Source organism: Janthinobacterium sp. SUN120 (assembly GCF_030397735.1).
Taxonomy (GTDB): Bacteria; Pseudomonadota; Gammaproteobacteria; order Burkholderiales; family Burkholderiaceae_D; genus Janthinobacterium; species Janthinobacterium kumbetense.
In genome coordinates, this window is sequence record NZ_JAPUBW010000001.1 from 346030 (window position 1) to 403576 (window position 57547).

Annotated in this window: 49 protein-coding genes (2 of these 49 running past the window's edge); 27 read left to right on the forward strand and 22 right to left on the reverse strand. The window is 65.1% G+C overall.

Annotated elements, in window-relative coordinates; all coding sequences use genetic code 11:
• On the forward strand, nt 1–415 hold the 3' portion of the coding sequence (locus O0879_RS01510) for a nuclear transport factor 2 family protein (RefSeq protein ID WP_289914329.1). It extends 44 nt beyond the left edge of the window; 415 of the gene's 459 nt are visible here — the last part of the coding sequence; its start codon lies off the left edge, out of view; it ends in the stop codon at nt 413–415.
• 28 nt (nt 416–443) lie between these two features.
• Here O0879_RS01510 and O0879_RS01515 read toward each other — a convergent pair whose 3' ends face one another.
• The 3 genes from O0879_RS01515 to O0879_RS01525 form a co-directional block, all read right to left on the reverse strand.
• Nucleotides 444–1547, reverse strand: a complete 1104-nt coding sequence (locus O0879_RS01515; RefSeq protein ID WP_099667534.1) for an HD domain-containing phosphohydrolase — start codon at nt 1545–1547, stop codon at nt 444–446.
• A 46-nt stretch (nt 1548–1593) separates the two neighbouring features.
• Nucleotides 1594–2772, reverse strand: a complete 1179-nt coding sequence (locus tag O0879_RS01520) for a pyridoxal phosphate-dependent aminotransferase (RefSeq protein WP_289914330.1) — start codon at nt 2770–2772, stop codon at nt 1594–1596.
• An 83-nt stretch (nt 2773–2855) separates the two neighbouring features.
• Entirely contained in the window at nt 2856–3290 is a 435-nt protein-coding gene (locus O0879_RS01525) for a putative toxin-antitoxin system toxin component, PIN family (protein ID WP_034781135.1), read from the reverse strand.
• A 30-nt stretch (nt 3291–3320) separates the two neighbouring features.
• Here O0879_RS01525 and yaaA point away from each other — a divergent pair, with 30 nt between their 5' ends.
• Complete coding sequence (gene yaaA / locus O0879_RS01530; RefSeq protein WP_289914331.1) at nt 3321–4091, forward strand: peroxide stress protein YaaA; 771 nt, start codon at nt 3321–3323, stop codon at nt 4089–4091.
• Nucleotides 4092–4126: 35 nt separating this feature from the next.
• On the opposite strand, the gene O0879_RS01535 is transcribed toward yaaA, so the two are convergent.
• Entirely contained in the window at nt 4127–4930 is an 804-nt protein-coding gene (locus O0879_RS01535) for an outer membrane protein assembly factor BamD (RefSeq protein ID WP_219116005.1), read from the reverse strand.
• Between the two features lie 89 nt (nt 4931–5019).
• Here O0879_RS01535 and O0879_RS01540 point away from each other — a divergent pair, with 89 nt between their 5' ends.
• On the forward strand, nt 5020–6045 hold the full coding sequence (locus O0879_RS01540; RefSeq protein ID WP_099667537.1) for an RluA family pseudouridine synthase: 1026 nt from the start codon (nt 5020–5022) through the stop codon (nt 6043–6045).
• Nucleotides 6045–6830, forward strand: a complete 786-nt coding sequence (gene pgeF / locus O0879_RS01545) for a peptidoglycan editing factor PgeF (RefSeq protein ID WP_289914332.1) — start codon at nt 6045–6047, stop codon at nt 6828–6830. The genes O0879_RS01540 and pgeF overlap by 1 nt, the downstream gene beginning before the upstream one ends.
• Before the next feature lie 16 nt (nt 6831–6846).
• On the opposite strand, the gene O0879_RS01550 is transcribed toward pgeF, so the two are convergent.
• On the reverse strand, nt 6847–7071 hold the full coding sequence (locus tag O0879_RS01550) for a hypothetical protein (protein WP_354670174.1): 225 nt from the start codon (nt 7069–7071) through the stop codon (nt 6847–6849).
• 91 nt (nt 7072–7162) lie between these two features.
• Between O0879_RS01550 and phaC the strand changes: the two genes are divergently transcribed.
• The 4 genes from phaC to O0879_RS01570 all read left to right on the forward strand — a co-directional run bounded on the left by phaC (nt 7163) and on the right by O0879_RS01570 (nt 12622).
• A complete protein-coding gene (phaC, locus tag O0879_RS01555; RefSeq protein WP_289914333.1) occupies nt 7163–8908 on the forward strand; it encodes a class I poly(R)-hydroxyalkanoic acid synthase in 1746 nt (581 codons plus the stop codon).
• Nucleotides 8909–9133: 225 nt separating this feature from the next.
• Nucleotides 9134–9697 carry a polyhydroxyalkanoate synthesis repressor PhaR gene (gene phaR / locus O0879_RS01560; RefSeq protein WP_010399000.1) on the forward strand — a complete coding sequence of 188 codons (564 nt, stop codon included), beginning with the start codon at nt 9134–9136 and terminating at the stop codon, nt 9695–9697.
• A gap of 194 nt (nt 9698–9891) precedes the next feature.
• Nucleotides 9892–11247, forward strand: a complete 1356-nt coding sequence (gene rimO / locus O0879_RS01565; RefSeq protein WP_251349207.1) for a 30S ribosomal protein S12 methylthiotransferase RimO — start codon at nt 9892–9894, stop codon at nt 11245–11247.
• Between the two features lie 208 nt (nt 11248–11455).
• The gene (locus tag O0879_RS01570) at nt 11456–12622 is read left to right on the forward strand and encodes a cystathionine beta-lyase (RefSeq protein ID WP_289914334.1); all 1167 of its coding nucleotides are present in this window, start codon (nt 11456–11458) and stop codon (nt 12620–12622) included.
• 39 nt (nt 12623–12661) lie between these two features.
• Here the strand turns inward: O0879_RS01570 and O0879_RS01575 are convergent, their stop codons facing one another.
• A complete protein-coding gene (locus O0879_RS01575) occupies nt 12662–13024 on the reverse strand; it encodes a hypothetical protein (RefSeq protein WP_289897546.1) in 363 nt (120 codons plus the stop codon).
• 83 nt (nt 13025–13107) lie between these two features.
• Here O0879_RS01575 and O0879_RS01580 point away from each other — a divergent pair, with 83 nt between their 5' ends.
• Nucleotides 13108–15000: a serine hydrolase domain-containing protein gene (locus O0879_RS01580; RefSeq protein WP_289914335.1), complete on the forward strand. Its 1893-nt coding sequence runs from the start codon at nt 13108–13110 to the stop codon at nt 14998–15000.
• A gap of 7 nt (nt 15001–15007) precedes the next feature.
• Here the strand turns inward: O0879_RS01580 and O0879_RS01585 are convergent, their stop codons facing one another.
• The 7 genes from O0879_RS01585 to O0879_RS01615 all read right to left on the reverse strand — a co-directional run bounded on the left by O0879_RS01585 (nt 15008) and on the right by O0879_RS01615 (nt 23357).
• Nucleotides 15008–15274: a hypothetical protein gene (locus O0879_RS01585; protein WP_289914336.1), complete on the reverse strand. Its 267-nt coding sequence runs from the start codon at nt 15272–15274 to the stop codon at nt 15008–15010.
• Entirely contained in the window at nt 15271–16125 is an 855-nt protein-coding gene (locus tag O0879_RS01590; protein ID WP_289914337.1) for a DUF692 family multinuclear iron-containing protein, read from the reverse strand. Before O0879_RS01590 ends, O0879_RS01585 begins: the two co-directional genes overlap by 4 nt.
• Nucleotides 16115–17038: a TIGR04222 domain-containing membrane protein gene (locus tag O0879_RS01595; RefSeq protein WP_289914338.1), complete on the reverse strand. Its 924-nt coding sequence runs from the start codon at nt 17036–17038 to the stop codon at nt 16115–16117. The genes O0879_RS01590 and O0879_RS01595 overlap by 11 nt, the downstream gene beginning before the upstream one ends.
• Entirely contained in the window at nt 17035–17763 is a 729-nt protein-coding gene (locus O0879_RS01600) for a nucleotidyltransferase domain-containing protein (protein WP_289914339.1), read from the reverse strand. Before O0879_RS01600 ends, O0879_RS01595 begins: the two co-directional genes overlap by 4 nt.
• 98 nt (nt 17764–17861) lie before the next feature.
• The gene (gene serB, locus O0879_RS01605) at nt 17862–18704 is read right to left on the reverse strand and encodes a phosphoserine phosphatase SerB (RefSeq protein WP_289911456.1); all 843 of its coding nucleotides are present in this window, start codon (nt 18702–18704) and stop codon (nt 17862–17864) included.
• A gap of 55 nt (nt 18705–18759) precedes the next feature.
• Nucleotides 18760–22203, reverse strand: a complete 3444-nt coding sequence (mfd, locus tag O0879_RS01610) for a transcription-repair coupling factor (RefSeq protein ID WP_289914340.1) — start codon at nt 22201–22203, stop codon at nt 18760–18762.
• A 218-nt stretch (nt 22204–22421) separates the two neighbouring features.
• On the reverse strand, nt 22422–23357 hold the full coding sequence (locus O0879_RS01615; RefSeq protein ID WP_077405756.1) for a 5'-nucleotidase: 936 nt from the start codon (nt 23355–23357) through the stop codon (nt 22422–22424).
• Between the two features lie 339 nt (nt 23358–23696).
• Between O0879_RS01615 and O0879_RS01620 the strand changes: the two genes are divergently transcribed.
• The 4 genes from O0879_RS01620 (at nt 23697) to O0879_RS01635 (ending at nt 31161) form a co-directional block, all read left to right on the forward strand.
• Nucleotides 23697–25472: a methyl-accepting chemotaxis protein gene (locus tag O0879_RS01620; protein WP_289914341.1), complete on the forward strand. Its 1776-nt coding sequence runs from the start codon at nt 23697–23699 to the stop codon at nt 25470–25472.
• 344 nt (nt 25473–25816) lie between these two features.
• The gene (locus tag O0879_RS01625; protein ID WP_289914342.1) at nt 25817–27415 is read left to right on the forward strand and encodes a methyl-accepting chemotaxis protein; all 1599 of its coding nucleotides are present in this window, start codon (nt 25817–25819) and stop codon (nt 27413–27415) included.
• Nucleotides 27415–28332, forward strand: coding sequence for an EAL domain-containing protein (locus tag O0879_RS01630; RefSeq protein ID WP_289914343.1), 918 nt, complete (start codon nt 27415–27417; stop codon nt 28330–28332). The genes O0879_RS01625 and O0879_RS01630 overlap by 1 nt, the downstream gene beginning before the upstream one ends.
• A 99-nt stretch (nt 28333–28431) precedes the next feature.
• Nucleotides 28432–31161, forward strand: coding sequence for a winged helix-turn-helix domain-containing protein (locus O0879_RS01635; protein ID WP_289914344.1), 2730 nt, complete (start codon nt 28432–28434; stop codon nt 31159–31161).
• Between the two features lie 3 nt (nt 31162–31164).
• Here O0879_RS01635 and O0879_RS01640 read toward each other — a convergent pair whose 3' ends face one another.
• Both O0879_RS01640 and O0879_RS01645 read right to left on the reverse strand, forming a co-directional pair.
• Entirely contained in the window at nt 31165–32076 is a 912-nt protein-coding gene (locus O0879_RS01640; RefSeq protein WP_289914345.1) for a lipase secretion chaperone, read from the reverse strand.
• 10 nt (nt 32077–32086) lie between these two features.
• Complete coding sequence (locus O0879_RS01645) at nt 32087–33001, reverse strand: triacylglycerol lipase (RefSeq protein WP_289914346.1); 915 nt, start codon at nt 32999–33001, stop codon at nt 32087–32089.
• Nucleotides 33002–33376: 375 nt separating this feature from the next.
• Between O0879_RS01645 and O0879_RS01650 the strand changes: the two genes are divergently transcribed.
• The gene (locus O0879_RS01650; RefSeq protein ID WP_052140174.1) at nt 33377–34033 is read left to right on the forward strand and encodes a helix-turn-helix domain-containing protein; all 657 of its coding nucleotides are present in this window, start codon (nt 33377–33379) and stop codon (nt 34031–34033) included.
• A gap of 44 nt (nt 34034–34077) precedes the next feature.
• Here the strand turns inward: O0879_RS01650 and O0879_RS01655 are convergent, their stop codons facing one another.
• On the reverse strand, nt 34078–36402 hold the full coding sequence (locus O0879_RS01655; protein ID WP_289914347.1) for a PBP1A family penicillin-binding protein: 2325 nt from the start codon (nt 36400–36402) through the stop codon (nt 34078–34080).
• Nucleotides 36403–36613: 211 nt separating this feature from the next.
• Here O0879_RS01655 and O0879_RS01660 point away from each other — a divergent pair, with 211 nt between their 5' ends.
• Nucleotides 36614–38881 carry an oligopeptide transporter, OPT family gene (locus O0879_RS01660; protein WP_289914348.1) on the forward strand — a complete coding sequence of 756 codons (2268 nt, stop codon included), beginning with the start codon at nt 36614–36616 and terminating at the stop codon, nt 38879–38881.
• 50 nt (nt 38882–38931) lie between these two features.
• Here O0879_RS01660 and O0879_RS01665 read toward each other — a convergent pair whose 3' ends face one another.
• Together O0879_RS01665 and O0879_RS01670 are read right to left on the reverse strand one after the other, a co-directional pair.
• Entirely contained in the window at nt 38932–39861 is a 930-nt protein-coding gene (locus O0879_RS01665; RefSeq protein WP_289914349.1) for an AAC(3) family N-acetyltransferase, read from the reverse strand.
• Nucleotides 39854–41047, reverse strand: a complete 1194-nt coding sequence (locus tag O0879_RS01670) for a hypothetical protein (protein ID WP_289914350.1) — start codon at nt 41045–41047, stop codon at nt 39854–39856. Before O0879_RS01670 ends, O0879_RS01665 begins: the two co-directional genes overlap by 8 nt.
• A gap of 173 nt (nt 41048–41220) precedes the next feature.
• On the opposite strand from O0879_RS01670, the gene O0879_RS01675 reads away from it, so the two are divergent.
• The 4 genes from O0879_RS01675 to O0879_RS01690 all read left to right on the forward strand — a co-directional run bounded on the left by O0879_RS01675 (nt 41221) and on the right by O0879_RS01690 (nt 45769).
• Nucleotides 41221–41448, forward strand: a complete 228-nt coding sequence (locus O0879_RS01675; protein WP_289914351.1) for a hypothetical protein — start codon at nt 41221–41223, stop codon at nt 41446–41448.
• Between the two features lie 215 nt (nt 41449–41663).
• Complete coding sequence (locus tag O0879_RS01680) at nt 41664–42185, forward strand: sigma-70 family RNA polymerase sigma factor (RefSeq protein WP_099667559.1); 522 nt, start codon at nt 41664–41666, stop codon at nt 42183–42185.
• Complete coding sequence (locus O0879_RS01685; protein ID WP_289914353.1) at nt 42178–43179, forward strand: FecR domain-containing protein; 1002 nt, start codon at nt 42178–42180, stop codon at nt 43177–43179. Before O0879_RS01680 ends, O0879_RS01685 begins: the two co-directional genes overlap by 8 nt.
• 100 nt (nt 43180–43279) lie before the next feature.
• Entirely contained in the window at nt 43280–45769 is a 2490-nt protein-coding gene (locus O0879_RS01690; protein WP_289914354.1) for a TonB-dependent siderophore receptor, read from the forward strand.
• A 9-nt stretch (nt 45770–45778) separates the two neighbouring features.
• Here O0879_RS01690 and O0879_RS01695 read toward each other — a convergent pair whose 3' ends face one another.
• The 4 genes from O0879_RS01695 to O0879_RS01710 all read right to left on the reverse strand — a co-directional run bounded on the left by O0879_RS01695 (nt 45779) and on the right by O0879_RS01710 (nt 50201).
• Nucleotides 45779–46159 carry a hypothetical protein gene (locus tag O0879_RS01695; protein WP_289914355.1) on the reverse strand — a complete coding sequence of 127 codons (381 nt, stop codon included), beginning with the start codon at nt 46157–46159 and terminating at the stop codon, nt 45779–45781.
• Between the two features lie 13 nt (nt 46160–46172).
• Nucleotides 46173–47867, reverse strand: a complete 1695-nt coding sequence (locus O0879_RS01700; RefSeq protein ID WP_289914356.1) for a hypothetical protein — start codon at nt 47865–47867, stop codon at nt 46173–46175.
• Nucleotides 47868–47879: 12 nt separating this feature from the next.
• On the reverse strand, nt 47880–48566 hold the full coding sequence (locus O0879_RS01705) for a UPF0149 family protein (RefSeq protein ID WP_289914357.1): 687 nt from the start codon (nt 48564–48566) through the stop codon (nt 47880–47882).
• Nucleotides 48567–48695: 129 nt separating this feature from the next.
• Complete coding sequence (locus O0879_RS01710) at nt 48696–50201, reverse strand: oligopeptide:H+ symporter (protein WP_099667564.1); 1506 nt, start codon at nt 50199–50201, stop codon at nt 48696–48698.
• A gap of 311 nt (nt 50202–50512) precedes the next feature.
• On the opposite strand from O0879_RS01710, the gene ppnN reads away from it, so the two are divergent.
• The 8 genes from ppnN to O0879_RS01750 form a co-directional block, all read left to right on the forward strand.
• On the forward strand, nt 50513–51883 hold the full coding sequence (gene ppnN, locus O0879_RS01715; RefSeq protein WP_070254173.1) for a nucleotide 5'-monophosphate nucleosidase PpnN: 1371 nt from the start codon (nt 50513–50515) through the stop codon (nt 51881–51883).
• A 204-nt stretch (nt 51884–52087) separates the two neighbouring features.
• The gene (locus O0879_RS01720) at nt 52088–53155 is read left to right on the forward strand and encodes a LacI family DNA-binding transcriptional regulator (protein ID WP_289914358.1); all 1068 of its coding nucleotides are present in this window, start codon (nt 52088–52090) and stop codon (nt 53153–53155) included.
• A gap of 232 nt (nt 53156–53387) precedes the next feature.
• Nucleotides 53388–54194, forward strand: a complete 807-nt coding sequence (locus O0879_RS01725; protein ID WP_289897570.1) for a transporter substrate-binding domain-containing protein — start codon at nt 53388–53390, stop codon at nt 54192–54194.
• A 91-nt stretch (nt 54195–54285) separates the two neighbouring features.
• Entirely contained in the window at nt 54286–54978 is a 693-nt protein-coding gene (locus O0879_RS01730; RefSeq protein ID WP_099667567.1) for an amino acid ABC transporter permease, read from the forward strand.
• 1 nt (nt 54979) lies between these two features.
• Nucleotides 54980–55630 carry an amino acid ABC transporter permease gene (locus O0879_RS01735; RefSeq protein ID WP_251348358.1) on the forward strand — a complete coding sequence of 217 codons (651 nt, stop codon included), beginning with the start codon at nt 54980–54982 and terminating at the stop codon, nt 55628–55630.
• Nucleotides 55617–56351 carry an amino acid ABC transporter ATP-binding protein gene (locus O0879_RS01740; protein ID WP_099667569.1) on the forward strand — a complete coding sequence of 245 codons (735 nt, stop codon included), beginning with the start codon at nt 55617–55619 and terminating at the stop codon, nt 56349–56351. Before O0879_RS01735 ends, O0879_RS01740 begins: the two co-directional genes overlap by 14 nt.
• On the forward strand, nt 56348–57094 hold the full coding sequence (locus O0879_RS01745; protein ID WP_289914359.1) for a TIM barrel protein: 747 nt from the start codon (nt 56348–56350) through the stop codon (nt 57092–57094). The genes O0879_RS01740 and O0879_RS01745 overlap by 4 nt, the downstream gene beginning before the upstream one ends.
• Nucleotides 57091–57547, forward strand: partial view of a sugar kinase gene (locus tag O0879_RS01750; protein WP_289914360.1) — the 5' end (the start) only. 518 nt of this gene lie beyond the right edge of the window; the window shows 457 of its 975 coding nt (coding positions 1–457); it begins with the start codon at nt 57091–57093; its stop codon lies beyond the right edge, outside the window. The genes O0879_RS01745 and O0879_RS01750 overlap by 4 nt, the downstream gene beginning before the upstream one ends.

The following is a 57547-nucleotide window of genomic DNA, read 5'->3' on the forward strand; positions in this document are numbered from 1 at the left end:
CGCCTTCGGTGCGATCGGCAGCGCGCACGCGGCTCCCGCCGATGCCGAACTGGTCGCCTTGGTGCAGCGCCATGCGCAGGCACAGAGCAACTTTGATCAAGTGGCCTTGAACGCCATCACGGCGGAGAATTATGTGGAAATATCGCCGGTCGGCGAGGTGGACGGGCGTGAAAAAATGCTCGCCTTCTATGCGCCGGAGCAGAAGCGGCCGAGTCCCCAGCTGCAGGTCGATGAACCGGTGGTGCGCCTGTTTGGCGATACGGCGCTCATCTCGGCGCGCTTGTCCTACCGTCTCAACCAGGATGGGGTAGCCCGCAATTTCGCCCTGCGCGCCGGCTATGTCGCTCGGCTTGTCGACAAGCAATGGCTGCTGGTCAGCGCACAGTACACGGGCATCCGCCCGCCGAAACCGTGAAGTGAGCCGTGCCTGGCGCCCGGCCAGCCTACAGCCGCGCCTCGTCGCCCCACACGTGCCGCATGCTGAAATGCATGCCGGCATCGTCTTCGTGCAGCGACGAGACGATGGCGAACTGGCTGTCGCCCGTGTCGCGCGGCGTCATCTGCGATAGCTCGGCGGCGGCCAGCGGCGCGCCCAGCGGGTCGCTGAGCGGATGCACGTGGCCGGCGCCCCGTTGCGTCACCACCCCCAGTTCGCCGCTGCGCAGGCGTACCAGGGTGCCGGGCGGATACTTGCCCAGCAGATTGACGAATTGCTCGCCCAGCAGCGGGTCGATAGGCACGCCCTGGTCGAGGAAGATGTGCTGCAGTGCCTGGTCGGGGACGATGGAACGGCGGTAGTTGCGCGCCGAGACGCGGGCGCAATAGCGGTCGGCCAGGCCGATCAGCTTGGCATTTTGCAGGATTTCATCGGCCGTGCGCCCCTGCGGGTAGCCGCTGCCGTCGTCGTTTTCATGGTGCAACAGTACACAGCTCAGCCATTCCTCGTCATCGACGCCGGCGCAGCGCAGCAATTCCGTGCTTTCCTGCGGATGCTGGCGCACGATGCGCATTTCGTCGTCGTTCAGGGGGCCGCGCCGGTCCTGGAAGCTGTCGTGGTGGCGCAGCATGCCCACGTTCATCGTCAGCGCGGCCGCACCGATCAACAGCAGTTCATCGTGCGACTTGTGCATGCCGCGGCCCACCAGCATGGCCAGCAAGGCCGTTTCGATGCAGTGGCGCACGGCATAGCTGCCGGCGATCTGGTTGAGCAGGATGCTGGCCAGGGCGATATCGGCATCGTGTTCGAGCGCGCGCAGCAGTTCGCGGGCGATGTCGCGCACGTCGCGCTCGGCATTGCTTTCGCTGCGCAAGTCCAGCAGCAGCCGTTCCAGGCGTTGCGCCGCCTCATTGAGCAAGCGCAAGACGGATGGCTGGTCCGGCGCGCCCACGTACAGGCCCAGCTGCAGCAAACGGCCCAGCTGCGTGCCATCCGTGATGATCTGCCCCTTGCGCAGTTGCGGGCCGGCACTATGGTCAGCCAAAAACAGATCCCAGGGCAGGGGTTCGCCGGGAACCAGGTCGGCCGGGCCGATGCGACGCTGTACCATCTGTCATCCTTTGCCCCGCCGCAGCGAAGCCATGTTCAGTGCTCGGTTATATGCTGCGCAGGCGCTCCAGCGCCAGGCGCAAGGTCTCGTCTTTCTTGGCAAAGCAGAAGCGCACGATGCCCGACTCCTTGCCCTGCACGTAAAACGCGGAGACGGGAACGGCCGCCACCTTGATTTCCGTCGTCAGCCATTCGGCGAACTGCGCTTCGGTCTCTTGCGAAATCGCATCGTAGCGCACGCACTGGAAATACGTGCCGTCAGCCGGCAGCAGGGTAAAGCGGCTACCCGCCAGGCCGTCGCGGAACAGGTCGCGCTTGCGCTGGTAAAACGCGGGCAAGTCCAGGTAGGGCTGCGGATTCGCCATGTAGCCGGCGATGCCGTGCTGCATCGGCGTGTTGACGGTAAACACGTTGTACTGGTGCACCTTGCGAAATTCCGCCGTGAGGGCTGCTGGTGCCGCCACGTAGCCGACTTTCCAGCCCGTCACGTGGTACGTCTTGCCGAAGCTGGAAACGATGAAGCTGCGCGCCGCCAGTTCCGGGTTGCGCGAAAGCGACGCGTGCGGCACGCCGTCATACACCATGTGCTCGTACACTTCGTCGGACAATATCAATATTTGCGTGCCGCGCACGATGTCGGCCAGCGCGGCGATATCGGCCGGGCGCAAGATCGTGCCCGTCGGATTGTGCGGCGTGTTGATGATGATCAAGCGCGTCTTGCTGGTGACGGCGGCGGCCAGCTTGTCCCATGGCACGCTGTAGCCTTGTTCACCCGCTTGCATGGACACCAGCACAGGCACGCCGCCGGCCAGCGCGATGGCGGGCAGATAGCTGTCATAGGCCGGTTCGATGACGATGACTTCGTCGCCCGGGTGCACGCAGCACAGGATGGCCGTGGTGAGCGCCTGCGTGGCGCCGGCCGTGACGGTGATTTCCGTGCCGGCATCATAGCCGTGGCCGTACAAGCTGGCGATCTTCGCGGCGATGGCCTCGCGCAGGGGCGCGGCACCCGTCATCATCGGATACTGGTTGTGGCCGGCGCGCATGGCGTCGCTGACGAGGTCGACCAGGGCCGGGTCGCAATCGAAGTCGGGAAAGCCCTGGCCCAGGTTGACGGCGCCATGCTGGGCCGCCAGGCTGGACATGCGGGTAAACACGGTGGTGCCCACGAGAGGCAAGCGGGTGGTCAGGGTGGGAGTCGTGCAGGGCAGGGACGGGCTGTTCATGAGCGGTAGGGGCGCGGTGCGGAAAGTGGAATCGTGTCTCATTCTAGCGCAGCGCGCCCCGTTGCGTGCGGGGCTTTGGCGCCTCAGCCTGGCAAGGCCCAGCCTTCCGGCACCATGATCTTGAACATGCCGGCCTTGGCCGTCTTGCGGGCCAGTTTCAGCAGGGCCTTGTCCTTGGTGATGAGGATGTCGGCGTTGGCGTCGCGCGCCAGTTCGAGGAATTTCTGGTCATCCTTGTCCGTGCAGACGGGCAGGCGCACGCCGGAGACGGGCGGCGCCACCACGCTGATATGCGCGTCGAAGCGGGCGGCGGCGACGGCGCGGCTGGCTTCGTCGAGCGGCAAATGTTTGTAATGCAACACGACCAGATATTCCGCGCGGCAATCTTCGCGCGTGATGGCGTGCACGGCGCCGCTTTCCATGGCCGCCAGCAGGGGCGCCCAGCGCGGGTCGTTGAAGACGAACAGGTCGAGGCAAACGTTGGTGTCGAGGACGAGTTTTTGTGGAGCAGGTATCATGTCGGCAATTCTATTCTGTAGTGATAATTTATGTTGATCGTGCTTTCGCCCGCCAAGAGTCTCGACCTGGAGACGCCGCCAACAACCTCGTTGCACAGCACCCCCGATTTTCTCGACCATTCCGCCCAGCTGATCGACCGCATGCGCCAGTTTTCGCCCGCCGAAGTGGGCAGCCTGATGGGCATTTCCGATGCCTTGTCCGCCCTCAACGTGGCCCGCTACGCTTCCTGGACGCCCAAGCTGGCGGAAGCGCGCCAAGCCATCATGGCCTTCAATGGCGACGTGTATGCCGGTTTCGAGGCGCGCAGCCTGCTGCCGGCCCAGCTCGACTATGCCCAGTCGCGCGTGCGCATCCTGTCGGGCCTGTACGGCTTGCTGCGCCCGCTGGACCTGATCCACCCGCACCGCCTGGAAATGGGCACGCGGCTGTCGACCACGCGCGGCAAGGATCTGTACGCGTTCTGGGGCGACACCATTACCAACGGCTTGAACCGCACGGCAAAAGAGCAGGGCGCCAAGGTGCTGGTCAACCTTGCTTCCGAGGAATATTTCAAATCCGTCAAGCCGCGCCAGCTGGACGTGCCCGTCATCGCGCCCGTGTTCGAGGACTGGAAGAACGGCAAATATAAAATCATCTCGTTCTACGCCAAGCGCGCGCGCGGCATGCTGGCCCGCTATGCGGCCGTCAACGCCATCCGCGACCCGCAGCAGCTGAAAGAATTCGACGTCGACGGCTACGGTTTCGTGCCGGAAGCGTCGAACGATACCAGCTGGGTGTTTCGTCGCAAAGTGGGTGTATAAGTAAAAAAACCGGGCTAGCCCGGTTTTTTCTTATCTTACTGCCAGAATTTCCACCACTTGCGTTCCTTGTTCACCCCTTCCGGGCTGAGGAATGCCGTGTTCGGGTAGTTCTTGGTCAGCACGCGCAAGGCATCGTCGCGCAAGTCGGTCAAGCCCAGCTTGTCATACGAGCGGTACATGATGAACAGCGCTTCTTCGATGGCCGGTGAAGCGGCAAAGTCGCTGACCGTCGTTTGCGCGCGGTTGGCGGCGGCCAGATAGGCGCCGCGGCGGTAGTAATAGCGCGCCACGTGCACTTCGTATTTCGCCATGGCATCGATCAAATAGTTCATGCGGGCCAGCGAATCGGGCGCGTATTTGCTATTTGGAAACTTGTCGACCAGTTGCTTGAAGGCGGCAAACGCTTCGCGCGTGGCTTTCGGATCGCGCTCGGTCGGATCTTGCTCGTACAGGAAGTTCAGGAAGCTGATCTGGTCGTTAAAGCTGATCAGGCCCCGCAAGTAGTACATATAGTCCACATTGGCGTGGTTCGGATGCAACTTGATGAAGCGTTCGACGGCAGCCAGTGCCTGAGCCTGGTCTCCCGACTTATAATACGCGTAAGCGATCTCCATCTGCGCTTGCAGAGCATAGTTGCCGAAAGGATAGTTAGCCTCCAGCTTCTGGAACAGGCCGATTGCAGCTTCATAGTGCTGCCCGGCCATTTCTTCACGCGCCTCCGAGTATAATTTCGTAACGGACCAGTTTTTGGTCTCATCCACTTTTTCAGGCAACAAGCTGCAAGCGGACATGCCGAGCAGAACGACTGAAGCGACTACCAACGATAATTTTTTTTGCATGACGTTTTGCAAGAAGGTTTTAACCAAGATTTTACAATAGGCTGATTATAGCCGATGGGAATGCTGTGATATTAACTCCGAAGCCTAATTTGGCTGACCCCGCGTTTGACTCCCTTTCTGACCATGTTGCCGAAGAGGCGTTTGACGGCGATTTTGCCGCCGACGACGTCTTCGAGGAAATGGCCCCGATTACATTGGAACTGACGCCGGACGCCTGCGGCCACCGCCTCGATAAAGTCATCGCCCAGCTGGTGCCGCAATACTCGCGCAGCCGCTTGCAATTGTGGCTGGAAGCCGGTTTCGTGACCGTCGATGGAAAAGTTGCCAAACGCAACATGACCGCCTACGGCGACGAGAAGATCGTCATTCTGCCGCAAAGCGCGCCGGAAGACGAGGCTTTTAAGCCGGAAGCGATGGAATTGAACATCGTGCACGAAGATGAGCATATCATCGTCATCAACAAACCGGCCGGACTGGTCGTGCATCCGGGCCCCGGCAACTGGTCGGGTACCCTGCTCAACGGCCTGCTGCACCACTGCCCGCAACTGGCGGGCGTGCCGCGCGCCGGCATCGTGCACCGCCTGGACAAGGATACGAGCGGTTTGATGGTGGTCGGCAAGACCCTCGCTTCGCAAACGGACCTGGTGCGCCAGTTGCAGGCGCGCACCGTCAAGCGCGAATATTTCGCGCTCGTGTGGGGCACGCCGAAGGCGGCGGGCACCATCGATGCGTCCATCGCGCGCCACCCGCGCGACCGCGTCAAGATGGCCGTCTCGGAAAACTTCACGGCCAAGCCCGCCATCACGCACTATGAATTGATCGGCAGCGGCGAACTCGACCGCCGTCCCGTGAGCCTGATGCAATGCCGCCTGGAAACAGGCCGCACGCACCAGATCCGCGTGCACATGCAGCATCTGGGCTTTGCGCTGGTCGGTGATTATGTGTACGGCAAGCAGCACCTGGTGTCCGTCTTCTCGCGCCAGGCGCTGCAGGCGCGCCGCCTGGGCCTCGTGCATCCGGGCACCCTGGAAGCGTGCGAGTGGATCGTGCCGCTGGCCGACGACTTCGCCCAACTGATCGCCACGGCCGGCATTCCCGAGCCGGAACAGGTCTGATGACGGCTGCCTTGCCTTATATCACTCCCCATTGGCCCGGCCTGCCCGCGAACGTGGGCGCGCTGGCGACCGTGCGCGCGGGCGGCGTCAGCCAGGGCCCGTATGGTGACGGGCAGGGCGGCGGTGGCTTGAACCTTGGCACGCACGTGGGCGACGAACCCGCGCACGTGGCAGCCAACCGCGCGCGGCTGGCGGGCGCCTTGCCATCCGAGCCCGCTTGGCTGTCGCAGGTGCACGGCGTGGCCGTCGCCGATGCCGGGAAGCTGGACGGTTGCGTGCCCGATGCCGACGCCAGCGTGGCAACGCAGCCTGGCGCCGTGTGCGTCGTGATGACGGCCGATTGCCTGCCGGTATTGTTTTGTTCGACGGATGGCCTCGTCGTCGGCGCGGCCCACGCGGGCTGGCGCGGCCTGGCCAACGGCGTCTTGCAGCGCACGGTGGACAGCATGCGCGCGCAAGGGGCGACGGATATCCTCGCCTGGCTGGGGCCGGCCATCGGTCCGCAGCAATTCGAAGTGGGGCACGACGTGTTGCAGGCGTTTCAAGACGGCGCGCGCGATGATGCCGAACGGCAAGTGTTGAGCGCTTCCTTCGTCGCCATCGCTGGCAAGCCGGGTAAGTACCTGGCCGACATCTATGCGCTGGCGCGCATCATGCTGCTGCGCGATGGCGTGGCGCAAGTGGCGGGCGGGGAATATTGCACCGTCAGCGATGCGGCGCAGTTTTACTCGTACCGGCGCGATGGCGTCACGGGAAGACAGGCCAGCTTGATCTGGCGCAAATAATCTGCACGGCAGACACTTATGTGTCTGCCGTTTTTGTTTTATCGTCTGCTGAGGCCAGCGCGCGGGCTTGCAGTTCCGCGATGCGCGCCGCCTTGCGTTTGCGTCTCCTTGAGCCCGTCAGATAGAATAGGATGGACAGCGGGATGACGCAGTACAGCACGAAGGTCATCATCCCGGCGACGATGGACGGTTCCGTCAGCGCCATGAGGCCGACGACATAGATCCAGGCAACAGCGGTCATGAGCATCATTGGTATTGGCAGTCAGTAAGAGTTTGCATGCAGGTGGCCCGGAAGTAATTATTTATCAATTCTTGAATGGATTTATATAGCTATGAACATGCCAGATCCTCAAATGATGACCAAGGAATGGATGGCGCAGATCAGCAATCCTGAGCAGTGGAAGACGTGGTTCAACATGGTACCGCAGCCCGCCGGCAATCCGATTGCCGGCATTTTGCAGGATGCGGGTGCCAGCATCAAGCCGGAAGCGATCGAGCAACTGAAAAATGCCTACGTGGCCAAGCTGACGGGCTTGTGGGCAGACTTTATGGCCGGCAAGGCGCCGGAATTGAAAGACCGCCGTTTCTCCGCGCCCGCCTGGCACGCCAGCCCCCTGTCGGCCTTCAATGCGGCGGCCTACCTGCTGAACGCCGAATTTCTCAGCGCCATGGCCGACGCCGTGGAAGCGACGCCGCACCAGAAGCAAAAGATTGCGTTTGCGGTGCAGCAAATCGTCGACGCCATGTCGCCCGCCAATTTTCTTGCCACCAATCCCGACGCGCAGCAAACCCTGATCGAGACCAAGGGCGAAAGCCTGGCCAAGGGCTTGAGCAACATGCTGGCCGACATGGGCAAGGGCCGCATTTCGCAGTCCGACGAATCGGCCTTCGAAGTGGGCCGCAACGTGGCCACCACGCCGGGCACGGTGGTGTTCGAGAACGCGCTGTTCCAGCTGATCCAGTACACGCCGACGACGGCCACGGTACACCAGCGGCCGCTGCTGATGGTGCCGCCGTGCATCAATAAATTCTATATCCTTGACTTGCAGCCAGAAAACTCGCTCGTGCGCTATGCGGTGGAGCAGGGCAATACCGTGTTCCTGATGTCCTGGCGCAATCCGGACCTGAGCATGCAGCACCTGACGTGGGACGATTACGTCGAGCAAGGCGTGATCGAAGCCATTCGGGTCACGCAGGACATTTCCGGCCAGGACAAGCTCAATATGTTCGGCTTTTGCGTGGGCGGCACCATCGTCTCGACGGCGCTGGCCGTGCTCAAGGCGCGGGGCGAGAATCCGGCCGCCAGCCTGACCTTGCTGACCACTTTCCTCGATTTCTGCGACACGGGCGCGCTCGACGTCTTTATCGACGAGCCGCAAGTGGCGCTGCGCGAGCAGACGCTGGCCAAGGGCGGCCTGATGTCGGGGCGCGACCTGGGCAGCACTTTTTCGAGCCTGCGGCCGAACGACCTCGTATGGAACTACGTGCAGTCGAATTACCTGAAGGGCAAGGAACCGCCCGCGTTCGACTTGCTGTACTGGAATGGCGACGGCACGGGCTTGCCGGGCCCCATGTTCTGCTGGTATCTGCGCAACACCTACCTGGAAAACAGTCTGAAAGTGCCGGGCAAGCTGACAGTGGCCGGTGAAAAGGTCGACTTGAGCAGCATCGACGCGCCCGCCTTCATCTACGGTTCGCGCGAAGACCATATCGTGCCCTGGGGCGCGGCGTATGCCAGCATGGCCGTGCTGAACCCGAAAAAGCCGAAAGCCAACCGCTTTATCCTCGGCGCCTCGGGCCATATCGCCGGCGTGATCAATCCTGCCTCGAAGAAAAAGCGCAGTTACTGGAGCAATGACGCGGGCAAAGGCGCACGCACGGCGAAAGCCAAGCCCTTGACGGCCGAACAGTGGATGGAAGGCGCGACCGAGCACGTGGGCAGCTGGTGGCCCAAATGGGCGGCTTTCCTGGCCGAACACGGCGGCGCGCAGGTGAAGGCGCCGGGCAAGCCGGGCAGCAAACGCCACGCGGCAATCGAGCCGGCTCCGGGGCGGTATGTTAAAGTCAGGGCGGACTAGTTTACAAAAGCTTCTGGCCGGGCAAGACCGGCGTAATCTCCGGTCTTGTCAGGAATCTACTTTTAGTTGCGTTGCAATAAATGCGGGAATCTACTACCCTGATGTGCAATGGAGCCGTTTTCCACTCTATAATGGAAAACGTAGGCAGGTGCGAAAGCGGACCCACGTTCGCTTTTTTTTCGGATTAACTCAGTATGCGCTGCGGCGCAATAAGTGGAACTTGTGATGAGTAGTGCAAAAAAAAGTATAGACCGCCTGATTAAAAAATATCCCAACCGCCGTCTGTATGACACGCAAACCAGTTCCTACATCACCTTGACGGACGTCAAGCAGCTGGTGTTGGACAATGAGGTGTTTACCGTCGTCGATGCCAAATCCAATGAAGATTTGACGCGCAGCATCTTGCTGCAAATCATTTTGGAAGAGGAAGCGAATGGCGCGCCCATGTTCTCGAGCAGCGTGTTGTCGCAGATCATCCGCTACTATGGCCACGCCATGCAGGGCATGATGGGATCCTACCTGGAAAAGAACGTGCAAGCGTTCACCGATATCCAGCACAAATTCACGGGCACGTCGGCCGGCAGTTTCGAAGGCAAGCCCTTCAGCCCTGAAATGTGGACCCAGTTCATGAATGTCCAGGGCCCGATGATGCAAGGCATGATGAACAACTACATCGACCAGAGCAAGAGCCTGTTCGTGCAGATGCAGGAACAGATGCAGAGCCAGAGCAAGAATCTGTTCGGCACCTTCCCGTTCGTGCCGCCGGTGCCTCCAACCGACAAAAAGTAATCGATCTGACACACTCACCGGGCGATTCGATCGCCTGGGAGTTGTATTGGCGTCATCAAAACAGCATAGTTCTGCCAGCAAGGGGCGGCTCGGGGTACAATAGCCGATTCGCCTCACCATTTTACTAGCTGCCAACTATGTCTGAAATTCACCGTATTCCCGTTCCTTCCGCCCAGCCCGAGGCCATGCTGGCCATGCCAGGTGCGGCGCCGAAAGTGGGCTTTGTCTCGCTCGGCTGCCCGAAAGCGCTGGTCGACTCCGAACAAATCCTGACCCAACTGCGCGCCGAAGGCTACGAAACGGCGAAATCCTACGCTGGCGCCGATCTGGTGATCGTCAATACCTGCGGTTTTATCGATGCTGCCGTGCAAGAGTCGCTCGACGCCATCGGCGAAGCGCTGGCTGAAAACGGCAAAGTCATCGTGACCGGCTGCCTGGGCGCCAAGAAAGATGCTGCCGGCGACGATATCATCATGAAGGTGCACCCGAAAGTGCTGTCCGTCACGGGCCCGCACGCGCTGGCCGAAGTGATGGATTCCGTCCATTTCCACCTGCCGAAACCGCATGCGCCTTTCCTCGACCTGGTGCCGCCGCAAGGCGTCAAGCTGACGCCGAAGCACTATGCCTACCTGAAAATTTCCGAAGGCTGCAACCACCGCTGCAGTTTCTGCATCATCCCGTCCATGCGCGGCGACCTCGTCTCTCGCCCGATCGGCGAACTGATGATCGAAGCGGAAAACCTGTTCAAGGCCGGCGTCAAGGAATTGCTGGTCATTTCGCAAGACACCTCGGCGTATGGCGTGGACGTGAAATTCCGCTCCGGCTTCTGGAATGGCCGTCCCGTGAAAACCCACATGACGCAACTGACGGAAGCGCTGGGCGAACTGGCCAAGTCCTACGGCGCCTGGGTGCGCTTGCATTACGTGTATCCATACCCGCACGTGGACCAGATCATCCCGATGATGAGCGGCGGCCACATCCTGCCATACCTGGACATTCCGATGCAGCATGCGCACCCTGACGTATTGAAGCGCATGAAGCGTCCGGCCAGCGGCGAGAAAAACCTGGACCGCATCCAGGCCTGGCGCGCCATCAACCCGGACCTGACCATCCGCTCGACCTTCATCGCCGGTTTCCCTGGCGAAACGGAAGCGGAATTCGAATACTTGCTCGACTTCCTCAAGGAAGCGCAGATCGACCGCCTCGGTTGCTTCGCGTATTCGCCTGTCGAAGGCGCGACGGCGAACGCCATCGACAATCCCGTGCCGGAAGAGCTGCGCGAAGAGCGCCGCGGCCGCGTCATGCTGCTGCAGGAAGAAATTTCCAAGAAACGCCTGCAAGCCAAGGTCGGCAAGACCGTGCGCGTGCTGATCGATGAAGTCACCCGTTCCGGCGGCGTGGGCCGCTCGTCCGCCGACGCGCCGGAAATCGATGGCGTCGTGTATGTGAAGCCGCCATTCGAGCCGCACCGCAAGCTGGCTGTCGGCCAGTTCGTCGATGTGACCATCACCTCGGCCGACGCGCACGACCTGTGGGGTGCTGCCGAGTAAAAACGTCCATGCCGGCGTTGCGCTGCCTTGCCGTACAGTAAGGTACTGTCTGCGGCAGCGCGCCTTGGCCTGCATGTTTTTACGCGGTGAAGATGATATTTGACAAGGTGTAACACTCTGTCATACGTACGGCGTACAGGGCGTAAAGCCCTTACAATCAAGGCGGACCAGCAATTGCTGGCCCGCCTTTTTATTTGCCGACGACGCCATGACCACACCCAAATCCCCCCAGACGGCGCTGATCCACAGCGATTACCAGGCGCCGCAAGGCTTTGCCGCGTTTCCCAACGCCATCCATCACGCATCGACCGTGCTGTTCAAGGACGTGGCGGCCATGCGCTCGGGCGACTGGAAAGAAAAGAACGCCTACACCTACGGCTTGCACGGCACGCCCACCACCTTCACCCTGGAAGCGCGCCTGGCCGAGATCGAAGGGGGCAAATACTGCCTGCTGGCGCCGTCGGGCCTGGCGGCCATCGCCATGGCGGACTTTGCCCTGCTCAAAACGGGCGATGACGTTTTATTGCCGGAAAACATCTACAACCCGAACCGCGAACTGGGACGCTGGCTGGCGCAGGATTTCGGCATCACGGCCCGCTATTACGATCCGCTCATCGGCGCCGGCATCGCGGGCTTGATCCAGCACAATACCAAGCTGATCTGGACGGAAGCGCCTGGCTCCGTGACGATGGAAGTGCCGGACTTGCCCGCCATTTGCGCGGCCGCCCATGCGCGGGGCGTGCTCGTCGCCCTGGACAATACCTGGTCGGCGGGCCTGGCCCTGCGCGGCTTTGGCCTGGGCGTGGACATCATCATGCAGGCGCTGACGAAATACCAGTCGGGCGGCTCGGACGTGCTGATGGGCGCGCTGATCACGCGCGAGCGGGCGCTGCACGACCGCCTGGCGCAGGCGCACATGCGTCTGGGCATGGGCGTGGGGGCGGACGACGCCTACCTGGTGCTGCGCGGCTTGCCCACGATGAAGCTGCGCTTCGACGCCCACGACCAGGGCGCGCGCACGGTGGCCGCCTGGCTCAAGGGGCGCAGCGAGATCGCCACGGTGCTGCATCCGGCCTTCGACGATTGCCCGGGCCACGCCATCTGGCAGCGCGATTTCACGGGCGCGGGCGGCCTGTTTTCCGTGCTGTTCGATGCCCGCTACACGGAGGCGCAGACGGACCGCTTCGTCGATGCCTTGCAGTTGTTCAAGATTGGCTACAGCTGGGGCGGCGCGAACAGCCTGGTGATGCCGTACCGCATCGCCGCCATGCGCAAGGGCTGGCAATTGCCGGGCCAGCTGGTGCGCCTGAACGTGGGACTGGAAGATCCGCAGGATCTGATCGCCGATATCGAACGGGCGTTCGCGGCGATGTAGAGGTAAGCGGGCAAGCACGATAGCTTGCCCACAAGCAATTTACAGGGGCACGGGCTTGTTGTTGTTCAAGTCGAGGAAGCCGCGCAGTAGGCGGTAGGCTTTCCACAGCCAGGCCACGCCCCACACGAGGAAGGCCAGCGGGATGCCGATCAGCGTGATCCACAGGATGGCGCCGACGACGATCCAGGCCACGTACCACCAGAAGGAACGGATCATCCAGCTGTGATGGCTGTACACGAAGGTCCCGGCCGCCTCGTCCCGCTTCACATAATTGATGATGAGCGGAATGAAGGAAAACGCGCCCAGCGAAAACACGAAGCTGGCGCCATGTATCAGGTACAACCACCAGGCCAGGTTCTTGGTCTGCTGGAGTTGGGTATCCAAAATAATATCTTGTGACATGAAGGCTCCCGTCGTTGCTCAATTTTTAATTGTAACAAGCAAAGCGGAGCAGGAGCGCAGTCCATGGAAAAAGGCAGAATACATTGTTGAAACGAAATCGCTATCCCACCCTGGCCGCGCGCGCCAGGTCATGGCTGCGCCAGGCTTTGCCGGCCTTGCTGCTGTGCGCCTCGGCGGCCTATGCCGCCGGCGCCCCGCTGGAGACGGAGTTTGCCGCCGGCTTGAAGGAAGAGGGCCTGGCGGGCGCCGTCTGGAGTGAAGTCTTGCCTGACGGAACAGTCAAAGTCGGTGCGTCCGGCCTGCGCGATACCGCCAGGCGCATGCCCATGCAGGCGGACACGCGCATGCAAGTGGGTTCCGTGGGCAAGGTGGCGCTGGCGCTGGGCGTCTTGCGCCTGGTCAGCGAAGACCGGCTCACGCTCGACACGCCCCTGCAGCAGGTGCTGCCGGAACTGGCGCTGAAAAACCCTTGGCAAGCAAGCGACCCCGTGCGCATCCGCCACCTGCTGGCGCATACGTCCGGCCTCGACAACGTGCGCTTCTGGCAGGCGTTCAGCCTGAACCCGGCGCCGCAGACGCCGCTGGCCGACGCTTTTGACGGCGACCGCAACCTGCTGCGCGTGCGCGCCCGGCCCGGCAGCCGCTATGCGTATTCGAACATGGGCTATGGTTTGCTGGGCATGGTGATCGAGAAAATCACGGGCCAGCCGTACGAGCGCTATCTCGACGCGCAGCTGCTGCAGCCGCTGGGCATGGCGGACAGCACGTTCGCCTTCGTTACGCAAGTGAGCACGCAAATGAGTACGCAGGCGGGTGCGCAGGCTGATCCGCGCCTGGCCATGGGCTACTTCGAGCATGGCGTGGCGCAGCCGGCCGTGCCCCAGTATTTGCGTCCGGCCGCGCAATTTACCACCACGGCGGCCGACATGGGCAAGCTGGCGCAATTCCTGATGGGCGACGGCAAGCTGCAGGGCAAGCGCTTCATCGACCTGGCGCTGATGGGCGCCTTGTCCGAGCCGGCCGGCACGGATGCGGCGCAGGCGGGCCTGGCGACGGGCCACGGACTGGCGCTGGCCGTGCGCGACCGCCACAATGTGGTGGGCGCCTGCCACCCTGGCACGGCCGTGGGTTTCCGCGCCATGCTGTGCCTGTATCCGGAGCAGGACAGCGCCTTTTTTGTTGCCTTCAATACGGATGCGGAGCAGGCCGACTATGAACGCTTCAACCGCCTGCTGCTGCGCGACCTGGAACTGCCGTTGCGCGCCCCGGCACCGCGCGGCACGCCCGCGCCCACGGTGGAAAACTGGCAGGGCGTCTATTTGCCGTCGCCCAGCCCCATGGCCAGCATGGCCTGGGTCGACGCCGTCTTCGGCTTTACGCGTGTGAAATGGGATGGCGAATCGCTGTTCCTGATCCCGTTCCAGGGCGAGCCGAAGGAGCTGGAACCGGTGGGCGGCTTGCTGTTCCGCGCCAGCGACCGCAGCACGCCGTCGCACGTGCTGATGCAGGAGGATGGCAAGCATGTGCTCAGCGACGGCTTGCGCAGCTATGAGCGCGCGTCGATGCTGCGCATGCTGGTGCTGTGGGGCAGCCTGGCCCTGGGTGCGGCGGGGATGCTGTACGTGCTGGTGGTGGGCGTCTGGCGCGCCGCGCTGCGCAGCCTGGGGCGGGGCGACCACCTGTTCGCGCCCTTGCTGTCGCTGCTGGCGCTGCTCCTGCCGCTGCCGTTCTTCTATTTCCAGTCCTACCTGCGCCTGGGCGACGTCACCATCGCCAGCGTGCTGCTGGCGCTGACGACGGGAGCGCTGCCGCTGGCGACGGCGTTCGGTCTGGCGCGCTGCTGGCGCAGCCGCGGCACGGCGGCCGAGGCGGGTTCGTGGGCAAAATGGGATTGGGTGGCCTTGCTGGCGGCCTTGCAACTGCTGCTGGTGCTGGCCTGGTGGGGATTGCTGCCGCTGCGCCTGTGGCACCTGTAGCCGGCGCTCAGCGCCAGGCGTGCAGCAGCCGGCGCCACCAGCGTTGCGCTGGCCTGGGCTGGCTGCCATGCCCGGCGCGCCCGGCCCGCTTGGCGCGATAGCTGGCCGCCGCCATGTGCAGGCCGATGCGGTCCATCGCCGCCATCGCGTCCGCCTCCTGCGGCGACAAGCCATGCCGCAACGCTTGCGCACGGGGTTCCAGCAGGAAGGCGGCACGCAGGGCGTCGTCCGTGTACAGCCTCGCCAGATAGGTTTCCAGTGCGGGGGAACTCATGCGTTTCGCCCCGCGCGCAAGGCCGCGCGCGCCAGCTCCAGCTGGTCCAGCACATGCTCGAACGACGGGTAATTGCCGTCGCGTTCGACGATCACTGTCAACGGTTGCGGCGCCTGGCGCGCCAGCACGGTCAACAGGGCGAAGACGGCGGGCGGCACGTCGTGCAGATGGTCGTCCAACAGGCGCTGGCCGCCGCCGGGCGCGTCGATCCAGTGGCCGCCGCTCAGGTGCACGGCGCCGACCCTGTCCAGGGGCAGGCGCAGCAGCAGTTGCTCCGGGTCATGCCCGAAATTGACGGCGTTCGCATACAGATTATGCAGGTCCAGCAGCAGCGGCACTTGCGCGCCGTCAAGGATGTGCGTCAGCCACTCGGCTTCGTCCAGCGTGCTGGCGGGCGGCTGGACCAGGGTGGCGATGTTTTCCATCAGCGGCGCGCTGCCGACGATGCGCGTGGCCAGCGCGATATTGGCGATGGCGCCGGCGGCGCTGTGCGGCGTGCGCGGCGGCGCCGCCAGGTGGCCGATTTCCACGCCGCCGGCGCGCACGAAACTCAGGTGCTCGGACCACGATTCCGCTTGCACCTCCTTCATCAGGCGCGCCATCGCATGCAGGCGGCGCGGATCGGCGGGTATCGTTGACGCCAGCCCCATGCCCACGCCGTGCAGGCTGACGGGCACCTGGCGCGCCAGGCTGCGCAAGGCGGCGATGCCGGCGCGCGCGGCGTGGTAATAATCGTCGGCGATTACTTCCAGCACGTCGATGTGCGCCAGGTTGGACAGGATGCCGGCTGCCAGTTCGCCGCGCCAGCCCAGGCCGACGCGGTCGCGCGCGGTCCCCTGGCTAGCTGCCACAGCCGCCGCCACCGCCGCAACCGCCGCAGCCGCTGCCGCAGGAAGAACCGTCGCCGCCGCCCGACGAGCCGCCGCCGGAGTCGCCCGAGCTGCCGGACGACGAATCGCCGCCGCCGTTTTGCCGCGGCACCGGGTACAGCTGGGCGACATACGCGTACACCGACGGCGGCAGGGCGCCGAGGCCGAAGATGGCCGCCAGCAGGGCCATGTCGGCGCTGCTGCTGCCCGCCTGCAGGCGCGATGAACGCATGTTCAGCCGGCCAAACAGCATGCGCAGGTCGGTCAGCAGCCGCTGCGCGCTCCAGCTGGTTGCCTGTGTGCGCAAGCCGCGCAGCATGAGCAGGAAGATCGCCAGCAGCAGCGCCAGGAACAGCAGGTTGTAGTGCTGGCGGCTGATGGCGATGACGGCCTTGACGGCGGCCACCGTCAGCAGCAGCCAGTGCGCCGTCCAGGTGATGCGTTCGCGCCGGCGCAGCAGCGGCGGGCCGACCAGCAATTGCTGCTGCGTCAAGGTTTCCTGGTAGGCGCGGCACGAGGGCAGCATTTCGGCTTGCACGGCCAGTTCCTTGCTGTGGCCCTGGCGGCCCAGGTACAGCTGCAGCACGTCGCGTTCGATGTCATGGCTGGCGAAGCGCAGGCTGTCGGCGCTGGCCGTTTCCAGCAGCGGGCCGTCGGCGCGCAGCAAGCCGCGGTCGACCAGCACGATGGCGGCGACTTTCACGGCTTCGAGGGCGCCGCCGCGCAGGAAGGCGATGCGGTACGGGTCATCGGCCAGCGACAGCTGGGCGTGCGGATTGCGCAATTCCATGCGTATCAGCAGCTCGCGCGCGAGGTAGTACACGAGCATGCCAAAGACCAGGTAGGCGAGCAGGAACCAGGGCCCGCTCCAGTCGAACGGATTGGCGCCGTTCACCGCATCTGCTCCGCGTGTTCGCGCAAGTGTTCGGTAATCGTCATCAAGCCCGTAAAGGCGGGCAAGGCCTGCCCCGGCGCCAGGCGCGCCGTTTCGCGCGCCGCCGACATGGCTTGCAGGGCCGTGTGCAGGGCAGGCTCGCCCAGCTGGTCGACAAACGCTTCGAGCGCCTGCTTGCCGGACAGCCCGGACTTGCCCTCCAGCTGCGCCAGCGACGCCGCGGACGAGCGCAGGGGGCCGGCTGCGTCGGCGATGGCGCCGGCCAGCTGTTCTTCATTCAGGCTCAATAGCAGATACCGTTCGCGCATGCGCACCTGCTGGTTCAGCAGCACTTGCCGCAAGCGCCGCAGCACGGCGTCGCGGTTCGTGCGCAGGCTGGCGAAAGGGTCGGCGCCATGCAGCACCTGGTGGCGCGCGATGATGTCGGCGAACTTGACGGCGAAGGCGTCGGCGGCCTGCGTCAATTCGCCCTCGAGCAGGAACATCACCTGCAAATCGATGGCGGCGTGCGCCAGGCGCAAGGGCCCGCGCAGCGCATCGGCCGCCTGCGGCGCAAAGCGCTTGAGCAGCAACAGCAGGTTGACGTCGGAGGTGGCGCGCACCTGGCCATCGGCGGCCGAGCCAAACAGCACGGCGGCGGCAAGGTCGTCACCAAAGGTGTTGTGCGCGGCGGCGACAAACACATCCAGGTGGCGTTGTATCTCTTCTGGCAGCGGTGGCGGCATGCGGTGTTCTTTCACGATGGGTTGGCAGGATGCGCATAAGTTTGCAATATAGCAAACTTATGCCATCGTGCGCGCACCGTCCGCCAGATGGCGCCGACTCAAGTCAATACGTTGAGCAAGCCATCGAGTCCCACGAAGTTCAGCGCCACGTCGGCCTGCGAGCGCACCACGGGCTTGGCGCGGAAGGCCACGGACAGGCCGGCGATGCCCATCATTTTCAAGTCGTTGGCGCCGTCGCCCATGACGATGGCCTCGGACGGGGAAATGCCCAGCTCCGCGCACACGCGTTCCACCGTACGCTGCTTTTCCTCGGCGTCGACGATGCCCCCTAACACCTTGCCCGTCAGCTTGCCGTCGACGATTTCCAGTTCGTTCGCATGCGTGTAATCGAGGCCCAGGCGCTCCTTCAGGCGTTCGGTGAAGAAGGTGAAGCCGCCCGACACCAGCAGGGTTTTCAGGCCCGCCTTTTGCACGGCCGCCAGCATGGCTTCCGCGCCCGGCGACAGTTTTAAGCGTTCATCGTAGACGCGCTGCAGGGCCGACGCGTCGAGACCCTCGAGCAGGGCCACGCGCTGTTTCAGGCTGGAGCTGAAATCGAGTTCGCCCCGCATGGCCGCTTCCGTGATGGCCGCCACCTGCGGTTTGAGACCCTGCATGTCGGCGATTTCATCGATGCACTCGATGGTGATCAGGGTCGAATCCATGTCCATCGCCACCAGCTTGAATTCGCCGAGCTCGCGCTGGCCCATCATGTAGGTGGCGTCCAGCTGCGCCGCCTGGGCCGCCACTTCGATGGTGGGGCGCAGCGCGGGTGAATAGGCGATCTGCTCGCAGCGCACGGCGTTCGGACCCAGGCGCGTGATGGATGTCGGTGCCGCCAGCGCGGCGATGCGCTCGAGGCGGGCGCTATCGCCGTCCAGGCCCTGCAGGATCAGATTCATGGTGATGGTCTTGGTATTGGTCATGGGTCAGCCCTGCATAAATGATAGGAATAGTCTAAACCGTCAATTGCTTGATGGTGGTCTTGATCTGCGTCACGCGCGCGGCCAGGTCCGGCATGGCGGCCGTGATTTTCAGCTTGTCCTGGCCATGCAGCTTGATATGGCGGTTCTTCTGGATCAAGTCGATGATGCGCATCGGGTCGATGGGCGGCTTGGCCATGAATTGCAGGGTGGCCGCCTCGCCATGCACGTCGATCTTGACGATGCCCACGGTTTTCGCGGCGATGCGCAGGCGGTGCGTCTCGACCAGGGCCTTGACGGCGTCGGGCAGCTTGCCGAAGCGGTCGATCAGCTCTTCCTGGATATCGTCGATCTTGTCCTGCGTGGCGCAGTTGGCCAGGCGCTTGTAGATCGACAGGCGCTCGTGCACGTCGCCGCAGAAATCGGCCGGCAGCAGGGCCGGCACGTGCAGGTTGATCTCCGTCGTCGAGGCCAGCGGCGCGGCCAGGTCCGGCTCCTTGCCCGCTTTCAGCGAGCGCACGGCTTCGTTGAGCATGTCCGAATACAGCTGGAAGCCGATTTCCGTCATCTCGCCGGACTGGCTTTCGCCCAGCACCTCGCCGGCGCCGCGGATTTCCAGGTCGTGCATGGCCAGGTAAAAGCCGCTGCCCAGTTCTTCCATCTGCTGGATGGCGTCCAGGCGGCGCTGCGCCAGTTTGGTGAGGCCCTGCACGTCGTGCACCAGCAGGTAGGCGTAGGCCTGGTGGTGCGAACGGCCGACCCGGCCGCGCAGCTGGTGCAGCTGCGCCAGGCCGAACTTGTCGGCGCGGTGCATGATGATGGTGTTCGCCGTCGGCACGTCGATGCCCGTTTCGATGATCGTCGTGCACAGCAAAATATTGAAACGCTGGGCGACGAAGTCGCGCATGACCTTTTCCAGGTCGCGCTCGTGCATCTGGCCATGCGCCACGGCGATGCGCGCCTCGGGCAGCAATTCCGTCAGCATGGCCAGGCGGTTCTGGATGGTTTCCACCTCGTTGTGCAGGAAGTAGATCTGGCCGCCCCGTTTGAGTTCGCGCAAACACGCTTCGCGGATGATGGCTTCGCCTTCGCTGCGCACGAACGTCTTGATGGCCAGGCGCTTTTGCGGCGCCGTGGCGATGATGGAAAAGTCGCGCAAGCCTTCCAGCGCCATGCCCAAGGTGCGCGGGATCGGCGTGGCCGTCAGGGTCAGCACGTCGACTTCCGCGCGCAGGGCTTTCAAGGCTTCCTTCTGGCGCACGCCGAACCTGTGTTCTTCGTCAATGATGACCAGGCCCAAACGGGTAAACTTCACGTCGTCGGACAGCAGCTTGTGCGTGCCGATGACGATGTCGATGGTGCCGTCGGCCATGCCCTTGAACGCTTGCGTGATCTCCTTGCCGCTGCGGAAGCGCGACAATTCCGCGATGCGCACGGGCCAGTCGGCGAAGCGGTCGGCGAAGGTTTGCGCATGCTGCTCGGCCAGCAGGGTGGTGGGCGCCAGGATGGCCACCTGCTTGCCGCCCATGACGGCGATGAAGGCGGCGCGCAGCGCCACTTCCGTCTTGCCGAAGCCGACGTCGCCGCACACGAGGCGGTCCATCGGTTTGCCGGAAGTCATGTCCTTGATGACGTTGTGGATGGCTTCGGCCTGGTCCGGCGTCTCGTCGAAGCCGAAGCTGTCGGCGAAGCGCTGGTAGTCGTGCGACGAGAATTCGAACGAATGGCCTTGGCGCAGCGCGCGGCGCGCATACAGGTTGAGCAGCTCGGCGGCCGTGTCGCGCACCTGTTCGGCCGCGCGCTTTTTCGCCTTTTCCCACTGGCCTGAACCGAGCGAGTGCAAGGGCGCGTCTTCCGGCGAGGCGCCCGAATAGCGGGAAATGACGTGCAGCTGCGATACGGGCACGTACAGCTTGGTGTCCTTCGCGTATTCGAGGTGCAGGAATTCCGTCTCGCCTTCGCCCAGGTCCATGCTGGTCAGGCCCATGTAGCGCCCGATGCCGTGGTTGATGTGCACGACGGGGTCGCCGATCTTCAGCTCCGACAGGTCGCGCACCATCGATTCGACCTGCGTCACGCCTTCCTGCTTCTTGGTGCCGACGCGGCGGCCGGAACCGGCGTACAGTTCCGTCTCCGTGATGAAGGATAAATGACCTTCCGGCGTAAACAGTTCGAAGCCCGCGTGCAGCGGCGCCACGCCCAGCATCAGCTTGGCGTCGGATTGCAGGAAGCCGTCGCTGCCTTCCACGGGCGTCAGGTGCAGGTCGTATTCGGTGAAGTACTGCTGTAGGGTTTCGCGGCGGCCGTTCGATTCGGCGCAGATCATCACGCGGCGGCCCGCTTGCAGCAAATAGCTGCGCAGGTTGGCCAGCGGGTCGTCGGCGCGGCGGTTGACGGCGATGTTCGGCACGGGTGCCGACAGTTCGGACGCCAGCGCATCGTTCGATTTGGCAATCGCCAGGCGCGGATACGGCTTGGCCAGGCCGAAGAACTGCTCGTCGGACAGGAACAGCGATTCGGGCGGCAGGATAGGCCGTTCGCGGTCGGCTTTTAAGAAGCGGTAGCGCGACTGCGTATCGGTCCAGAAGCGGCCGATGGCCGCATCGATTTCGCCCACCAGGGCCAGCGAGGCGTCGGGCGGCAGGTAGTCGAACAGGGTGGCCGTCTGTTCGAAGAACAGGGGCAGATAATATTCGATGCCGGCCGAGGCGATGCCGCTGCTGATGTCCTTGTAGACGACCGAGCGCGATGGGTCGCCCTCGAACTGTTCGCGCCAGCGGTTGCGGAAGGTGGTGCGCGCCGCTTCGTCCATGGGAAATTCGCGCCCCGGCAGCAGCCGCACTTCATGCACGGGGTACAGCGAGCGCTGGGTGTCGGCGTCAAACGTGCGGATGGTCTCGATGGTGTCGCCGAACAGGTCCAGGCGGTAGGGCAGGGCGGAACCCATGGGGAACAGGTCGAGCAGGCCGCCGCGCACCGAGTATTCGCCGGGCGACATCACTTGCGAGACATGGCTGTAGCCGGCCAGGGTCAGCTGCGACTTCAATCGCGCTTCGTCGAGCTTTTCGCCCTTCTTGAAGAAGAAGGTGTAGGCGGCCAGGAAGGACGGCGGCGCCAGGCGCACCAGCGCCGTGGTGGCCGGCACGATCAGCACGTCGCACTGGCGCGTCTGGATTTCGTGCAGGGTGGCCAGGCGCTCGGAGACCAGGTCCTGGTGCGGCGAAAAGGCGTCGTAGGGCAGGGTTTCCCAGTCCGGCAGCAGGTGGCAGCGCAAGTCCTTGCCGCCAAACCACGGGATTTCATCGAGCAGGCGCTGGCCGTCGCTGGCCTGCGCCACCACTACGGCCAGCATCTGGCCCCGCGCTTTTAATTCCAGCGCGGCCAGCGCCAGGGCATAGGCGTCGGATGAACCATACAGGGCGGGCAGCGCGTAGCGGTTGCCGGGCTTGGGGAGGGCTTTTGTTAAGTCTAAGGACATGCAGGCGATGACACTAGTGGCAGAGGCAGTTGAGTGGGACAGCTGTGGTACGCGCAGCGCCGCCAGTGACGGCGCTGATAGGCGAGATTATAGACCATCACTTATATCTCCGCGCTTGAGAAAACCGTCGTGAGCGGCAGTGATTTGTGGCTAAGAAGCGCAACCGTACTTTAGTACGGTGAGCATCGCAGGCCGCAAAGCACGACGCGCAGCAGGTTTTATCCTGCGCGGACATTCGCGATGCCGAACGGGACATGCACCATCGGGATGGTGCCGCCCGCCGATTTGAGGTGGCTCAATTGATCGTCGAAGAAGATATGCGGCTTGAACACGGCCAGCACGCGCGATTTGTCCATGCCGCCGAGGAAAAATGTCTCGTCGGCCGCCACGCCCCAGCTTTTCAGGGTCGTCACGACGCGCTCGTGCGAGGGCGCGTTGCGCGCCGTGATGATGGCGATGCGCAGGATCTTTTTATAGCCGGGGTCGCGCCGCTGGGCCCTTTCTTCCAGGCGCTGCATGGTGGCCAGCTTCTGGAACAGGCCGGCCAGCGGGCCGGGGCGGTGCGGCGTGCCCACGTTCAGGGTTTCATGGGCGTGGAATTCGTCGACGTCATTGTTGCGCTTGAAGACGGTTTCCGCTTCGTCGTCGGCGATCACGCCGTCGAAATCGAAGGCCACGCGCAATTCCTCGTCGTTTTCGTCGTCTTCCGTGCGCGACGGCAGCACCAGGCCGGCCGGATAGTCGCAGGCCAGGGCGCTGCGCACGTCGCCTTCGTTCGCGCTGAGGAATAGCGAGGCATTGAAGGCGGGCAGGTAGGGATACGGCGACTTGCCCGTCATGAAGGCGGCGCGCGAAATGTCCAGGCCGTAGTGAGCGATCGAATGCATCACGCGCAAGCCCGTTTCCGGCGAATTGCGCGAAAACAGCACCACTTCCACGGGCGACTGGCGCGGATAGTGCTTGTTGATGTTCAGGAAGCGGCGGATGAAGGGGAAGGCCACGCCGCGCGGCAGGACCGTGTCGATGTGCGTCTCCTGGTACTTGCGGTATTCCTCGGGGCCGTTGTCGAGGTAGATCTGGTGCGATTCGGCCAGGTCGAACAGGGCGCTGGAAGCGACCCCGATCACCAGTTTGTGTTCGATAGGATAAGCCATGCTGTACCTGTGGTGTGCGTGTTGACCATCTTATACGACTATTAACTGCGTAGCCAATAGCGGCGCGCGCGGATTTTTTGCACCAAAGCAGGGCATCGGATGGCTTTTCGATGCCACTGTGCAAGGCGCGCCACAGTCAGGAAATAAATATTGATTTGTATCAAGTATGTAGCAGTCAGCGTCCCCGTTTTCCACTATGCTCCTATTATCAAATCTCGCCAATTGTAACGAAGCGTACGCCCCATCCCCGCCACCTTTATACAAGTGTCAGCTGTTTTACTCGAACATGCCAGCCTCAACCTCGCCAGCAAAAATCGTGATTTTATAAAGGGCCTAGCCATGTTTAAGAATTTACTGATCAAATGGAAGTTGGCGACGCTCGTCGCCGTGATGATGGCGGCCTTGCTGGTGGTGGGCATCAGCGGTTACACGGGCATCGCCACCGTCGGCCGCGCCGTCAATGAAATCGGCGTCGTGCGCCTGCCGTCGATCCAGGGTTTGATGATGATCAGCGAAGGCCAGACGGCCGTCGCCGCCGCCACCCTGACGGCCGCCATCTATGAAAACAATTATCAGGCACAGGACAAGTTCGCGGAAGCGCTGCAGCTGCGCACGCGCGCCTGGAACAATATCGAGGCGGGCCGCAAGCTGTACGAACCGCTGCCGCAAACGCCCGAGGAAGCCGTGCTGTGGCAGCGCTTCCAGGGCGAGTGGACGGCCTGGAAGGCGGACGACGACAAGGTGCGCGCCATCCTGCGCCAGCTGGCCGACAACCGCGACGAAGCGCGGCAGAAAGAGCTGTTCGTGGGCTTTTACAAGCAGTACCAGGATTCGCGCGCGCTGTTCGGCAAGGCCGAAGGCACGCTGAACGACATCATCAAGCTCAATAACGGCGTGGCCGACGCCAGCGTCAAGGACGGCAGCGCGGCCGTGATCCGCTCGGAAAGCCTGATGGTCATCCTCGGCTTGCTGGCCTCCGCACTGGGCATCGGCTGCGCCGCCTACATCACGCGCGCCATCACGCAGCCGATCAATTCGGCCGTGAAAGTGGCGCAGACGGTGGCCTCGGGCGACCTGACGAGCCAGATCGAGGTGCACACGACGGAAGAAACGGGCCAGCTGCTGCAGGCGCTGAAGGACATGAATTCCAGCCTGGTCAGCATCGTCGGCCAGGTGCGCAGCGGCACGGAGACCATCGCCACGGCGTCGTCGCAGATTGCCAGCGGCAACCTGGACCTGTCCTCGCGCACGGAAGAGCAAGCCAGCTCGCTGGAAGAGACGGCGTCGTCGATGGAAGAGCTGACGTCTACCGTGCGGCAGAACGCCGACAATGCCCAGCAGGCCAACCAGCTGGCGCTGAGCGCCTCGGGCGTGGCCGTCAAAGGCGGCGAAGTGGTGGGCAAGGTGGTCGAGACCATGGACGCCATCAACGATTCGTCGCGCAAGATCGTCGACATCATTTCCGTCATCGACGGCATCGCCTTCCAGACGAATATCCTGGCGCTGAACGCGGCCGTGGAAGCGGCGCGCGCGGGCGAGCAGGGACGCGGTTTCGCCGTGGTGGCGACGGAAGTGCGCAATCTGGCCCAACGATCGGCTGGCGCGGCGAAAGAAATCAAGACCCTGATCGGCGACTCCGTGGTGGCCGTCGACGCGGGCAGCAAGCTGGTGGCCGAGGCGGGCAGCACGATGGCCGAAATCGTCTCCAGCGTGCAGCGCGTGACGGACATCATGGCGGAAATCAGCCTGGCCACGCAGGAGCAAAGCTCGGGCATCGACCAGATCAACCAGGCCATCGGCCAGATGGACCAGGTGACGCAGCAAAACGCGGCCCTGGTGGAAGAGGCGGCCGCCGCGGCCGAATCGCTGCAGGAGCAATCGGGCCAACTGGCCGAGGTGGTCAGCGTCTTCAAGCTCGATGGCGCCCAGGCGCCTGCCGCGCGCGCAAACGCGAACGCAAAGCCTGCCGCGCCGCGCGCCGCGGTGGCCAGCGCGGCGCTGAAGCGTCCCGCATCGCGTCCGGCTTCCCGTCCCGCCGCGGGCCGCCCGGCCTTGCACGCCGTGCCGTCCCAGCGCCAGAGCGCGCCGCGCGACGACGAGTGGGAAGTGTTCTGATGGCTTGACGGCGCCAGCATGCGCTAACGGACGGCCGCCTTGCGCGGCCGTTTCTACATGCGCGCACAGGTTCGCACTGCGGTTACTACTTACTAAAAAAACAGCGTTATAAAAATAGCTGTTTTGCCATCTAAGCAAATCTTTTCAAAACTTAACGCGACATTGCTTGTGAGATAACTCACACTGCCTGCCGTACCACCCTTGTTCCCGCCTCGGCCACATCCCGGCTGACCCCTCCGCCTGCTGCGTCCAGCCATTCGTGGCAGGCGGCAGCCATTGCCGTCAGCCTTGCATGCGAGCCCGGCGCAATGACCGATGCACCACACTGAAGGATGCGAATGAAGATGGCAAATATGAAAATCGGCACGCGCCTGCGCTGCTCCTTTGCGTTGTTGACCTTGCTGCTGCTGGCGACCGCCGTGCTGGGCATGCTGCGCCTGTCCAGCCTGGAACTGCGCATGCGCGACGTGATCGACGACAAATATCCGAAAACCGTGCTGGCCAACGACATCATCAAGAATGTCAACATCATCGCGCGCTCCTCGCGCAACCTGCTGCTGATGACGGAGCCGCAGCAGCTGGCGCAGGAACGGGCCACCATCGCCAGGGCGGGCGGCGAAACGGAAAAGGGCCTGGCGCAGCTGGACAAGGTGGTGCTGTCGCCGCAGGGGCGCCAGCAGATGGCGGCCGTGACGCAGGCGCGCGCCACCTTCAACGGCGGGCGCGACAAGGTGCTGGCCCTGCTGGAACAGGGCGCGCGCGAGGAAGCGAACAGTTTGCTGCTCGGCACGGTGCGCGGCGACCAGCTGCGCTACATGGCGGCGCTGGAAAGCCTGATCGCGCTCCAGCATGACCTGATGGAGGAGGCGGGCGCCCAGGTCAGCCACGAATACGCGACGGCGCGCAACATGATGCTGGCGCTGAGCGCGCTGGCCGTGCTGTTTTCGCTCGTCACCGCCTGGCTGGTCACGCGCAGCATCGTCAACCCGCTGCGCCATGCCTTGACGGTGGCGCAGACCGTGGCCGCCGGCGACCTGACGTCGACCTTCGGCCGCCACGCGGGCGATGAAACGGGCAAGCTGCTCGACGCGCTGTGCATCATGAACGGCAACCTGCTCGACATCGTGCAGCGGGTGCGCAGCGGCACCGATACCATCGCCACGGCGTCGTCGCAGATCGCGGCCGGCAATATCGACTTGTCGTCGCGCACGGAGGAGCAGGCCAGCTCGCTCGAACAGACCGCGTCGGCCATGGAGGAACTCAGCTCTACCGTGCAGCAGAACGCGGACAATGCCCGCCATGCCAGCGTGCTGGCCGTCGAGGCGGCGAATATCGCCGGCGCCGGCGGGCAAGCCGTGGGACAGGTGATCCATACGATGGATGCCATCAGCGCGTCGTCGGCGCAGATCGCCGACATCATCGGCGTGATCGACATGCTGGCATTCCAGACGAATATCCTGGCCCTGAACGCGGCCGTGGAAGCGGCGCGCGCGGGCGAGCAGGGGCGCGGCTTTGCCGTCGTGGCGACGGAAGTGCGCAATCTGGCGCAACGCAGCGCGGCGGCGGCGCGCGATATCCGCGCCCTGATCGCCAATTCCACGCAGCAGGTGGACGCGGGCACGGCCCTCGTCGCGCAGGCCGGCGCCACGATGCGGGACGTGGTGGCGGCCGTGGGACGCGTGAGCCAGATGGTGGCCGACATCACGGCCGCCAGCGCCGAGCAAAGCACGGGCATCGGCCAGGTCAGCCAGGCCGTCGTGCAGATGGATGAAGTGACGCAGCAGAACGCCGCCCTGGTGGAAGAGGCGGCGGCCGCGTCGCAATCGCTGGAAGGCGAGGCGGCGAAGCTGCTGCAGGTGGTCAGCGTGTTCCGCCTGCAGCAGGGGCCGGCGCACACCTTGCCGCGCCGCAGCGCGCCGGCCGTGCCGCGCCTGCTGGCCTAGTGGCGCGCCTGGCAAGGTTCTGGCGCGGCTGCGTCGTGCTGTGGCGGGCGCGGCGCCGGGCGCGGGAGGGGCAGGGCGGCAAGCCGAGGGCGTCGGCGCGCAGCCGGGAGTTGCAGGCGCGCCTGGACGGCGCCATCGTCGATGGCGAATTCCGCTTTCACTACCAGGGCAAGTTCGACACGGCGCAGCTGCGCCTGGTCGGCCTGGAAGCGTTGCTGCGCTGGGACCATCCGCGCCACGGACTGGTCTACCCGAACGAATTCATCGGCCTGGCCGAGCAGACGCAGGCCATCGCCGCGCTGGGCAACTGGGGCATCGATGCGGCTTGCCGCCAGCTGGCGCAGTGGCGCGCGGCGGGCCTGCCTCTGGTGCCGGTCGCGGTGAATGTCTCGGCGCGCCAGCTGTGCCAGCCGCAGTTGCCCGACTTCGTGCTGGATTGCCTGCGGCGCCACGCCATTCCTGCCCGGCTGCTGGAGCTGGAAGTGACGGAAAGCTGCCGCATCGACGACATGGCGCAGGCGGCGCAGGGCTTGCGCCGCCTGCGCGCGTTGGGGCTGGCCCTTTCGCTCGACGATTACGGCACCGGTTATTCAGGCTTGAGCCATGTCCGGATGCTGCCGATTCACACCATCAAGATCGACCGCTCCTTCATCCGCGACGTGGACAACTGCGGTAGCGACGCCGTGATCGTCGCCTCGACCCTTGCGCTGGCGCGCGGCCTGGGCTTGCTGGCGCTGGCCGAGGGCGTGGAAAACGGTGCACAGCTGGCGCAGTTGCGGCGGCTGGGCTGCCCGCAGGTACAGGGCTTCTATCTGCACCGCCCGGCGCCCGCGGCCGAGGTGGCCGCGCTGCTGTCCGCCGGCCTTGTAACGGTGCCGCAACATGGCGCCATGCGGCATGGCGCGGATGCTCAGTAGAATATGGCCACTGCAAGCCGCGTGCTTTAACACCTACACCCCCACGCAAGAATGATAAACAGTCCCGTCCCGGCCTATGTCTTTGGCCCGTTTCGCCTTTTGCCGCTAGAACGCCTGCTGTTCGAGGGCGACCGCGCGCTGCGCCTGGGCAGCAGGGCCATGGACTTGCTGCTGGCACTGCTGGAGCGCGCCGGCGACATCGTCGACAAGCATGAACTGGTGGCCATCGTCTGGCCCAATGCCGTGGTCGACGACGCGACCTTGCGCGTGCACCTGGCGGCGTTGCGCAAGGCGCTCGGCGACGGCCGCGACGGCCAGCGCTACATCACCACCATTCCCGGGCGCGGCTACGGCTTCCTGGCGCCGCTGGCGCACACGGGCCGGCCGGCGTCCGGTGCGGCGGGCGCCGAGCCGCGGCATAACCTGCCCGTCATGCTGACGCGCATGCTGGGCCGCGCCGAGGTGCTGCAAACGATGGCCAACCAGCTGCTGCAATTGCGCCTGCTATGCATTGCCGGCCCGGGCGGCATCGGCAAGACCACCCTGGCCGTCGGCCTGGCCACGCGCGTGCTGCGCCGCTATGCCGACGGCGTGTGTTTCGTCGACCTGTCGCCGCTGGACGAGGGCCGCCTGGTGCCGCTGGCGCTGGCCACGGCGCTGGGGGTGGCGGTGCCGGCCGGCGACGCCATGCCGGTCCTGCTGGCCTACCTGCGCCCGCGCCACATGCTGCTCGTGCTGGATAACTGCGAACACGTGATCGGCGCGGCCGCCACGCTGGCCGACGCCTTGCTCAAGGGCGCGCCGCTGCTGCACGTGCTGGCCACCAGCCGCGAGCCGCTGCGCCTCACCAGCGAACAGCTGCAGCGCCTGCCCGCGCTGGAATTGCCGCCTGCCGATGCCGTGCCCGATGCGGCGGCGGCCCGGCATTTCTCCGCGGTGCAGCTGTTTTGCGAACGCTGCGCGGCCGTCGACGATGCCTTCGTGCTGGCCGACGCCGACGTGCCCGTGGTGGTGGACATCTGCCGGCGCCTCGACGGCATCCCGCTGGCGCTGGAACTGGCGGCCGGGCGCATCGGCCATTTCGGCCTGCACGAATTGCGCCGCCAGCTCGACGACCGCTTTCGCCTGCTCACGCGCGGCGCGCGCAACATGCCCTTGCGCCACCAGACCCTGCGCGCCACGCTGGACTGGAGCTACGGCTTGCTCGACGCGCGCGAGCGCCAGGCGCTGCAGGCGCTGAGCGTGTTCAGGAGCCGCTTCCGCCTGGAGTCGGCCAGCGCCGTGGCGGGATGCGACGTGTTCGACACGCTGGCCGACCTGGCGGCCAAGTCCCTCGTCAGCATCGAGTTTTGCCGCCAGCACGTGTATTACCGGCTGCTCGACACCACGCGCGCCTATGCTGGCGCGCAGCTGTCGGCGGGTGGTGGCGCGGGCGCCGTGCTGCTGCGCCATGCGCGCCATTGCCTGGGACTGGCCGCACGCATCTCCGCCGACTGGGGCAGCATGCCGCCGGCCCACTGGAGCGCGCGCTACGGCCGCCATGTCGACGACTTGCGGGCCGCGATCGACTGGGCCTTCGGCGAGGAGGGCGACGTGGCGCTGGGCGTGGCGCTGACCCTGGCCGGGCAAACCCTGTTCTATCAGCTGTCGCTGATGGATGAATACCGCGTGCGCGTCGAGCGGGCGCTCGAGCGCATGGCCACGCACGCGGTGGACGACCCCGACAGCGAAATGCAGCTGCATGCCTCGCAGGCGCACCTGCTGCTGCATACGCAGGGCATCACCGGCACCATGCTGCGTTCCTTCCAGCGCGGCTATGCGCTGGCCATGCGCACGGACGATGGCAGCCGCCGGGCCGAGGCGATTTGCGGCATGTGGATCTGCTGCCTGAAGCTGGCCGATTTCCAGCGCGCCGACAGTTACGTCACGCAGCTGGCCGTCCTGTGCGCAACGCGCGACGACACGGCGATGCACCTGGTGCTGGCGCGCATGCGTTCCGTGGGCGAGTATGTGCAGGGACGCTACGCGCAGTCGGCGGCGCTGGCGCGCATGGTGCTCGCGCATCCCGGGGGCGCGGCGCAGCTGGGTTTCAACAATGTCTTGCTGGCCGATCACCAGGTGTGCCTGCGCGGCACGCTGGCGCGCTGCCTGTGGATGCAGGGCCGCCCCGACGACGCCCTGGCGCTGGCGCGCGAGGCGGTGACGGTGGGCTTCGAGCACAATGGCGTCACGCTGTGCGTGGCGCTGGCCATCCATGCCATTCCCGTCGCCCTGTGGTGCGGGCGGCGGGAACTGGCGCAGGCGTGGACTTGCCTGTTGTGCGAGCACGCGGCCCGCTATGGCTTGCTGTACTGGAGAGCTTGGGGCGCCGCCTACCAGCGCCTGCTCGACGGGGGCGAGGCGATGACGCCATTCCCCTGGCCTTCGGTGCGCAGCTGGCCGATACAGGTCGATTTGATGGCCACCCTGCACGACGCGGCCGCCGATAGCCAGGCGCTGCGGCGCGCGCGCACGGGCCTGGCGCCGTGGAGCGCGCCGGAAGTGCTGCGCCGCGACGCGCACCACCGCTGGCGGGCGCTGGCGCACGACGATGCGGCCGGCCTGGAAGCGGTGCGGGCGCAGCTGGAAGAAGCGCTGCAGCTGGCCAGGGGCCAGCAGGCGCCGGGCTGGGAACTGCGCTGCGCCACCAGCCTGGCGGCCGTGCTGCGGGCGCAAGGCCGCGGCGGCGCGGCGCATGCCGTGCTGGCGCCTGTGCATGCGCTCTATAGCCAGGGGCGCGACACGACGGACGTGATGGCGGCGGCAGCTTTGCTGGCGCAGTTGGCCTGAGCGCTATTCGTAGGCGCCCAGCCGGCGCTGTTCCTCCGGCGTGAAACTGGCGTCGCGCAGCTGCTGCAGGGCCGCCGCATCCTGCGCGTCGCCGGGCAGGCTGTTTTTTTGCGCCTGGTAGGCGATGATGCGCTGCTGCCACTGCGATTCCTCGCGGTCCAGTTCCGCCAGACGGGCCGCCGCCGCCGGCGTGAAGGTGCTGGCGCGCAGGCGGTAGACTTCATTCTCGCCGCCGCCCTGTGCCCGCAAGGCCTTGACCGATTCATCCAGCCTGGCCACCTGCAGCGGCGCATCGCGCGCGGCGCGCTGGGCCGGCGACATCTTCTGGTCCAGCGCCGTCAGCTGCGCCTGGCGCTGGGCTTCATCGAGCGTCGTGTTGCCGAGGATATCCATGCGCGCCACGGCGTCGTCGTCATACGCGTCGCTGGCGCCGAACAGGCCCGCGCTTTCCCCTGGCGTAAAATAATTGCCGCGCAGGGCGCGCATGGCTTGCAGGCGCGCGCGCGCCGCCACGGCGGGATCGGCTTGCGCCGGCAAGGCCTGTTCCGCGCCGGCCAGCGCCTGCTTGTAGGCCAGATAGGCGCCCAGCAGGCGCTTCGCTTCGCGGGCGGGCACGGGCGCCAGGCGCTTGTCCAGCTCCGCCTCGATCTGGCTGCGGATGGCGGCCAGCGGCTTTTCGCCGAGGCCCGCCAGGTAGTAGTCGAACAGGTGGCCCAGTTCCGCGTCGACCACCAGCTTGTCGCCGGCGGCCACCGTCACGTCGCCGTCGGGCCGCGTGCCTTGCATCGAGCGCACGAACGCGAACAGGTCCGGTTCCGCTTTTTCCGGCGGCGGGGCGGGCGGCTCGCCCGGGCGCAGCACCAGGTACAGGGCCAGGGCTGCCAGGCTGCCGCCGATGATCCATTTCGCGTGCATGCGCTTCTCCTTACAGTCCCAGGCCTTGCAGGCGGTTGGCTTGCTGGCGGAAGACGGTGACGGGGTTCGTCTCGAACAGGTTGACGATGCCGACGAACTGGTTGACTTCATCGAGGTGGTTCATGGCGTAATCGTCGCGGATCACCTTGCCCAGGTGGCTGGAGCAGCTGCTCACCAGGCCATCGTTCTTGACGCCGCCGAAGGCCAGGCTGATGGCCGCCAGGGCAGGGTCGCCCACGTCGAGCACGTTCGTGTACGGTTGCGCGCCGCTCCACGAGAAGTAGTACACGCCTTGCACCTGGTAGGCGCCTTCGCCGCAGGCGCTGGTCGGGATGCCTTGCGGGTGGCGGCTGTTGAAGGCCAGCGAGCCGGCCGTGGACAGGGAGGTGAGCGACGCGCCCGCGTTTTGCGGCAAGCCCTTGTTGCCCGACAAAATGCCGATCAGGGAGGCGAGCGCGTTGCCCAGCGCGCCGCTGGTGTTGGGAATGGCGCCGCTGAGGATATCGGCCACCTTTGAGCCCTTGTTGACGCCGGCCACGCTGGTGACGGACGCCACCAGGTCGGGGCGCACGGAAGCGACATAGCGGGCCGTGGGGCCGCCATGGCTATGGCCGATCAAATTGACTTTGCTTGCCCCCGTGGCGGCGAGGATTTGCCGTACCTGCGACAGCAGCTGCTCGCCGCGCACTTCCGTGCTGTTGGCGGCCGACACGGTGGTCACATACACTTGCGCACCGCCGCTGCGCAGGGCGGCGGGAACGCCATAAAAATATTCGACGGGACCGAGCTTGTCGAAGCCGAACAGGCCGTGTACGAGCACGATCGGGTACTTGGTTTGCGTGTAGCCGGCGGCGCTGGCGCTGCCGGGCAGGATGGCGAGGGAAAACAGCAGGGTGGAAAGCAGTTGCCAGAAGCGTGTCTTCATTTTGTCTCCGTTATGTATTATTAATAGTGGAAATGAGTGGAAATGTCGATGCTGTAGCGATGAACCGTGCACTCCTGTACATTCTCGATGCATTAAAAATAGCGAGCGCTCGGTTTTTTGAATGTAGCACCGCTGGATTTAAATTGCATTTGAATTACATGATGCAGCGCAATAACTGTGGGAATTTGGCGTTGCTTATGTGCCCATTGCATAGTTGAAAAGTCAAATAGTTGTTTTCCTGAGCTATAATCGGCCCGGCATCAGCCGTCCCGCCATCTTGCAATGCCGCGTCCCGGCATGGCATGGATATCGCTCCTACACCGTTACTTGGGAATGCACTTGTCGACCCATTTTAATTTTGAACAGTTTCAGCAGATGACGCCTTTAAATGGCGAAAACATCTGGGAATATATTCTTGACCGCCACGCGGAGCGCATCGGCGTCAAGCGCCGCAAGCCGGCGCTGGAAAATCTTGAACGCATCTTCGTCGCCACCTTCCGCCTGGCCAATGACGTGGGTTTCCGCGCCATGAGCTTGCGCGATTTATGCCGCGAGACCGGCTTGTCGATGGGCGGCCTGTATGGCTACATCACCAGCAAGGATCAACTGGCCGAAATGATCGAGGACGTGGTGCGCCACGCCACGCAAGCCTTGCCCTTGCTGTTTGCCGACGTGAAGTCGCCGCTGGACCGCCTGGAAGCGATGATACGTTCGTCGATCTACCTGTCCGAAGTGCTGCAGCCATGGTTTTATTTTGTCTTCATGGATTCGCGCGTGCTGCAGGTGGAGCAGCGCAGCATGGCGAAGAATTCGGAACTGTACGTGCAGACCCTGATCGCCGCCACCATCGGGGAAATCGAACCGAAGCCGCAGGGCGATCCCACCTTGCTGGCCGCGCACTGCCTGGCCCTGTTTCAGGACTGGTACGTGAAACGCTGGAAGTACCGCGCCGCGAAGGTCAATGTCGACGATTTCGCCGATAGCGTCGTCAGTACGGTGCGCGGCTACCTGAGCATGGTCAAGGCGCCGTAAGAAGGCCGCCGAAAAAAAAGCCAGGATCGCTCCTGGCTTTTTCACTAGTTCGTCTCTACCGGCACCGTCTCCGGCACTGCCGCCGGATCCGTCGGCGTCTCCGCCTCCATATCCAGCGTCCTGATCCCGTTCATGTCGATGAATTCGTCGTACAGCCACTCGCCGTCGACCTGGCTCAGGCCCGCCGGCACGGCGCGCGTGACCTGCGGGCGCGTCGACAGGGCCGTGCGCATGTAGTCGATCCAGATCGGCATGGCCAGCGAGGAACCGAATTCGCGTCCGCCCAGGGACTTGGGCTCGTCATAGCCCATCCACGCCACCGCCACGATGCCGCCGCCATAGCCGGCGAACCAGCCGTCGACGGCGTCGCTGGTGGTGCCCGTCTTGCCGGCGATGTCGCTGCGGCCCAGTTTTTTCGTCGCCGCCGCGCCCGTGCCGGTGCGCGTGACTTCGCGCAGCATGCTGTCCATCACGAAGGCGTTGCGCGGGTCCAGCGCCAGGGTCTTCTCGTCGTTCGGCGCGGGCGGCTTGGTCTGCATCAGCACCGCGCCCTTGGCGTCGACGATGCGGTCGATCAAATACGGTTCCACCTGGTGGCCGCCATTGGCGAACAGGGCGTAGGCGCCCGCCATCTGCACGGGCGTGACGGAACCCGTGCCCAGCGCCATCGTCAGGTTGCTGGGCTGGCGGGCCGGGTCGAAGCCGAATTTTTCCATGAAGTCGTGCGTGTACGACACGCCCAGCGCGCGCAGGATGCGCACCGAGGCCACGTTCTTCGATTGCGCCAGCGCATAGCGCATGGTGATGGGGCCGTCGAACTTGAAGTCGTCATTCTGCGGCGCCCATACCTTGCCGCCCGCCTGCATTTCCAGTGGCACGTCGTTGATCAGGGTGGCCGGCGAAAAGCCTTTTTCCAGCGCCGCCGAATACACGAAGGGCTTCATGGCCGAACCGGGCTGGCGCCAGGCTTGCGTCACGTGGTTGAACTTTTGCAGGTTGTAGTCGAAGCCGCCCACCATGGAGTGGTAGGCGCCCGTTTCCGCGTCCAGCGAGACGAAGGCGGCGGCCACCAGCGGCACTTGCGTGATGGCCCAGTTGCCCTTGGCGTCCTGGGTGATGCGGATCACGGCGCCCGGGCGCAGCTTGATGCCGGCGCCTGCCTTGGCGGACAAGGCGGGGGCGGCAAAGCGCAAGCCTTCGCCCGTGATGGCCTTGGCGTCGCCGTCGCCGATGTCGGCCACCACCTTGCCGCTAGAGACCTCCGTGACGACGGCGGCGATCAGGCCATCGCTGTCCGGGCGTTTTTGCAGTGCAGCATCGATGGCGTCGTCGCGCTGCTCGGGGTCGACCGGCATGTCGATGAAGGTTTCCGGGCCGCGGTAGCCGTGGCGCTGGTCGTAGGCGATGACGTTGCGGCGCGTCGAGGCGTAGGCCGCATCCTGGTCCGCCTTCAAGATCGTCGTGTAGACGCTGATGCCCCGGGTGTAGCTGTCTTCCTTGTACTGCGCATACACGGCCTGGCGCGCCAGTTCGGCCACGTATTCGGCGTGCGTGTCGAAACCCTGCTTGCCGCGGCTGTTGATATGCAGCGGCTGCGCCAGCGCCTGCCGGTACTGGCCTTCGCTGATGTAATCGAGGTCGCGCATGCGCTTCAACACCAGTTGCTGGCGCGCGTGCGCCTTTTTCGGATTGCTGATCGGGTTGTGGCGCGAGGGGTTTTGCGGCAGGCCCGCCAGCATGGCCATTTCCGCGATCGACAGTTCATTCAGCGGCTTGCCGAAATACGTCTGCGCCGCGCTGCCGAAGCCGAACGAGCGCTGGCCCAGGTACATCTGGTTCATGTACAGCTCGAGAATCTGGTCTTTCGACAGGGCCGACTCGATCTTCAGGGCCAGCATGATTTCATTGAGCTTGCGCGAAGCGACTTTTTCGCGCGTCAGGAAGAAGTTGCGCGCCACCTGCATCGTGATGGTGGAGCCGCCCCCGTGGCCGAAGCCGTGGCGCAGGTTCGACAGCACGGCGCCGCCGGCGCGCACGAAGTCGATGCCGTGGTGTTCGTAGAAGCGGCCATCCTCGATGGCCAGCAGGGCCTTCTTCATCATTTCCGGCACTTGCGCAATCGGCACGAAGTCGCGGTGCTCTTCGCCGAATTCGCCGATCAGCACATTGTCGGCCGTGTAGACGCGCAGCGGGATCTTCGGCTGGTAGTCCGTAATGACGTCCAGTTCGGGCAGGCGCGGGCGCACATACAGGAACAGGTAGGCGGCCAGCAGCAGGGCGGCGGCCAGCGCGGCGCAGCCGGCGATGATGAAACCGCGCACGGTGGCGCGGCGGGAAGGCCAGGGGAATCCGGTTCGTTTGGCAGTCAAGGCAGTCTCACGTGAGCGTGCAAGGCACGGTGGCAGCGATTATAGACCAATGCGCCGGTGCTTCCCGCGCGGGCAGGGCGGCGGGCGGGCCTCGGGGACCGGGAGCAAAAAACCTTTTCATCGAAACGCGGCTGTGCGATAGTCTCGGCTTCAAGAAAATAGCCCGGGCGTCAATCCGGGCTGTTTATTTTTAAAAATTAAGGAAATATCCATGGCAAAAGATGCAACACCGAGCGTCGTGAGGCCCTACATCCCGGCCGATGCGAAGCTGCCCGAGATGACCTTCCGCGCCCTGTTCATGGGCGTCATCCTGGGGATGGTCTTCGGCGCTTCCTCGCTCTACCTGGTGCTGAAAGTGGGCCTGACCGTCAGCGCCTCGATTCCCGTCGCCGTGATCGCCATCACCCTGTTCGGCCTGGCCAAGAAGGTGGGCGGCAAGGATTCGTCGATCCTGGAAAACAGCATCACGCAAACGGCCGGTTCGGCTGGCGAATCGCTGGCCTTCGGCCTGGGCGTGACCATGCCCGCCATCCTGATCCTCGGCTTCGACCTGGAAATCTCCAGGGTCATGCTGGTCGGCGTCCTCGGCGGCCTGCTGGGCATACTGATGATGATCCCCATGCGCCGCACCATGATCGTCGACCAGCACAAGGAACTCAAATTCCCCGAAGGCACGGCGTGCGCCGAAGTGCTGAAGGCGGCCGCCACGGAAGAATCGCGCATCGCCGCGGGCGAAAGCATCGAGAAGGATTCGGCTGCCGCGCTGGACGCCAAGCGCCGCGCGAAGATCATCTTCGGCGGTTTTGCCGTCGGCTTGCTGTATAAAGTGTTCAATATCTCGTTCAAGGGCTGGAAGGATACGCCGGGCGTGGAATTTGCCGCGCCGCTCAAGGGCGGCTCCATCGGCGCCGAAATCTCTCCTGAATTGCTGGGCGTGGGCTACATCATCGGCCCGCGCATCGCCGCCACCATGGCGGCCGGCGGCGTGCTGTCGTACCTGCTCTTGATCCCGATGATCAAGTTCTTCGGCGACGGCCTGACCACCGTGCTTTCGCCGGGCACCAAGTTGATCAGCGAAATGGGCGCGGACGACGTGCGCAGCGCCTACGTGCTGTACATCGGCGCGGGCGCCGTGGCCGCCGGCGGCCTGATTTCCCTGGTGCGCGCCATGCCCATGATCTGGCGCAGCCTGTCGGCCGGCCTGAAAGGCATCGGCAAGGGCGTCAAGAGCGATTCCACCCTGCGCACGGACCAGGACATCCCCCTGAAATGGGTCGTCATCGGCTGCCTGTCCATCATCGCCGTGATCACCTTTGCCACGCCGCTGCACATGAATTTCCTCGGCGCGCTGCTGATCCTCGTCTTCGGCTTCCTGTTCGCCACCGTGTCGTCGCGCCTGACGGGCGAAATCGGCTCGTCGTCGAACCCGATTTCCGGCATGGCCGTGGCCACCTTGCTGTTCACTTGCCTGATCTTCCTCATCATGGGCTGGACGGGCGGACGTTACTATGTGACGGCCCTGTCGGTGGGCGCCATCGTGTGCATCGCCGCCAGCAATGCGGGCACCACGTCGCAAGACTTGAAAACCGGCTACCTGGTGGGCGCCACGCCGCGCCTGCAGCAGTATGCGATCCTTGCGGGCGCCTTGTCGTCCGCCCTGATCCTCGGTCCGATTCTGCTGAAACTGAACGAGGCGAGCACCGTCTATGTGCCGGCCGCGCAAGTGGCGCCCGGCCTGACGGTCGATGCGTCGAAGCTGACGGTGACGGGCGAGCTGCATGGCCCGCAAGCCGAGACGGACCACAACACGTATAAAGTCTGGCAAAAGACGGATACCGTGGGCGGCCCGGCCGGCAAGTATTTTGTGAAGGAAGATGGCCAGCTGGCTTACCTGGTCGATCCGGGCATCAATGGCCATTACAGCAAGCGTCCCGACGGTTCGGAAGTGAAGAAATATGATGCACCGAAGGCCGTGCTGATGTCCTACATCATCAAGGGCATCCTCGACCAGCAGCTGCCGTGGACCCTGGTGCTGTTCGGCGTGATGATCGCCGTGGTGCTGGAAATGGCCGGCATCCCGTCGCTGGCGTTTTCGGTGGGCGTGTATCTGCCGCTGTCGTCCACCTTGCCGATCTTCGTCGGCGGCCTGGTGCGCTGGCTGGCGGACCGCCGCAACAACAAGCTGGAACACAACGCCAAGCTCAATGAAGAAGAGCGCCAGCTGGCGGGCGACCGCAGCTCGGGCGTGTTGCTGGCGTCCGGCTACATCGCCGGCGGCGCGCTGGCCGGCATCATCATCGCCATTACGGCCGGCGTGCTGACGCACTTCGACCAGATGATGGCCGACTGGGCCGAGCACGGCAACCCGTTCTACGCGGGCCTGCATTCGGATGCGTTGTCGCTGCTGCCGTATGCGCTCATCATCGTGCTGCTGTATATCGTGGCGCGCGAGAAGAAAGCGGACAGTTCGCAGGCTTGATGTCATAGCCACTCCAAGGAAAACCGCCCGGGTCGCACCGGGCGGTTTTTTTATGTGCGGCCGATGGGCCGCGCCGCCAGTTGCGCCGCGCTCGCGTAGATCGTTACGTGCTCTGACGCCATGTGGCGCAGGTGGTCATAAAACGCCTGCGCCGGAATGCACCACGACGCCGCGTCGCCCACTTGCCCGTTGACGCGCAGGCCGGCGGCATCGAATTCCCGCTGAAAGTACGCGCGCAGATCCTCCCGGCCGGGATGGTCGATGCGGCGCCGTGCGACTGCCGGATCGAAAGGGCGCACGGGCACGTCCCAGCGCCTCCCGGCGTGGTCCAGGCAAGCGAGCAGCCTTGTCTCTTCCTCCCACACGGGCACGGGAAAGGCCTCGCCCATGGCGTCTTCCAGCGCGTGATAGAACGTCACCGGTCCCATGGAAATGCCCAGGCCCAGCACCTTCGCATGGTCGCAGCCGATGAAGCGCTGCCAGGGAGAACCCATGCCGAAGATCGAGGGCGCGCGGTGGTGCGCTTCGGTGAGGTCGGCGGCATGGCGGCCCAACGCGCAGACGGAGTGCGTCGGGTGGATGCTGCGCCGGACACCGGGGCTGGCAAGGAAGGCTTCCGGCAGACGTCCCATGTGCGTGCCGTGGCGGCGCGGGTCGAATACATAGTCCGGCATGGCGCAGGCGGCGTGCACGGTGCCGCCCGGCAGATAGTAGGCGGGCAGCAGCAGGGCGCCTTGCGGGCCGACGGCGTCCTGCAGGGCGGCTATCACGGCTGGCGCGCCGCCTTCCACGTAGCCCAGGCTTTTCAGCGAGGAATGCACGAACAGCGTATCTCCCGGGGCGATGCCCAGCCGCGCAAGATCGGCGGCCAACCCGGCGCGCGTCACGTGGGGGGCATTCTGGCGCGCGCGGCGGGCGCCGGCGGCGCGGCGCCACGCTTGCAGCGCGGCCCTGGCGGCGCGTCTGGCCCCGTCAAGCATGGCCTAACTCCAATTCCAGCAGGTTGGCATCGATGCAGAACTTGGCGGCCCAGTTCAGGTAAGCCCAGGTGCCGTAGTCGCCATCGACGGGAAACGAGCCCTTGACGCCGCCGCGCGCGTGCGCGGGGCCGTCGATGCTGACCGCGCGCCGCACGTAGCGGTTCAGGCGGCGCCCCGCGTCGAGGTAGGGCCGCTCACCCGTGAGCCGATACAGCAGGAACAGACAATGCGCGTTTTGCGCGGAACCCGTGAGGCAGGCGTAGTTCGCTCCCGGCTGGAAGTCCGGACCGAGGCGGCCGGCCAGGTAGCCGTCGGCCGCCACGGCCCTGGCGACGCTCGTTCCCGTGCACGCGGCGGCGTCCAGCAGGTCGGCGCGCGCCGAAAAGCGGTGCGCTTCGAGCAGGCCGCGCAAGGCGTAGCCGATGGTATGGGTCAGGGGCAGGAGCGGGTTGTCCAGGCAGTTCGACGCGAACCAGCCATTGGAGCGCTGTTTGGTCAACGCCCAGTCGACCTGGCGCAAGCCGGCCGCGCCATAGCCGTGGCCCGGCGCGACGCGGTCCGCTTCGAACAGTCCCCATGCGACATGCGTTTCGTAGGCCTTGTCGCCGGCGCTGGCGAACGGCGTCGGATGGCGGCGCCAGCAGCCGTCCGCATCCTGGCTGTCGCGCAGCCAGCTTGCCGCGCGATGCATGGCGTCTGCGTAGGCCGCGCCGTACGCCGCCACGCCGGCGGCCAGGCCGAGCAGGATCTGGCCCGTATTGAAGGTGACGGGCACGCGCGGCGTCGAATCGATCTTCCCGCCCTGGAATCCGCCTTGCGCGAACTGGATGGCCAGGCACCAGTCGAGCATGCGCCGCGCGCGCCCGTGCAGCGCCTCATCCCCACCCTCGTCGCCCGTGCGCTGCGCCAGGGCGATGAGGGTGGGGATGATGTAGCCGGTGGTCTCCGGATAGGAACTCGACCACCCTGTGATCAGGCTGTAGTCGCGCGCGACGCCGCCGTCGTTTGAGCTGGAATGATCCTGCGCCGCGCATAGCCAGGCCGTGCAGGCATTGACGACGGCTTGCGGGCCGGGGTCGAAGGCGGGCAGGCCGCGCCGGTCCGACAGCCGCTCCATGCGCGCCGCCGCCGGCAGGCTCGCCTGCGGCGACAGCGTGTTCCTGATCTTCGTGAGCAAGGTGCGCATGGCAGTAATGGCAGTAATGGTCGTAATGGCAGCGATGGCGTGCTGGTTGGCACAGGCTACTGTAGCGCCGGCAGGCGGCAGGGTTATTGACTTGCCGCAAGGATTGGCCGTCGCATCGCTGCCGCCGGAATTGACGCATAATGGCTACTTCACCGTTATCGACGAGGCCCGCCATGAACAGCGTCACGCTTGAATACACAGTCGTCACCAATCCCGACGCGTTCGTCGGCTTCAAGTATTACGTGAAGGCGGGGCAGGCATTCGATGCCGATGATTTCGCCTATTCCTACAAGCTGAAACGCTCCGACCTGGACGCGGACAGCGTGCTGGCCACGCGCGAGGCGGCGGCGAATTTGCAGCCGGGCGAGTGGCTGAGCGTGTCGCATTCGATTGCGGCGTAGCGCGCAGGTTGAGGGCTTCCTCCCGTCGAACTTTGGCGGCCCGGCAAGCGGAAGATATCGGCGCTGCGGACCGCAAGACCGGAACCGGCTGTTACGTCGGAAGCCAGTGCCAGGGCAGGGTATCGTCGGCACGGATCTTGTCGAGATGCCCACTTCTGCCTATAATTGAGAATAATTCTCATTAAGTTTGTGCTGCCCGCCAGACCCGCCGCTCCATGTCCGCCGACCACGTCTCCCTGCATGATTTCGATGACATCGCCATTCTGTATCGCCAGCACCATGGCTGGCTGCGCGGCTGGCTGCAGCGCAAGGTGGGCAACGCCTTCGACGCGGCCGACCTGGCGCAGGCCACCTTCCTGCGCGTGCTCGCGCCGCAGGGCATGCAGGGCGTGCAGGAGCCGCGGGCCTACCTGACGACGATCGCCCGCAACCTGCTGATCAACCATGTGCGCCGGCGCGCCATCGAGCAAGCCTACCTCGACGCCCTTGCCCTGATGCCGGAGCCGGTGGCACCGCCGCCCGAAGTGCGCCTGATGTTCCTCGAACGGCTGGTGGAGCTGGACCGGCGCCTGGCCGGGCTGCCGGCGCAGGCCCGGCAAGCCTTTTTGCTGGTGCAGCTCGACGGCCTGGGGCAGCAGGAGGTCGCCGCCGAATTGGGCATTTCCCTGTCCACCGTCAAGCGCCATCTGGCCAGGGCGGCCCTGCGCTGCTTTTTCCCGGAGCAGCACGATGGATGAAGAGGCAAGCCTCGCCCTGGACGGAACGGCTGTCGCCGGAAGCGTGGCGCCCGCCGTGGCGCGGCGGGCCGTGCAGTGGTGGCTGGCGCTGCAGGGCGGCGACGCCACAGCCGCGCAGCTGCAGGCGTGGCAGCGCTGGCGCGCCGAGGAAGCCGAACATGAGCGGGCCTGGCAGCGCATCGAAGCGGTCAGCGGCCAGCTGGCCGGCATTCCGCCGCCGCTGGCCAGCGCCGCCCTGGCCGCGCCCGCAGGCGCGCAGCGGCGCCGCGCGGTGCGCCTGCTCACGGCGCTGGTGGTGGCGGGCGGCAGCGCCGCCATGCTGCGCCAGACACCGGCGTGGCAGTCGTGGAACGCCGATGCCAGCACGGCCACGGGCGAGCGGCGCACCCTGCGCCTGCCGGACGGCGGCACGCTGGTGCTCAATACCGATAGCGCCATCCAGCTGCGCTATGACGCCAGCGAGCGCGCGGTGCAGCTGCTGCGCGGCGAGGTGCTGCTGCAGACGGCGCCCGATGCACAGCAGCGGCCCTTTCGCGTGTACACCGCCGACGGTACGGCGCGCGCGCTGGGCACGCGATTCATCGTGCGCCAGCACGCGGGCTTCGTGCAGGTGGGCGTGCTGGAGGGGGCCGTCGAGTTGCGGCCTGCGGCGGCCGACGGCCAGCCATGCGTGCTGCGGGCGGGCGAGGAGGGCAGTTTTACGCGCGACGGCGTGGGCGCGGCGCATGCGCTCGATGCCGGCGCCGGTGCCTGGGCCGACGGCATGCTGGTCGCCGCGCACATGCGCCTGGACGATTTCCTGCTGGAGTTGTCGCGCCACCGGCGCGGCCACCTGGGATGCGATCCTGCGCTCGCGCACCTGCTGGTGTCGGGCGCCTATCCGCTGGCCGATACCGACAGGGTGCTATTGGCGCTGGTGGAAGCCTTGCCCGTCGAGCTGCACTACCTGACGCGCTACTGGGTCACCTTGCGGCCGCGCACGGCGAAAAAATAAACTGAAAATACATGGACTGTTTTTGCACGCTGCCTTGTCAAGGGAAGTGAGGGCGCAGGTATTGGCCCGTTCCACCCATCCCATGATACGAAGGCATGCCATGAACGACCGCAGCACATTCCCCCCATCCACGCGCTTGCTGGCCATGACACCGCTGGCCCGCCTGGTGCACGCCCTGTGCCTGGGCGCACTGGCCAGCCTGGCCAGCGCGCCGGCGCACGCGCAAACAGTCGCGCAGGCCGAGGCGCTGCGCCATTACGCCATCCCGGCCGGGCCGCTGGAAGCGACATTGAACCGGCTGGGACGTGAAGCGGGCTTGCTGATCGCCTTTGGCTCAGCCGCGACGGAAGGGCTGCGCAGCGGCGGCGTCACTGGCAGCTACACGGTGGACGACGCGCTGGCGCGGGCGCTGGCCGGCACCGGGCTCGCTGCCGTGCGCACGGCCGGCGGCGGCTACGCGCTGCGTGCCGCCGCCGCATCCGCTGCCGGCGCGGCGGCGGATGGCGTGCAGACGATGGCGCCCGTGACGGTCAGCGCCCAGGCGGAAGAGGAAAACCCGTGGGGCAAGGCCAGCGGCTATGTGGCGCGGCGGGCCAGCACGGCCACCAAGACCGATGCTTCCCTGCTGGAAGTGCCGCAATCGGTCTCCGTCATCACGCGCGACCGCATGGATGACCAGGGCGTGCGCACCCTGAACGACGCCATCCAGTACACGGCCGGCTTGCGCAGCAACACGGCAGGCGCCAATCCTGCCGACGACAGCCTGTCGGTACGGGGCTTCAGCCAGTTTTCGGGCGCGTTCTACCTGGACGGCATGCGCCTGATGCCGATGGGGACGCTGGGCTTTTTCGGCGTGGAGCCGTACGGCGCCGAGCGCGTGGAAGTGCTGAAGGGACCTTCGTCCGTGCTGTACGGCCAGAACGCGCCGGGCGGCATCGTCAATTTCGTGCCCAAGCGCCCCGCGGCGGACCAGGTGAACCAGGTCGAACTGTCGCTCGGCAGCTATGCGCGCAAGCAGCTGGCCCTCGACGTGGGCGGCAAGCTGGCCGACGACGGCAGCCTGCAGTACCGGCTGGTGGGGCTGGCGCGCCAGGCGGACCAGCAGATCGATTACATGCAGGACGACCGCTATTATCTGGCGCCCAGCCTGACGTGGGCGCCGAGCGCCCGCACCAGCATCACCTTATTGGGCTTTTTTCAGCAGAATCGCGCCATGCAATCGTCGAACGTGCAGTGGGAAGCCTTGAACGGCAGTAATCCCAACGGCCGCCTGCCGCTGACGCGATTCCTGGGCGAGCCCGGCTTCGACCACGAGGAAACGCGCGTCGCGTCGGCGGGCTACGCGGCGCGCCACACGTTCGACGGCGGGTGGACGCTCCGGCAGAACTTCCGCTTCCTGCACGCGAATAACCATGAACAGTATATGTTTCGTTACGGCAACTTAATCGACCATGCGGTCACCAACCGCGAGATCGATACGCGCGACGGCAAGGGCAGCGTGTACTCGCTCGACACCAGCGTGACGGGCCAGGTGGCGACGGGCGCGCTGCGCCATGAGGTGGTTGCCGGCATCGATTACAGCCGCAGCAGTACTTCGTTCAGCTCGTATATCGCCGACGGTCCGCAGATCGATATCTACCGCCCCGTCTACGGCGGCGCGCTGGACCTGGCGGCGCTGGCGCCCGATGCCCTGCGCCGCGAGCATAACCGGCAGCTGGGCGCCTACCTGCAAGACCGCATGCAGTACCGTAACTGGGTCTTCACCGTGGGCGGGCGCCAGGACTGGACGCGCCAGGAGCAGCGCAATCTGCTGGTATCGCCGTCGGCCACGACGGTGCGCAAGCCCACGGCATTCACGGGCCGCGCCGGCATCACCTACCTGGCGGCGAACGGCCTGGCGCCTTACGCCAGCTACAGCGAATCGTTCTCGCCCGTCTCCGGCGCCGACCGCCTTGAGCGTCCGTTCGAGCCGGAAACGGCCCGGCAAGTGGAGGTCGGCGTGAAATACGCGCCTGGCGCGTATTTGTCCGTGACGGCCGCCGCATTCGAACTGCGCCGCCAGAACGTGCTGACGACGGACCCGGACGAGCCGAATTTCTCCATCCAGCAGGGGGAGGTGCGCTCGCGCGGCATCGAACTGGAAGTGGCGGCGCAGCCGGGCAGCCAGTTGAAACTGCTGGCATCCCTCACCTACAACCCCTTGAAGGTGACGAGGGCGAATCCGGACATGTGGGGCACGAACGTGCAGGGCAAGTCGCCGTATGAAGTGCCTCGGCAGATGGCTTCCGCGTGGGCCGACTACGCCTTCGTTGGCGGCTTGCGCGGCCTGTCGGCCGGCGCCGGCGTGCGCCACGTGGGCGCCAGCTGGGGCGATGCGGAAAACACCTTCCAGGTGCCGGCGTTCACCCTGGCCGACCTGTCGCTGCGCTATGACCTGGGGCAGGCGCGCAGCGACTGGCGCGGTCTGAGCGTGAGCATGACGGTGAAGAACCTGTTCGACAAATACCATGTCGCCTCGTGTTTCTCGGCGCGGGCCTGCAATTACGGCGAACAGCGCAATGTCGGCGTGCGCGTGGCCTACCTCTGGTAGCGCGCAGCCTTACGCAGGCGCAAACCAGGCGCGCAATTCCGCCTCGGCCCTCTGCGCCGTCTCCTGCGTCAGGGTCAGCACGATGATCTTTTCCTGCGCCGTGCGGTGCCCGTCGCTGCCGGCCAATTCGATGGCCTGTTCGAAGCTCGTGTAGCCGTGGCCGCATTCATGCGGGCATTGCTGCACGATGCGGGCCGCCTTGCCGGCGTGCCGGTCCGCCAGGTTGACGATGGGATTGCCGTCATAGAACGGCTGGCCATTGGCGAACGCGGTGCGCAGATACGGCGCGCATTGGCCGTCGAGGAAGGCCAGGCGCGCCTGCCACCAGGCCTCTGCCGCCGCATACGCGGCATGGTCCTCGAGGAAATCGGCAAACAGGAAATCGTCCATCGTATTTTCGCGGCTAGATGCCGAACACTTTCAATATGGCGTCGGTGAAACCCTCGAACCAGCTGCCCGCCTTGCCCGGCTGCTTGCCGTGGCGCGGCGTTTCTTCGTACAGGTAGACGCCGTTGTCGCCGTCGAAGCGGTCGTTGAGCAGCGCTTGCTGGCCGCGCAGGTAGGGGATGAAGGTTTCGCTGCGCAGGGTCGAGTACAGCACGTCGGTGGTAAAGCCCAGGGTGGCGGACTGGCTGATGGAGCGTCCCTGGCCGGCCCGTTCCAGGCGCACGCCGCGGCAGCCGCGCACGAGCAGCGTGACGGGGCCGCGAAAGACGATGAAGCGCAGCTGCAGGGTGAGCCAGGCATGCAGGCTGCCCAGGCGCCAGTGGCTCGATATCGCCAGCGGCTGATTCGAGTCGCAGACCAGGCCCACGAGTCCCCGTGGCTGGAAGACCAATGCGCTGCCGGCCGGCAGGTGGACGACGGCCACTTCCAGCAGCGGGTCGTCGCTGGCGGATATCGTCACGCACGCTTCCTCGTCGCTGTGCAGGCGGGTCAGCGCCACCATGCCGGCTGCCAGGCTGGTGAACGGGAAGCGCCAGTCCAGCAGCCATTGCGTGCGCTTGGTGCTGCTGACGGGCGACGATTGCAGGTATTCGGGATGAATCAGCATCTGCTGGCCGGGCTGCAGCAGCAAACCCTGCGAGACGGCGGAGATGCGCGACTCTCCATGCGGCGGCAGTGGCAGTGAACTGCCCGCGACTTGCAGTTCGCGCGCGATCGACAGCGGCGGCAAACGGGAAGCGACGGGCGCCAGCACGAAGTAAAAGAAGGCTTTGATGGCGGCGGGCAGCAGGATGGCCGACAGCACCAGCAGGGCGGCCGTGGGCGCCACGTCCATGACGGGCGCGCGCCAGCGGGCGATCCAGTTGCGCGCCAGTTGTCCTTCGCCGGCCGCGATGGCCTTTTGTATGGGCGCCAGGGCGCCCCTCAAGGCTTGCTCGTCGATGGCAAATGGCGCCGGACGGGCGGCGTTGCCGGTGCGTGCGCGCTGCGCCGCCCAGGCCTGATACGCTTGCAGATTGATCTCGCGCAAACGCTGACCCTGCGCTTCCAGCTGCGACAGCCGTGCGTAGGCGTCGCTGCCGGGCAGGCGTGCCGCCAGCGGGTGCTGCGCTTCCAGTTGCCGGCGCTGGCGCAGATTATTTTGCAGCGCAGCATACGCGCGCACATGTTCCGCGTGCAGGCGCGCCAGCGTGTGCCGCGCATCTTCGCCGCTGACCGCCGCTTGCAGGGCCGTCAGATAGCGGGCTTCCTGCACCAGCACTTCGATCTCCACGCGGCGCGCCGCTTCCTCCTGCGCATGCCGGGCCAGGGTGCTCGCGTCGGGCAGGGGAACGGTGAACAGCGACGCTTGCTGCCGCGCGCGCAAGGCCGTCAATTGCGCCTGCACTTGCGCCAGGCGCGCGGCGATGGCCGTGTGCGAGGTCTTTTGCAGGGCGTTGACCCGCGCCGTGGCGGCAGCGGCCAGGCCGGCGCCATGATGATCGGCGCCATCGGCGGCCAGCCTGAGCACGGCCACGGCCTCGCTGCCGGCGCTATAGGCGCGCCATTCGGCCAGCAGCAGGCGTCCGGCCAACAGGATGACGATGAACAGGACGAACTGCAGCGCGTGGCGCAGCAGGAAGCGCAGGATGGCCGTCAGCAGCTGGCGCAAGGAGGAAGCGCCTTAGTTCGCCGCGCTATCGGCGTCGGCGCAGCATTTTTTATACTTCTTGCCGCTGCCGCAGTGGCACGGGTCGTTGCGGCCCGTCTTCGGCACTTCGCGCAGCACGGTGGCGCCGGGCTGGCTTTGGGCCTGGCTTTTCAGGTGGCGCTGGCGCGCCCAGGCCGCGTTGATGGCGATCACGGACGGAATCACGCCATCCATGGCCGTTTCGGCCGCATCGTCGTCGAGCTCGCCGGCCGTGGCCAGGTACTGGAACGGCGCCAGGTACTCCGGGTGGCTGACGGCCAGGGCCGCCCACTGGGGCTTGTCCAGGCTCGTGCCAAGGACAAAACCGGCGCACCAGGCGGGCACGCTCCATTCGGGGCCGCAGACGTAGATGGGCTCGAAGCTGTCCGGGTCCTTCGCCAGCCATTCGACCATGTAGGCGTGGTGGCGTTGCGCCAGGCTGGCCGCCCGTTCGCTGGCCTCGTCCTGTGCCGGCAAGGCGTTGCCGGCCGCCTTGTCCCAGACCCAGGGCAGCCATTGTTCCGGCGCGATCTGTTTCGGGCTCAGGGCGACGGCCGTGAGAAAACCTTCCAGCATCGACACATCCATGGCACGGCCGGCCAGGGCGGGCGCGGCCAGCAGGGTGTCGAGTTCGGCGTATTCGTCGTCGGAGAGGGGCGTGGTGGTGGAGATGCTGGACATGGAATTTTTCAGTAATGTGGGTGGATGGCCGCTGGCCCTGGCGGTATTGTACCGTCCGGCACGGGGGAAACGGCTGCCGAATGAAAAACGGCGGCCCGCAGGCCGCCGTTTTGATCTACAACAAGACGCTTACTTCACGCCGTGCATCAGTTTGTTGATCAGCGGTGCGATCAGGAACAGGATCACGCCGGCGCCCAGCAGGGACCAGAAGCCGAAGGTGTAGCCGGACAGGGCCGACTGCACCGACATGCCGCTTTCGCCGCTGACGTGGCTGGCGAAGATGCCGGACAGGTTGTTGCCGATACCGGTCGACAGGAACCAGCCGCCCATGCCCAGGCCGACCAGGCGTACTGGCGCCAGCTTGGTGACCATCGACAGGCCGATAGGCGACAGGCACAGCTCGCCGATCGATTGCAGCATGTACACGGTCGCCAGCGTCCAGAACGGGATCTTGTTGTCGGCGCCAACCAGGCTCGACAGTGCGAAGATCAGCAGGCCGAAGGCCAGCGCATTGCCCAGCAAGCCCAGGCCGAACTTGCGCGGGATCGATGGATTGACGTTGTGGCGCGCCAGGAAGACCCAGACGGCGGCGATGATCGGCGCGAAGACGATGATGGCGACCGAATTGACGGTCTGGAAGTAGGCGGTCGGGAAGATGGCGAAGCCCAGGTCGCGGTTGACGATCTTGTCGGCCAGGAAGGTAAACGAGCTGCCTGCCTGTTCGAAGAACATCCAGAACAGAATGTTGAAGACGAAGATCAACAGCATGGCGATGACGCGGTCGCGCGCCACTTTACCGTTGCGTATGCCTTCGATCATCAGCATCACGGCCAGGCCGACGAACAGCACGGTCAGGACGATTTGCAGTTTTTCAGCGCCGACGGTCAGCAGGAAGTACATCAGCGGGATCACGCACAGGGAGCCGACGGCCACCCAGACGACGCGCATCGGGCTGCCGGCACCGGCTTCCGGTGCGCCGATGCCCTTCAGGGCGCGGCGGCCGATGGCGAACCATACCAGGCTGATCAGCATGCCGAAACCGGAGGCCATGAAGACCATCTTGTACGCAGGCATGTCGCTGGTGCCGAAGATCGACCCGGCCAGCCATTGCGTAAAGACAGGGGCGACCATGGCGCCCATGTTGATACCCATGTAGAAGATCGTGAAACCGCTGTCGCGGCGCGGATCGGCCGTCGTGTACAGCTTGCCGACCATGGTCGAGATGTTCGGCTTGAACATGCCGTTACCGACGATCATGGTGGCCAGGCCCAGGTTGAAGATGTCCTGGTTCGGTACCGAGATGCAGAACAGGCCTGCAGCCATGAAGACGGCGCCCAGCAGGATGGAGCGCTGGTAACCGATGACCCGGTCGGCGATGTAGCCGCCGAACAGGGCGCCGGCGTACACCAGCGCGAGGAAGGAACCGTAGGTAAGGTTGGCCGCTGCCTGTCCCGAACCGTCGCCGCCGTGGAACTGGGCCACGATGTACAGTACCAGCGCCCAGCGAACTCCGTAGAACGCGAAGCGTTCCCAGAATTCAGTCATGAACAACATCCACAATGGGCTTGGATGGCCCATAATCTGCTTGAACTCGGGAATAACGGCTTCCTTGTTGGGCGTAGTCGCACCGCTCATGCGGTTCCTCCTGAAAAATTATTATAGTCAATCGATACAACGAACTTATGGAAGCCTGCGGGCGGCGGGGACTCTCATGAAGAACCTCACGCACGGGAATTCCAATAGGCTGGCATTCTAATCTACAAATTGCGCTGAGCGAAGATTTCGATTCGCATTAGCAAGAATGACTGTTTCATATTGGTCAAACCGGTTTGCAGGCAAGGGCGGCCCCGGCGATTTTGCGGCGGCACAGCACAACTTGCCTGACTTGTCGTATATTGAGGCTGCAAGACCTTCGAGCATCGATTTTTAAAGGGATTTTTCGCATTATGGAACACGACGTTATCGATACTCTGGTTTCACCGGAAGGCCGCCTGGACGTGCTCTCCAAGACTGAAGTCAACAAACTGCTCGACACCAGCCAGGGCGGCCTGTACAACACTTTCCGCCGCTGCGCGCTGGCGGTCCTGAATTGCGGCAGCACCATCGACGATGGCCGCGCCCTGCTGGAGCGCTACCAATCGTTTGAAATCTCCATCATCCAGCGCGAGCGCGGCATCAAGCTCGACATCAAGGGCGCGCCGGCCATTGCCTTTGTCGACGGCAAGATGATCAAGGGCATCCACGAGCACCTGTTTGCCGTGCTGCGCGACATCATCTTCGTCAGCGATGAAGTGACGGGCAACCCGAAATTCGACTTGCAGAGCACGGAAGGCGTGACGGATGCCGTTTTCCACATCCTGCGCAACGCCAACGTGCTGCAAACCCAGCTCAACCCGAACCTGGTCGTGTGCTGGGGCGGCCACTCGATCAACCGTGCCGAATACAATTATTCGAAGGAAGTGGGCTACCAGCTGGGCTTGCGCGGCCTCGACATCTGCACCGGCTGCGGCCCCGGCGCCATGAAGGGCCCCATGAAGGGCGCCACCATCGGCCACGCCAAGCAGCGCCTGCACAATGGACGGTATCTCGGCATCACCGAGCCGGGCATCATCGCGGCCGAGTCGCCGAACCCCATCGTCAATGACCTCGTCATCATGCCGGACATCGAAAAGCGCCTGGAAGCGTTCGTGCGCGCGGGCCACGGCATCGTCGTGTTCCCCGGCGGCGCCGGCACGGCCGAAGAGATTCTGTACATCCTCGGTATTTTGTTGCACCCAGACAATGCCGAGATTCCATTCCCGCTGATCTTCACGGGTCCGGAAACGTCGCGCGAGTACTTCGTGCAAATCAACCAGTTCATCAGCGACACCCTGGGCCCGGAAGCGCAGCAGCGCTATAAAATCATCATCGACGACCCGGAACTGGTGGCGCGCGAAATGCTCGAAGGCATACGCCAGGTGCGCGAATTCCGCAAGGCGCACAGCGACGCGTATTACTTCAATTGGCTGCTGAAGATCGACCACGAATTCCAGAAGCCGTTCCAGCCCACGCATGAAAACATGCGCAACCTGAGCCTGCACAAGAACCAGCCCACGCACTTGCTGGCGGCCCAGCTGCGCCGCGCGTTTTCGGGCGTGGTGGCGGGCAACGTCAAGGATGACGGCATCCGCTCGATCGAAAAGCACGGCAACTTCGAGATCCACGGCGACAAATCCATCGCCGGCCCCATGGATGCGCTGCTGGCCTCGTTTGTTGCGCAGCACCGCATGAAATTGGCGGGCACGGCGTACGTGCCGTGCTATACCGTGGTCCAGTAAGTCGTTTTTCAAGCAGCGTCGCCCGCCCCCTGCGTGTGCAAGGGGAGGGCGGCGCCTTTTCATCCGCGTTCCCAGCCATGCCCCCATCGTGTTCCTTCGCCGCCACAGGCAATCAAATCGCTTGCGTCATCGATTCGTGGGTGCTATCTTTGGAACCGGTTCCAAAATAAAAATATGCATATCAACAGGTAGTGGAGAGCAACCTTGGATTCAGTACGCGGCAATACAAAGACAGTCTCCGGCGAGCCGGCACGACCCGTGACGATCGCCCAGGTGGCGCGCGAGGCGGGCGTGTCGAAGACGAGCGTGTCGCGCTTTCTCGGCGGTGAACTGGACGCCCTGTCCGAAAACATCCGCCAGCAGATCACCAGCACCATCGCGCGCCTCGGCTACCAGCCGAACCAGATGGCGCGCGGCCTCAAGCGCGGCCGCACGCGCCTGATCGGCATGGTCGTGGCGGACATGCTGAACCCCTACACGGTGGCCGTGCTGCAAGGCGTGGAAGCGGCTTGCCAGCAACATGGCTATACCTTGATCTTGTGCAATACCGGCAATGACGAACAGCGGGAGCGCCAGTCGCTTGCCGCGCTGCGCTCGTACAGTGTGGAAGGGCTGATCGTCAACACGCAGGGGCGCAACATCCAGTCGTCCGACTTGCAGCAGGCGGGCATGCCCATCGTGCTGGTCGACCGCCGCATCGAGGGTACCGATTTCGACCTGGTGGGCCTGGACAATGTGCAGGCGGGCCGGCTGGCCACCGCGCATCTGATCGAACAGGGTTTCGACGCCATCGCCTTCGTCGCGCCGCCCTTGACGGGCGTCAGTTCGCGCCTGATGCGCGCCGAGGGTTTCCAGGCCGTGATGGCCGAACATCCGGAATGCGTGGGCGAAGTGCTGGCGGTGGATCTGGACGACCGGCCCTCCATCGACGCGCAGGTGCGTCTATGCCTGGCGCAGTGGCGCGGCCGCCGCGTGGCGCTGCTGGCGTCGAACGGCATGGTGGCGCTGGAACTGGCGCTGATGCTGCAGCGCCTCGAATTGCGCATGCCGCAGGACGTGGGCTTGCTGGGCTTTGACGAATTGCCGTGGTCGCCGCTGGCGGGCCTGAGCACGATCGAGCAGCAGACGTACGAGATCGGCTTTTCGGCGATGACGTGCATGCTGTCGCGCCTGCAGGGCGAGCAGTGCCCGCCGCGCGAGGTGCTGTTGCCAGGTAAGTTGATTGTGCGCAATTCCACCCGGAGCGGGGAAGTGCGCAAGGACGGCGATTGACGAAAAGAGGGCGTACGCCCTTTTTTTTTGGAAAGGTAATGGAACCGGTTTCATAGATTGCATTCACACTGGAAAGGGGCGTGGATAGTCAGGCAGGGCAATGGCAGGAGGTTGGCATGAGGTTGAAAATAAGTTGAAACGACACGGCAAGAGACGATCTGAATCGTCCATTTGACAATATTCCCGGAAGCGCCTCGACGAGGCCGGTACCGGGATCACAGGAGACGGAAACATGAAGATGACCACACTGTTCTATTCGAAAATACTGGCTTGCGCACTGGCAGCCACGTGTGCCCTCGGCGCGGCGGCCGACGCCGGCGCCCAGACGCTTGGCGACTTGATCAAGAAAGGCAAGCTGACCATCGGCGTGGTCAGCGGCACGCCGCCGTTTGGCAGCATCGACGCCAAGGGCGCGCCCGTTGGCTATGACGTCGACGTCGCCAACCTGATCGGCAAATACCTGAACCTGCCCGTGGAGGTGGTGCCGTTGACAGCGCCGTCGCGCGTGCCGTCGCTGGAGTCGGGCAAGGTCGATTTCCTCGTGGCAACCCTGGCGCCCACGCCGGAACGGGCCAAGACCTTGATGTTTACCATGCCCTACAGCGCGTTCGAACTGGCCATCGTCGCGCCGGTCGGCGGTAAGCTCAAGGCCCTGGCCGACTTGAAGGGCAAGAAGGTGGGCGTGACGCGCGGCACCACGAATGACACGGCGCTGAGCCGCATGGCCCCGGCCGGCACCAGCATCGTGCGTTTCGAGGATGACGCCACCGTCACCCAGGCCTTGCTCAGCAAGCAGGTTGACGCCGTTTCGATCCCCAGCACGATGGCGCTCGACATCATCAAGACGCGCGGCGCGGGCAAGATCGAAGTCCGCTTCGCCTACTCGCTGCAGCCCAACTCGATGGCCGTGCGCCGCGGCGACTTCGAGCTGCACCAGTGGCTCAACAACTTCATCTACTACGTCAAGCTGAACGGCGAACTCGACGCCATCGCGCGCAAGTGGAGCGGCGCGCCGCTGCCGGCGCTGCCGACCTTCTGATACCGCGACCCGCACAGGGAGAGTGTTCGTCCGCACGGCGCGCCGCCATGGTGGCGCGGCCGGGGATGCGCACGTAGACAAGGAGTTGAGTATGCCGTATGAATTTCATTTCGAACTCGTCATGCAATCGCTGGACCGCCTGCTGTGGGGCGCGGCGCTGACGATACGCCTGAGCGCCCTGTCCATGGTGCTGGGGCTGGCGGTGGGCGTGTGCGCCGCCGTCATCCTGAAGAACGGTCCCGCCTATGCCCGCGCGGCGGTGCGCGCCTATGTAGAGGTGATCCGCAGCACGCCGTTCCTGGTGCAGCTGTTCATCATCTACTTCGGCTTGCCGTCGCTGGGCCTGCAGCTCGACGCCAACGGCGCCGCCCTGGTCGCCATGACGGTCAACCTGGGCGCCTACGCGGCGGAAATCGTGCGCGCCGGCATCGGCGCCGTGCATCCGTCGCAGCTGGAAGCGGCCCAGGCGCTGGGCATGACGCGCTGGCAGGTGATGCGCCACGTGGTGCTGCTGCCGGCGCTGGAAAAAGTGTATCCGGCGCTGGCCAGCCAGTTCACGCTGATGATGCTCGCCTCGAGCGTCGTGTCGGCCATTTCCGCCGAAGAGCTGACCGCCGCCGCCCACCTGCTCGACGCGGAAACCTTCCGCAGCTTCGAGATCTACATCGTCGTGATGGTGCTGTACATCCTGCTGGCCCTGCTGTTCCGCTTCGGCTTCTGGGTGCTGGGCCAGATCGTCTTCAAACGCCGCCGCCGTCTGGGCGCGGTGCGCATGGGAGCATGACATGATCAGTGACTTTTCCTGGGATAACCTGCAATTCCTGCTCGAGGCCACGCGCTGGACCATCGGCCTGTCGCTGATCGTCTTTATCACGGGCGGCATCGCCGGCTTCGCGGTGGCGCTGCTGCGCACGGCGCGCAGCCGATTCCTGCGCTGCATCAGCGCCCTGTACATCCAGCTGATCCAGGGCACGCCCGTGCTGATCGTGCTGTTTTTGACCTATTACGGGCTGGCCCTGTTCGGCTACAAGCTGTCGCCGGTCATCGCGGCCGGCGCGGCGATGACGATCTTTGCCAGCGCCTACCTGGGCGAGATCTGGCGCGGCTGTATCGAAGGCGTGCAGCGGCAGCAGTGGGAGGCGTCCGCCGCGCTGGCGCTGAACCGCTACCAGCAGCTGCGCTACGTCATCCTGCCGCAGGCGCTGCGCCATTCGCTGCCGCCGACGGTGGGCTTCATGGTGCAGATCATCAAGAACACTTCGATCACCTCGATCATCGGCGTGGTGGAACTGACGCGGGCAGGGCAACTGGTCAGCAATGCGACCTTCCTGCCTTTCATCGTCTTCCCCATCGTCGCCCTGATCTACTTCGCGCTGTGCTATCCGCTGTCGCGCTACAGCCATTCACTGGAAAGGAAATTCCATGCCCATCGTTGAAATCGACCATATCAGCAAGAGCTTCGGCGCCAACCACGTGCTCAAGGGCGTGTCGTTCGCCGTCGAGCGGGGCCAGGTGATCGCCGTGATCGGCCGCAGCGGCTCCGGCAAGAGCACCATGTTGCGCTGTATCAATGGCCTGGAAACCATCGACAGCGGCAGCATCGTCGTGGCCGGCCACACGCTGACGGCGCGTCAGGAGCATCTGCTCGACTTGCGCAAGGATGTCGGCATGGTCTTCCAGAGCTACAACCTGTTCCCCCACCTGACCGTGGAAGAAAACGTCATGCTGGCGCCGCGCATCGTCAAGAAGGTGCCCGACGCCCAGGGCCGCGCCACGGCGCTGCGCGTGCTCAAGCAGGTGGGCCTGGACCACAAGCGCGAGGCCTATCCCGAGCAGCTGTCGGGCGGCCAGCAGCAGCGCGTGGCGATCGCCCGCTCGCTGGCGATGGAGCCGCAAGTGATGCTGTTCGACGAAGTGACGTCGGCGCTCGATCCGGAACTGACGCAGGAAGTGCTGAAGGTGATGGAAGAGCTGGCGCAGGCGGGCATGACGATGCTGCTGGTGACGCACGAGATGGAGTTCGCGCGGCGCATGGCCGACGTCACCGTCTTCATGCACCAGGGATTGGTGTGGGAGAGCGGGCCGTCGGAAGCCTTTTTCAGCAATCCGCAAACGCCCGAAGCGCGCCAGTTCGTCGGCGCGGGAGCGATCAAGTGAGCCCCGTCCTGGTGGCAGCGTCGGCCTACGGCGCAAGCAGGGTAAGGCAGCTGGGGCAAAGCCAGTTCATCGACGTGGTGGCCGATGCGGGCGGCGCCGGCATCGAGATCCGCCGCGAACTGTTTACTTCCGACTTGCCGGACCTGGCGCGCATGGGCGCGGCGGTGGCCGCGCGCGGCCTGTACTGCGTGTATTCCACGCCCATCGAATTGTGGGGCGCGGACGGATTGCCGCAGCACGCGCTGCTGCAGCAGATGCTGGACGAGGCGGCGCGGCTGGGCGCGCGCTACCTGAAGGTGTCGCTCGGTCATTACCCGGCCGCGCCGGAGCTGGCGGCCTTGCACGCCCAACTGGCGGCGGCGCCCGTGGCGCTGCTGGTGGAAAACGACCAGACGGCCCATGGCGGCAAGCTGGCGACGATGGCGCGCTTCCTGGCGGCGGCGGACGGAGCGGGGCTGCCCGTGGGGCTGACCTTCGACATCGGCAACTGGCGCTGGGTGGGCGAGGATGCGCAGCAGGCGGCGCGCCTGCTGGCGCCGTACGTGCGCTATGTGCATTGCAAGGCTGTCCTTGACGACGGCGGAAGGCTGTCCGCCTGCGCCGTTTCCGACGCCGATCCGGCCTGGCGCGCCGTCTTCGCGCATTTCGCGCCGGGCGTGCAGCGGGCCATCGAATTCCCGCTCGAGGGCGCCGACCTGGTGGCCGAAACGGGCCGCTACATTCAGATGCTGGAGGCCGCATGATGGCGCAGGAATCGAATCGAGGGGCGCACGCGCTCGACGTCGTCACCTATGGCGAGGCGATGGCGATGTTCGTTGCCGAGCAAGCGGGCGACCTGGCGGCCGTGGCGCACTTCACGCGCCGCCTGGCCGGCGCCGAGACGAATGTCGCCATCGGCCTGGCGCGCCTGGGCTTGAAGGTCGGCTGGCTGAGCCGGGTGGGCGACGATTCCTTCGGCCGCTTCATCCGCGCCAGCGTGCAGGCCGAAGGCGTCGATTGCAGCCGGGTCGTCACCGTTGCCGGCCAGTCCAGCGCCTTCCTGCTCAAGGAAAAGGCCGAGAATGGCGCCGATCCGCTGGTCGAATACTTCCGCAAGGGGTCCGCCGCCAGCCGGCTGGCACCCGAGCACTTCGACCCCGCCTATTTCCTGTCCGCGCGCCACCTGCACGCCACGGGCGTGGCCGCGGCGCTGTCCG

Bases quoted from the DNA above. Each gene is read 5' to 3' on its own strand.
- O0879_RS01515 (WP_099667534.1), bottom strand. From the start codon at position 1,547: ATGGTACAGCGTCGCATCGGCCCGGCCGACCTGGTTCCCGGCGAACCC.
- O0879_RS01520 (WP_289914330.1), bottom strand. From the start codon at position 2,772: ATGAACAGCCCGTCCCTGCCCTGCACGACTCCCACCCTGACCACCCGC.
- O0879_RS01525 (WP_034781135.1), bottom strand. From the start codon at position 3,290: ATGATACCTGCTCCACAAAAACTCGTCCTCGACACCAACGTTTGCCTC.
- yaaA (WP_289914331.1), top strand. From the start codon at position 3,321: ATGTTGATCGTGCTTTCGCCCGCCAAGAGTCTCGACCTGGAGACGCCG.
- O0879_RS01535 (WP_219116005.1), bottom strand. From the start codon at position 4,930: ATGCAAAAAAAATTATCGTTGGTAGTCGCTTCAGTCGTTCTGCTCGGC.
- pgeF (WP_289914332.1), top strand. From the start codon at position 6,045: ATGACGGCTGCCTTGCCTTATATCACTCCCCATTGGCCCGGCCTGCCC.
- O0879_RS01550 (WP_354670174.1), bottom strand. From the start codon at position 7,071: ATGACCGCTGTTGCCTGGATCTATGTCGTCGGCCTCATGGCGCTGACG.
- phaC (WP_289914333.1), top strand. From the start codon at position 7,163: ATGAACATGCCAGATCCTCAAATGATGACCAAGGAATGGATGGCGCAG.
- phaR (WP_010399000.1), top strand. From the start codon at position 9,134: ATGAGTAGTGCAAAAAAAAGTATAGACCGCCTGATTAAAAAATATCCC.
- rimO (WP_251349207.1), top strand. From the start codon at position 9,892: ATGCCAGGTGCGGCGCCGAAAGTGGGCTTTGTCTCGCTCGGCTGCCCG.
- O0879_RS01570 (WP_289914334.1), top strand. From the start codon at position 11,456: ATGACCACACCCAAATCCCCCCAGACGGCGCTGATCCACAGCGATTAC.
- O0879_RS01575 (WP_289897546.1), bottom strand. From the start codon at position 13,024: ATGTCACAAGATATTATTTTGGATACCCAACTCCAGCAGACCAAGAAC.
- O0879_RS01585 (WP_289914336.1), bottom strand. From the start codon at position 15,274: ATGAGTTCCCCCGCACTGGAAACCTATCTGGCGAGGCTGTACACGGAC.
- O0879_RS01600 (WP_289914339.1), bottom strand. From the start codon at position 17,763: ATGCCGCCACCGCTGCCAGAAGAGATACAACGCCACCTGGATGTGTTT.
- serB (WP_289911456.1), bottom strand. From the start codon at position 18,704: ATGAATCTGATCCTGCAGGGCCTGGACGGCGATAGCGCCCGCCTCGAG.
- mfd (WP_289914340.1), bottom strand. From the start codon at position 22,203: ATGTCCTTAGACTTAACAAAAGCCCTCCCCAAGCCCGGCAACCGCTAC.
- O0879_RS01615 (WP_077405756.1), bottom strand. From the start codon at position 23,357: ATGGCTTATCCTATCGAACACAAACTGGTGATCGGGGTCGCTTCCAGC.
- O0879_RS01620 (WP_289914341.1), top strand. From the start codon at position 23,697: ATGTTTAAGAATTTACTGATCAAATGGAAGTTGGCGACGCTCGTCGCC.
- O0879_RS01625 (WP_289914342.1), top strand. From the start codon at position 25,817: ATGGCAAATATGAAAATCGGCACGCGCCTGCGCTGCTCCTTTGCGTTG.
- O0879_RS01640 (WP_289914345.1), bottom strand. From the start codon at position 32,076: ATGCACGCGAAATGGATCATCGGCGGCAGCCTGGCAGCCCTGGCCCTG.
- O0879_RS01645 (WP_289914346.1), bottom strand. From the start codon at position 33,001: ATGAAGACACGCTTCTGGCAACTGCTTTCCACCCTGCTGTTTTCCCTC.
- O0879_RS01650 (WP_052140174.1), top strand. From the start codon at position 33,377: ATGACGCCTTTAAATGGCGAAAACATCTGGGAATATATTCTTGACCGC.
- O0879_RS01660 (WP_289914348.1), top strand. From the start codon at position 36,614: ATGGCAAAAGATGCAACACCGAGCGTCGTGAGGCCCTACATCCCGGCC.
- O0879_RS01665 (WP_289914349.1), bottom strand. From the start codon at position 39,861: ATGCTTGACGGGGCCAGACGCGCCGCCAGGGCCGCGCTGCAAGCGTGG.
- O0879_RS01670 (WP_289914350.1), bottom strand. From the start codon at position 41,047: ATGCGCACCTTGCTCACGAAGATCAGGAACACGCTGTCGCCGCAGGCG.
- O0879_RS01675 (WP_289914351.1), top strand. From the start codon at position 41,221: ATGAACAGCGTCACGCTTGAATACACAGTCGTCACCAATCCCGACGCG.
- O0879_RS01680 (WP_099667559.1), top strand. From the start codon at position 41,664: ATGTCCGCCGACCACGTCTCCCTGCATGATTTCGATGACATCGCCATT.
- O0879_RS01685 (WP_289914353.1), top strand. From the start codon at position 42,178: ATGGATGAAGAGGCAAGCCTCGCCCTGGACGGAACGGCTGTCGCCGGA.
- O0879_RS01690 (WP_289914354.1), top strand. From the start codon at position 43,280: ATGAACGACCGCAGCACATTCCCCCCATCCACGCGCTTGCTGGCCATG.
- O0879_RS01695 (WP_289914355.1), bottom strand. From the start codon at position 46,159: ATGGACGATTTCCTGTTTGCCGATTTCCTCGAGGACCATGCCGCGTAT.
- O0879_RS01705 (WP_289914357.1), bottom strand. From the start codon at position 48,566: ATGTCCAGCATCTCCACCACCACGCCCCTCTCCGACGACGAATACGCC.
- O0879_RS01710 (WP_099667564.1), bottom strand. From the start codon at position 50,201: ATGAGCGGTGCGACTACGCCCAACAAGGAAGCCGTTATTCCCGAGTTC.
- ppnN (WP_070254173.1), top strand. From the start codon at position 50,513: ATGGAACACGACGTTATCGATACTCTGGTTTCACCGGAAGGCCGCCTG.
- O0879_RS01725 (WP_289897570.1), top strand. From the start codon at position 53,388: ATGAAGATGACCACACTGTTCTATTCGAAAATACTGGCTTGCGCACTG.
- O0879_RS01730 (WP_099667567.1), top strand. From the start codon at position 54,286: ATGCCGTATGAATTTCATTTCGAACTCGTCATGCAATCGCTGGACCGC.
- O0879_RS01735 (WP_251348358.1), top strand. From the start codon at position 54,980: ATGATCAGTGACTTTTCCTGGGATAACCTGCAATTCCTGCTCGAGGCC.
- O0879_RS01740 (WP_099667569.1), top strand. From the start codon at position 55,617: ATGCCCATCGTTGAAATCGACCATATCAGCAAGAGCTTCGGCGCCAAC.